The following is a 57671-nucleotide window of genomic DNA, read 5'->3' on the forward strand; positions in this document are numbered from 1 at the left end:
GAACAAGCTGGTGGTCGGCATGCCGTTCTACGGCCAGGGCTGGACGGGCGTGACCGGCGGCGGCGACGGCCTCGGCCAGCCGGCCACCGGCCCGGCCCCGGCCACCTGGGTGGCGGGCACCGAGGACTACAAGGCGCTCAAGAAGCTGGCCGACTCCGGCACGTACAAGATCTACCGCAGCCGCGACAAGGGCAGCGCCTGGCTGTTCGACGGCTCCACCCTGTGGACCTACGACGACCCGACGGTGCTGCGCACCAAGGCCGCGTACATCCGCCACGAGGGCCTGGCCGGCGCGATGATCTGGGCACTGGACGGGGACACCCCGAACGGTGAGCTGATCTCCGCCATCGACCAGGGCCTGAAGCGTCGCTGACGCTCCACCAGGACGGCACGGGGGGACCGACGGCCATCGGTCCCCCCGTGCGCTGTCCGCGTTCCGACTAGCTGTCGGACTCCAGGTCGCCCTCGGTCTCCAGGAACGCCGTCTTCAGCTCCTCGATCAGCGCCGGGTCCGGCTCCGCCCACAGGCCGCGGTCGGCCGCCTCCAGCAGGCGCTCGCTGATCCCGTGCAGCGCCCAGGGGTTGGCCCCGGCCAGGAACTCCCGGTTGGTCGGGTCGAGCACGTACTCCTGGGTGAGCTTCTCGTACATCCAGTCGGCGACCACGTTGGTGGTGGCGTCGTAGCCGAACAGGTAGTCCACGGTGGCGGCCATCTCGAAGGCGCCCTTGTAGCCGTGGCGGCGCATCGCCTCCATCCAGCGCGGGTTGACCACCCGGGCGCGGAAGACCCGGGCCGCCTCCTCGGTCAGGGTGCGGGTGCGGACCGTCTCCGGGCGGGTCGAGTCGCCGATGTAGGCGGTCGGGGCCTTGCCGGTCAGGGCGCGCACGGTGGCCACCATGCCGCCGTGGTACTGGAAGTAGTCGTCCGAGTCCGCGATGTCGTGCTCGCGGGTGTCGGTGTTCTTGGCCGCGACGGTGATCCGCTTGTAGGCGGTCTCCATCTCCTCCCGGGCCGGGCGGCCGTTCAGCTCGCGGCCGTAGGCGTAGCCGCCCCAGACGGTGTAGACCTCGGCGAGGTCGGCGTCGGTGCGCCAGTCCCGGCTGTCGATCAGCTGGAGCAGGCCCGCGCCGTAGGTGCCGGGGCGGGAGCCGAAGATCCGGGTGGTGGCCCTGCGCTCGTCGCCGTGCTCGGCCAGGTCGGCCTGGACGTGGGCGCGGACGAAGTTGTCCTGGGGAGTCTCCTCCTGACGGGCCGCCAGCCGGACCGCGTCGTCCAGCAGGGCGACCACGTGCGGGAAGGCGTCCCGGAAGAAGCCGGAGATCCGCAGCGTGACGTCAATCCGCGGGCGGCCCAGCTCCTCCAGGGAGATCGGCTCCAGACCGGTGACCCGGCGGGAGGCGTCGTCCCAGACCGGGCGCACGCCCAGCAGGGCGAAGGCCTCGGCGATGTCGTCGCCGGCCGTGCGCATCGCGCTGGTGCCCCAGAGCGAGAGGCCGACCGAGGGCGGGAACTGCCCGTCGTTGTCCGCCTGGTAACGGTCCACCAGGGACTGCGCCAGTGCCTGCCCGGTCTCCCAGGCCAGCTTGGAGGGGACGGCCTTCGGGTCCACCGAGTAGAAGTTGCGGCCGGTCGGCAGCACGTTCACCAGACCGCGCAGCGGCGAGCCCGAGGGCCCGGCCGGGACGAAGCCGCCGCCCAGCGCGTGCAGCACCGCGTCCAGCTCGTCGGTGGTGGCGGACAGCCGCGGGACCACCTCGCGGGCGGCGAAGTCGAGCACCTCGCGGACCGCGTCCGGGTGCCCGGCGGCCACCTTCTCCACGGCGGACGGGGCCCAGTCCTCGGCCTCCATCGCCTCGACCAGGGCGCGGGCCTGCGCCTCGGCCGCGTCGGTGGCGCCCAGGGTCAGCGCCGCCTCGTCCAGGCCGAGCGCCTCGCGCAGGCCGGGCAGCGCGCTGACGCCGCCCCAGATCTGACGGGCCCGCAGGATCGCCAGCACGATGTTGACCCGGTCCTCGCCGGCCGGGGCCTGGCCGAGCACGTGCAGGCCGTCCCGGATCTGGGCGTCCTTGATCTCGCAGAGCCAGCCGTCGACGTGCAGCAGGAAGTCGTCGAAGCCGTCGTCCTCGGGGCGCTCCTCCAGGCCGAGGTCGTGGTCCAGCTTGGCGGCCTGGATCAGGGTCCAGATCTGGGCCCGGATGGCCGGGAGCTTGGCCGGGTCCATCGCGGCGATGTTGGAGTGCTCGTCGAGCAGCTGCTCCAGGCGCGCGATGTCGCCGTAGGAGTCGGCCCGGGCCATCGGCGGCACCAGGTGGTCGACCAGGGTGGCGTGGGCGCGGCGCTTGGCCTGGGTGCCCTCGCCCGGGTCGTTGACCAGGAAGGGGTAGACCAGCGGCAGGTTGCCGAGCACCGCGTCCGGCCCGCACTCGGCGGACAGCGCGGCGGTCTTGCCGGGCAGCCACTCCAGGTTGCCGTGCTTGCCGAGGTGGACCACGGCGTGGGCGCCGAAGCCGCCGTCGGCCTGCGCGGCCTCGATCCAGCGGTAGGCGGCCAGGTAGTGGTGGCTCGGCGGCAGGTCCGGGTCGTGGTAGATCGCGACCGGGTTCTCGCCGAAGCCGCGCGGCGGCTGGATCAGGACGAGCAGGTTGCCGGAGCGCAGCGCGGCCAGCACGATGTCGCCGTCCGGGTTCTGCGCGTGGTCCACGTAGAGGTTGCCGGGGGCCGGGCCCCAGTGCTCCTCGACCTGCTCGCGCAGGCCCTGCGGCAGCTCGGCGTACCAGCGGCGGTAGTCGGCGGCCGGGATGCGGACCGGGTTGCGGGCGAGCTGGTCCTCCGTCAGCCAGTCCTGGTCGTAGCCGCCGGCCGCGATCAGCGCGTGGATCAGCTCGTCGCCCTCGTGCCCGTCGCCGGTGAGGTCCAGGCCGGGGACGTCGGTGCCGATGTCCATGCCCTCGGCGCGCAGCCGCGCCATCAGCCGCATCGCGGAGGCCGGGGTGTCCAGGCCGACGGCGTTGCCGACCCGGGCGTGCTTGGTCGGGTACGCGGAGAGCACCAGGGCCAACCGCCGCTCGGCGGCCGGGACGTGACGCAGCCTCGCGTGGGCGACCGCGATGCCCGCCACCCGGGCGGCCCGCTCGGCGTCGGCCGCGTAGACGGTCAGGCCGTCCGCGTCCAGCTCCTTGAAGGAGAACGGCACGGTGATCAGCCGGCCGTCGAACTCCGGCACGGCGATCTGGGTCGCGGTGTCCAGCGGGGAGAGGCCGTCGTCGCTGGCCTCCCACTGCTCGCGGGACCAGGTCAGGCAGAGCGCCTGCAGGATCGGGCGGTCCAGCGCGGCCAGCGCGCCGGCGTCCCAGGCCTCCTCGTCGCCGCCGGCCTGGGCGTCGGCCGGGCGGGTGCCGCCGGCCGCCAGCACGGTGGTGACCAGCGCGTCGGCCTGCCCCAGCTCGGCCAGCAGCTCCGGCTCGGCCCCGCGCAGGGTGGCGCAGTAGACCGCCTTGGCGCGGGCGCCCTTGGCCTCGATGGCCCGGCAGAGGGTCTCCACGAAGGCGGTGTTCCCGCTCATGTGGTGGGCGCGGTAGTAGAGCACCGTCACCAGCGGGCCGTCGTTCTCGGCCGCCTGACGCTCCAACGGACCCCAGGCCGGGGCGGAGGCGGGCGCCGCGAAGCCGTGGCCGGTGAGCAGCACGGTGTCGGAGAGGAACGCGCCGAGCTCGGCCAGGTTGGCCGGGCCGCCGTGCGCCAGGTAGGCGTGCGCCTCGGCGGCCAGGCCGGCCGGGACGGTGGAGAGCTCCATCAGCTGGGCGTCCGGGGCCTGTTCGCCCGTCAGCACCACCACCGGGCGCGGCCCGGCGAGCAGCGCGTCCAGACCCTCCTGCCAGGCCCGGCGCCCGCCGAGCAGCCGGACCACCACCAGGTCGGTGCCCTCCAGCAGCGCGGGCAGGTCGTCCACCCCGAGCCGGGCCGGGTTCCCCAGCCGGTACGGGACCGGACCGTTCGAGGCGCGGGCGCTCAACAGGTCGGTGTCGGAGGTGGAGAGGAGCAGGATCATACGGAGGCCCTCCCGGCCGTGGCTTCACGCCGGGACGGCGGCGGGCACGAGGAGACGACGGCGCGACGGAGCGCTGGCGAACGGCGCACGGGCACGGCGGAGCCTTCCTCGGGGTCCGCGCCCCGGGCTGGTGTGAGGACGGCAGGAGTTCCTGGCTCCCACGGACTGGCCGTGGTCACAGTGGCGGGACCGCACCGGATTCGCACCGGTTTCCTCCCCATAGCGCCGTCGCTGGCGTTGGCTGGGCTGTGCGCCCACCCGGGGAGCATCGTACGGGGTGCGTCCGGGTTGCGGACCAGGGTCCCGAAGGTCTGTCAGGTGATCACGGTCGCGACGGGGCACCGATCGCGGGGCGGACGGAGGGCCGGGCCGCCGTGGAGGGAGGCCGGGCCGCGGTGGACGGAGGGTCGCGCGGACGTGACGCAGCGGACAGGAGCAAACCGGCGGAACGTGGGTATGCTCGCGGCCATGCCACCCACGCCACCCGTCGCCGAGCCACGCCCCGGTGCGTCCGGCCGCGACCGGGACGGTGCCTCCGCCGGCGGGCGGGACGGCGCCGCCGGGCCCGTCCGCGACCGGGGCGACGCCTGCCCCGGGGCACTGCGACTGCACCGGGCCGACGACGGCGCGCTGGCCCGGGTCCGCCTCCCCGGCGGGCTGCTGACGGCCGCTCAGGCCCTGGCGCTGGCCGAGGCCGCCGAGCAACTCGGCGACGGGCGGCTGGAACTGACCTCGCGCGGCAACGTCCAGCTGCGCGGCCTGGCCGAGGACGCCGGGGCCGAGCTGGGAGCCCGGCTGCGGGCCGCCGGTCTGCTGCCCTCGGAGACCCACGAGCGGGTCCGCAACGTCATCGCCTCGCCGCTCTCCGGCCTGGACGGGCTCGGCCACGCCGACGTCCGGGCCTGGGCGCGGGAGTTGGACGCCCTGCTCTGCGCCAGCCCGCTCGCCGCCGGACTGGCCGGCCTGTTCCTCTTCGTCCTGGACGACGGCCGCGGCGACGTGGCCGCCCTGGACGCCGATGTGACCTTGATCGCAACGCCCGGCGGCGGAGCGCTGCTGCGCCTCGGCCGGGCCGCCACCGCCCGCCGGATCGCCCCCGGGTCGGTACCGGCCGCCGCGCTGGCCGCCGCCGAGGAGTTCCTGACGGCGGTGCGGGCGGCCGGGGTGAAGGCCTGGTTCGTCCGGGAGGCCGCGGAGCTGCTCGACCCGGGCGCCGAGCCGCTGCCCGCCTTCGCGGGCGGGGCGCCGGAGTCGGGGCCCTTCGGCGGCGGGCTGGTGGCCGGGACCGGGTTCGGCACCGTGAGCGCCGCGCAGTGGCGGGCGCTGGCGGAGGCCGCGGCGGCCTCGGCCGGGGAGCTGCGGATCACCCCGTGGCGCAGCGTCGTCCTCCCCGGAGCCACGGCGGTGGGCGAACTGGCCGCCGCCGGGCTGCGCCTGACGCCCGGTTCGCCCTGGGAGCTGGCCACCGCCTGCACCGGCGCGCCCGGTTGCGCCAAGTCGCTCGCGGACGTGCGGGCGGACGCCGCCCGGGCACTGGGGACGGCCGGGGTGCCCGGGCTGCCGGTGCACTGGTCCGGCTGCGAGAGGCGCTGCGGCCACCCCGCCGGGGAGTGGGTGGACGTGCTGGCCACCGGCCCGGGTGCGTACCGGGTGACGGCCCGTCGGACGTCCGGACCCACAACGACCATGCAGGACCTGACCACGGAACAGATGGCCCAGGCGGTAGCCGAAGCCCGGAGGACGAAGTGATCCAGTACGAGAAGGACGGCGCGGCCATCTACCGCGAGTCCTTTGCCACCATCCGGGCCGAGGCCGAGCTGGCCCACCTGCCGGCCGACGTGGCCCAGGTCGCGGTGCGGATGATCCACGCCTGCGGCATGACCGACCTGGTGAAGGACCTGCTCTGGTCGCCGAAGGCGGTCGCCGACGCGCGCGCCGCGCTGAACGCCGGGGCGCCGATCCTGTGCGACGTCTCGATGGTCGCCAGCGGTGTCACCCGCAAGCGGCTGCCCGCCGACAACCAGGTGATCTGCACCCTCTCCGACCCCTCGGTGCCCGGCCTCGCCAAGGAGCTCGGCAACACCCGCAGCGCCGCCGCGATGGAGCTCTGGCTGCCGCACCTGGAGGGCGCGGTGGTGGCCGTCGGCAACGCGCCGACCTCGCTGTTCCGCCTGCTGGAGATGGTCGAGGCGGGCGCCCCCCGCCCGGCCGCCGTGATCGGCGTGCCGGTCGGCTTCATCGGCGCGGCCGAGTCCAAGGAGGCGCTGGCCGCGAACGAATTGGGCCTGGAGTACCTGGTGGTCCGGGGCCGCCGGGGCGGCAGCGCGATCGCCGCCGCCGCGATCAACGCGATTGCGAGCACCGAAGAGTGACTGAGCCTCGGATCGGCAAGCTCTACGGTGTCGGGCTGGGCCCGGGCGACCCGGAGCTGGTGACCGTCAAGACCGCCCGGCTGATCGGCGAGGCGGACGTGGTCGCGTACCACAGCGCCCGGCACGGCCGGTCGATAGCGCGCTCGATCGCCGCCCCGTACTTCAAGGACGGAGTGGTCGAGGAGAAGCTGGTCTACCCGATCACGGTGGAGACCACCGACCACCCCGGCGGCTACCGGGGCGCGCTGGACGACTTCTACGAGGAGGCCGCGGGCAGGCTGGCCGCCCACCTCGACGCCGGCCTCACCGTGGTGGTGCTGGCCGAGGGGGACCCGTTCTTCTACGGCTCCTACCAGCACATGCACAAGCGCCTGGCGCACCGCTACCCCACCGAGGTGGTGCCCGGCGTCACCTCGGTGAGCGCCGCCGCCGCCCGGCTCGGCAAGCCGCTGTGCGAGGCCGAGGAGACCCTCACCATCATCCCCGGCACCCTGCCGGAGGAGGAGCTGACGGCCCGTCTGTCCGGCGCCGACTCGGCCGTGGTGATGAAGCTCGGCCGCACCTTCCCGGCCGTCCGCTCGGCCTTCGAGCGCTCCGGGCGGCTGGCGGAGGCCTCGTACGTCGAGCGGGCCACCATGGCGGGGGAGCGGACCGGTGCGCTGGCCGACATCGACCCGGAGTCGGTGCCGTACTTCGCGGTGGCCGTCCTGCCCAGCCGGCTGGGCGGCGGCTCGCCCGCGCCCGTGTACGAGGGCCCCGGCGAGGTGGTCGTGGTCGGCACCGGCCCGGCCGGGCCGCTCTGGCTGACCCCCGAGGTGCGCGGCCAACTCGCCTCCGCCACCGACCTGGTGGGCTACACCACCTACCTGGACCGGGTGCCGGTACGGGCCGGGCAGGTGCGGCACGGCTCGGACAACAAGGTGGAGTCCGAGCGGGCCGAGTTCGCCCTCGACCTGGCCCTGCGCGGGCGGAAGGTCGTGGTGGTCTCCTCCGGCGACCCCGGCGTCTTCGCGATGGCCACCGCCGTGCTGGAGGTCGCCTGCGAGGAGCGGTACGCCGACGTCCCGGTGCGGATCTGCCCCGGCATGACGGCCGCCCACGCCGCCGCCTCCCGGGCCGGCGCCCCGCTCGGCCACGACTACGCGGTGGTCTCGCTCTCCGACCGGCTCAAGCCCTGGTCGGTGGTGGCCTCGCGGCTGAGGGCCGCGGCCTCCGCCGACCTGGTGCTGGCGCTGTACAACCCCGGCTCCAAGTCCCGTACCACGCAGGTCGGTTCGGCGAAGGAACTGCTGCTGGAGGTGCGGGCCGCCGACACCCCCGTGGTGATGGCCCGGGACGTCGGCGGGCCGACCGAGCGGGTGCGGACGGTCCGGCTCGGCGAGCTGGACCCGGCCGAGGTCGACATGCGGACCATCCTGCTGATCGGCTCCTCGCAGACCCAGGCGGTCAGTCGTGGGGACGGTGCCGAGGTGGTCTGGACGCCGCGGCGGTACCCGGAGGCGTGACGGCCGGGGCCGGCCTCCTGGCGGACGATCCGTCAGGGGGCCGGCACGGTGATGGTGCGGGTGCCCTTGCCGGTGGTGACCGCCAGGTGACCGCGGTCGGCCCAGGCGGCGGACACGAAGGCGCCGTCCCGGCCCGACTCCGGCAGGTCCGCGACCCGCCAGTGGCGCTCGGACCAGCCGCTGCCGGTGTGCAGGACGAGCTCCCAGGACTGGGACTCGGCCTCCGACCCCGGGTTCCCGACGTGGGTCACCACCAGGACGTGCCCCGGGACGCCCGGCCTCGGCTGACGGCCGGTCACCTGCCGTTGCGGCAAGGTGCCCTGGAGCACCAGTGCGCCGACGGCGTACAGCAGCGTGCAGGCGGCCAGCAGCCCGGCCACCGTCCGGCCGCTGCGGCCGCGGGCGGCCACCGCCACCACCAGGAAGGCCGACCCGGCCCCGCCCACGATCAGCGGGCGGAACAGCGCCACCGCGACCATCGTGCGCCCGCCCGAGCGGTCTTCGTACACGCCCCAGGCGTACGCCGCCAGCGCCAGCAGGCCCACCAGCACGAACAGGGCCGGCCAGCGTCGTCGTTCCGTCATGTGTGCCCCCTCCGGCGGGGATCGTAGCGTGCGGAAATAACGAGTCGTCACCGCCGTCGAAGATCCGTACGATGCGCGCTCATGACCTCCCACCACGAGATTCTCGACGCCGCACTGGACAAGATCACCGCCGGCTACGTCTTCCCCGACCTCACCGGCCCGATCGCCGAGGCGCTGCGGGGGAAGCTCGCCGACGGCGCCTACGAGGGCCTGTCCGAGCCGGACTTCTGCGCCGCCGTGACGGCCGACCTCCAGGCCGTCTGCCCCGACAAGCACCTGCGGCTGCTCTGGAACGAGGAGGCCGTCCCGGTCGAGGAGGAGGACTCCCCGGAGGAGGAGAAGGCCCGCTGGCTCGCCCACTACCGGGAGGGCAACTTCGGCATCGCCAAGGTCGAGCGGCTGGAGGGCAACGTCGGCTACCTCGACCTGCGCTTCATCCCGGACGCCGACGCGGGCGAGGCGGCGATCGGCGCCGCCATGCAACTCGTCGCCCACACCGAGAAGTTGGTCATCGACCTGCGCCAGTGCCGGGGCGGCTCGCCGAACGGCGTGGCCCTGTGGTGCAGCCACTTCTTCGGCGACGACGAGGTCCACCTCAACGACATCTACGAGCGCGCCACCGACTCCACCCGCCAGTACTGGACCTACCCGAACACCCCCGGCCCCCGCTACCTCGACCGCCCGGTCACCGTCCTCACCGCCGCCTTCACCTTCTCCGGCGGCGAGGAGCTCGCCTACAACCTCCAGGCCCTGAAGCGCGCCACCCTCGTCGGCGAGACCACCCGCGGCGGTGCCCACCCCACCGACCGCATCGCCCTCACCCCCCACATCGCGGTCACCGTCCCGGCCGCCCGCTCCATCAACCCGGTCACCGGCACCAACTGGGAGGGCGTCGGCGTCAAGCCCGACGTCGAGGCCAAGGCCGAGGACGCCCTCGACGCCGCCCTCACGGTGCTCGCCGGCTAGGGTCCTCCCGCCGGAACGGCGGGTGTGCCGGGACCGGAGTCCGGGCACGCCCGCCGAGCTGTCACGGCCCGCGCCGGACGGCTACACCGGAGCCTCGGCGAACACCCTGATCGCGGCACCCATGAACTCCACCATCCGCGGGTGGTAGGAGTCGTGGAACGCCTTCATGGCCCCGTCCTCGGCGTAGAAGAGCGACATGCCGACGTACGCCTCCCTGGACGGGGTGTAGAACCGGCTGACGATGTCGAAGTGCCTGCGGACGAGCTCCTGAACCTGCGGGTCCCCGGGCAGGGCGCCGCCGTCGAGGACGGCCGTGATCTCCCGGTACAGGACGTCCCAGTCCTGGTGGACCCGCTCCCTGTCCACATGTGCCCAGTTGTCGGTTCCGGCGAGGCTCTCCGCCTGCTCCCGGGCCAACGACCGGCGGCACTCGTCCTCATAGCTGTCTGCCACGCATGGTTCCCATCGTTCGTCACCTCTCCGGTCGGTCCCGGGAGGCGGCCGGCCGTCGATGATCAACTGCCGGTCCAGGCCGAACGGTTGCACACCACCACCGGGGCGGCAATCCATTTCCCGCTCCCTCCGCGACCGGCCGTCCGGCCGACCGGCCCCCGGCGGGCTAGCCGCTGTGTGCGGCGGCGCGGTCGGACTCGCTGCGCAGGACGCAGAACTCGTTGCCCTCCGGGTCGTGCAGCACCGCCCAGCCCGAGCCGTCGGGGTTGCGGCGGTCGGCGGCCATGGTGGCGCCGAGGGCGAGGAGGCGTTCGACCTCGGGGTCGCGGGAGTCGGTGGGGCGCAGGCAGAGGTGGACGCGGTTCTTGACGGTCTTGGGCTCGGGGACGGTGTTGAAGTAGAGGACCGGGCCGCCGTCCAGGACCACCTGGGTCTCGTGGTCGCCGGGGCGGCAGTCCGGGTCGACCGGACAGCCCGTCACCTCGCTCCAGAACCGCGCCAGTTCGTAGGCGTCCGCACAGTCGATCGCGACGTTCTGCACCACTGAGACCATGGGGGCGAGTCTTGCGGATCTTGGTCGGGGACGCCAGCCGGACGTACGCTCCGGGGATGCTCCTGTGGATCAACGGCCCCTTCGGCGGCGGCAAGACCCAGACCGCGTACGAGCTCCGGCGGCGGTTGGCGGGCAGTGTGGTGTGCGACCCCGAGCACGTGGGGTTCGGGCTGCACCGGATGCTGCCGCCGGCGCTGCGCGGGGACTTCCAGGACCTGCCCGCCTGGCGGCAGGGGGTCTTCGAGGTGCTGGACCGGGCGCTCGGGGAGCAGAGCGGGGTGGTGATCGTGCCGATGACGGTGGTGGAGCCCGCGTACTTCGCCGAGACCGTCGGGCGGCTGCGCGAACGCGGCCACGACGTACGGCACTTCGCGCTGCTCGCGGAGCGGGAGACGGTGCTGCGGCGGCTGCGCGAGCGGGGGTTCGGGCACGCGGTGCGGCTGGTCGGGGGGAAGGACGCCCCACTGCGGCGGGAGAGCTTCGCCGTGTCCAAGCTGGACCTGTGCCTGGAGCGGTTGCGCGGGGAGGAGTTCGGCGAGCACCTGTGGACCGACCGGCTGACGGTCCCCCAGGTCGCCGACCGCATCGCCGCCTCGGCCGGGCTGACCCTCGCCCCGAACACCGAGAGCCCCCTGCGGGGCCGGCTGCGCCGGGCCTGGACGGGCCTGCGGCACATCCGCTTCGACTGAGCTCAGCCCGAGCCGGGCCAGTCCGGGCCGGTCAGCGCGGCGGTGAGGCGGCCGCCGGTGAGCCGGATCGTGACGTCCGGGTCGGTGGTCACCCCGGCGGTGAATGCCTCGGCGGGGAGATGGTCGAGGAGGAACACGAAGTGCAGCGGGAAGGCCGGCATGTCGTCCGGGAAGCCGTCGGAGTCCAGGCGGAGGTTGGCCCGCCAGGCGGCCTGGCAGAGCATCGAGACCAACAGGCCGAGGTGCTCCGCCGTCAGCAGCTGATCGGCCCGGTCGACCAGCACCGCGACCGCCCGGTTGCCGTGCCAGGGCCCGTGCAGGTCGTGCAGGCAGTCCACCAGGGCCGCCCAGTTGTGGCCGAAGTACCCGGGGAAGGGCAGCTCCCGCGCGAACGCCCGGAACAGCGAGGCCGGCTCCAGCAGCTCCCGCCCGTCCAGCCGGAAGGCGAAGCCGCCCACCGCCTCCAGCGCGGCCAGCCCCGCCGCCACCCAGGGATCCCGACGGGACGTCAGCACGACCCACGGTGCGCGGGTCTCGACCAGGGTGGGGGCGTCCGTCATGCTCGCCATCCTCCCAGCCGAGGGCATGTTCCGTTCTCGACCGATCCCGGCGCTGGTCAGTCAGCCGTTCAGAGCGGGACGATGCGGGTGAGCCGGACGACGTGGCTGCGTTCGTCGATCACGTACTCGACCAGACCCCGGCCGTGGGGAATGGGAAGGCGGCGCCAGTCGCCGACGCTGTCCCGTGCGGTGCTGGCGGGCAGCCACGGATCCTCGGCGATGGCGACGGTCAGCGCGACGATCGCGCTGAAGAGGTCCACCGGCAGTTTCGGGTCGGAGAGTGCTTCGGCCACCGCCTCGGACGGCTCGACCGGCCACAGGTCGTCCTCACTCACCGGGGAGCTCGCCTCCGCGCTCGGCGCGAAGGCGGAGTACGTCGGCCATGGTGGTGGTCGGCAGGGTGCCGGCCCGGGCGGCCGCGACGATCTGGTCCTGCTCGGGGTCGGCGTCCAGCTCGGCCTCGCACCACCAGCGGTTGAGCACCTCACCGACCCGGTCGATCGGCGCCTGCCCGAGCTCGCGGTAGAACGCCATCCGGCGGGCACCGGTGAGGGCCTCGGCGATGCCGTCGGCGGTGCGCGGAACGCGCGGCTCGGAGTTCTGCTCGGGGTGGTGGTGCACGGGTTGGACGCTCACGATGGCCCTCCTCGGTTCCTACCGCCCACCGTAGTCCCTCCGAGCCCGGCCGAGCCGGTCCCGGCGGGAGTCGTGCCCAGCGGTCAGAGGCCGGCCAGCCAGGTGAGGGCTGACGGGACGTCGGGGGTGGTGGGGAGGCCGGCCGGGGGTTCGGGGCGGCGGACGATCACGACGGGGAGGGAGAGTTCGCGGGCGGCGGTGAGTTTGGGGGCGGTGGCGGCGCCGCCGCTGTCCTTGGTGACCAGGACGTCGATGCGGTGGTCGCGGAGGATGCGGAGTTCGCCGTCGAGGGTGAAGGGGCCGCGGTCGAGGAGGACCTCGGTGGAGGCGGGGAGCGGGGGCTCGGGGGCGTCCACGGAGCGGGCCAGGAAGTGCAGGGGGGAGCCGGCGAAGGCGGCCAGGCCCTGGCGGCCGGTGGTGAGGAAGACCCGGTGGCCGAGCGAGGGGAGCAGGGCGGCGGCCTCGGCGAGGGAGCCGACCGGGTGCCAGTGGTCGCCGGGGACGGGGACCCAGCCGGGGCGGCGGAGGGCGAGCAGGGGAGTATGGACCTCGGCGGCCGCCTCGGCCGCGTTCCGGCTGATGGCCCCGGCGAAGGGATGGGTGGCGTCGATGACCGCGTCCACGTGTTCCGCCCGGAGCCAGGCGGCGAGCCCGGCGGGGCCGCCGAAGCCGCCGATCCGCACCTCTCCGGCGGGCAGCCGGGGCTGCGCGACCCGCCCGGCCAGGGAACTGGTCACGCGCAGGTCGGGCCGGGTGGCGGCGAGAGCGGCGGCCAGTTCGCGGGCCTCGGTGGTGCCGCCGAGGATCAAGATGTGCAACAGGACTCCAGGGGAACGTACGTGACTGGTGAGCGTAGTGGGAACGCCGAGGCCAAGGGCGGCCGGGAGGCGCAGCTGAAGAGCAGCGGGCTGCGGCACGGCTGGACCACCGGTGCCTGCGCCACGGCCGCCACCACCGCCGCGTACACCGCGCTGCTCACCGGTGAGTTCCCCGACCCGGTGACCATCACGCTGCCCAAGGGCCAGCGGCCCGCCTTCGCGCTGGCGGCGGAGCTGCTGACGCCGGGTCGGTCGGCCATGGCGGGCGTGGTGAAGGACGCGGGCGACGACCCGGACGTCACGCACGGCGCGCTGATCCGTTCCACGGTGCGGCACGGGGCGCCCGGCAGCGGGGTGGTGTTCGAGGCCGGGCCCGGGGTCGGGACGGTCACCAAGGCCGGGCTGCCGATCCCGCCCGGGGAGCCGGCCATCAACCCGGTGCCGCGGCAGCTGATGCGCGATCACGTGGCGGAGGTGGCCGCCCGGTTCGGGGGCAGCGGGGACGTGGTGGTGCAGATCTCCGTCGACCACGGCGAGGAGATCGCCCGCTCCACCTGGAACCCTCGGCTCGGGATCCTCGGCGGGCTCTCCATCCTGGGGACGACGGGGATCGTGGTCCCGTACTCCTGCTCGGCCTGGATCGACTCCATCCGGCGCGGCGTGGACGTCGCCCGGGCGGCCGGCCGCACCCACGTGGCGGGGTGCACCGGCTCCACCTCCGAGAAGGTGGCCGTGGCGGTGCACGGCCTGCCCGAGGACGCCCTGCTCGACATGGGCGACTTCGCCGGGGCCGTCCTCAAGTACCTCAAGCGCCACCCCGTCCCCCGCCTCACCATCGCCGGCGGTTTCGCCAAGCTCTCCAAACTCGCGGCCGGCCACCTCGACCTGCACTCCGGCCGCTCCCAGGTCGACAAGTCCTTCCTCGCCGACCTGGCCCGCCAGGGCGGCGCCGACCCGGCCCTGGTCACGGCCGTCGCCGAGGCCAACACCGGCCTCGAAGCCGTGCAGCTGTGCACCGCCGCCGGTGTCCCGCTCGGCGACCTGGTCGCCGCCCGCGCCCGCCGCACCGCCCTCGACGTCCTGGCCGGAGCCCCCATCGAGGTCGACGTCATCTGCATCGACCGCGCGGGCACCATCGTCGGCACCGCCTGAGCCGGCGTCAGGGCGGCGGAGAGCCGGGCCCGGAGGACCTCTGGTCGTGCAGCAGGGTCAGCAGTCCTTCCGGAGGGGTGTCAGTCGCAGGTGTGGGTGCGGTCGCGGTCGGTGGAGTAGAGGTGGCTGTCGCGGAACTGTTCGGCGCCGAGGGTGCGGCCGACCAGGATGACGGCGGTGCGGAGGAGGCCGGCCTCCTTGGTCTGGGCGGCGATGGTGGAGAGGGTGCCGCGCAGGACGAGTTCGTCGGGGCGGCTGGCCATGGCGACCACGGCGGCGGGGCAGTCGGGGCCGTAGTGGGGGAGGAGCTCCTCGACCACGGAGTCGACGTAGCGGGTGGCGAGGTGGAGGACGAGCAGGGCGCCGCTGCGGCCGAGGGTGGCGAGGTCCTCGCCCTCGGGCATGGGGGTGGCCTGGCGGGCGACCCGGGTGAGGATGACGGTCTGGCCGACCGTCGGGACGGTGAGCTCGCGCTTGAGGGCGGCGGCCGCGGCGGCGAAGGCGGGGACGCCGGGGACCACCTCGTAGGGGACGCCGGCCGCGTCCAGGCGCCGCATCTGCTCGGCGACGGCGGAGAAGACGGAGGGGTCGCCGGAGTGCAGGCGGGCCACGTCCTGGCCGGCCTCGTGGGCGCGGACCAGTTCGGCGATGATCTGGTCGAGGTCGAGGTCGGCGGTGTCGACCAGGCGGGCGTCCGCCGGGCACTCGGCGAGGAGTTCGCGCGGGACCAGGCTGCCGGCGTAGAGGCAGACCGGGCTGGCGGCGAGCAGGCGCTGGCCGCGCAGGGTGATCAGGTCGGCGGCGCCGGGGCCCGCTCCGATGAAGTAGACGGTCATGCGGGGGCGTCCTCTCGGGAGACGGGCTTGACGACGGACCACTGGGTGACGGGCATGGCCTGGCGCCAGCCGGTGAAGCCGCCGACCGGGACGGCGTGGGCGACGGCGAGCTTGAGCAGTTCACCGCCGTGGCGGCGGTACCACTCGGTGAGCAGGGCCTCGGATTCGAGGGTGACGGTGTTGGCGACCAGGCGGCCGCCGGGGGCCAGGGCGGCCCAGCAGGCGTCGAGCAGGCCGGGCGCGGTGAGGCCGCCGCCGATGAAGACCGCGTCCGGGGTGGGGAGTCCGGCCAGCGCGGCGGGGGCGGGGCCGGTGACCACCCTCAGGCGCGGGACGCCGAGGGCGGCCGCGTTGCGGGTGATCCGGCCGGAGCGGACCGGGTCGCGCTCGATGGTGACGGCCCGGCAGTCGCGGTGGGCGCGCAACCATTCGACGGCGATCGAGCCGGAGCCGCCGCCGACGTCCCAGAGCAGCTCGCCGGGTGCCGGGGCCAGGGTGGCCAGGGTGACGGCCCGGACGTGACGTTTGGTCAGCTGGCCGTCGGTCTCGAAGGAGTCGTCGGGCAGGCCGGGGGTGAGGGTGGTGCGGGGGCCGTCGGGGGCGCAGTCGACGGCGATCACGTTGAGCGGGTCACCCGCCGGGTGCGGCCAGGCGGCGGCGGTGCCGTCGAGGTGGTGCTCGGCCGGGCCGCCGAGCTGCTCCAGGACGCGCAGGCGGCTGGCGCCGAAGCCGCGTTCGGTGAGCAGGGCGGCGACGGCGGCCGGGGTGGCGGCGTCGGCGCTGAGAACGAGGACCCGGCGGCCGGGGTGGAGGGCGAGGGTGAGCGAGTCGAGCGGCCGGCCGACCAGGCTGACCACCTCGGTGGACTCCAGCGGCCAGCCCAGGCGGGCGCAGGCGAGGGAGAGCGAGGAGGGGTGGGGGTGGACGGCGAGCCGCTCGGGGCCGGCCAGTTCGGCCAGGGTGCGGCCGATGCCGTAGTACATCGGGTCGCCGCTGGCCAGGACGGCCAGGCCGCCGGGGGCGTGCTCGGCCAGCAGGGCCGGGACGGCGGGGCGCAGCGGGGAGGGCCAGGCGATCCGGGTGGCGGTCACCGAGGCGGGGAGGAGGGCGAGTTGGCGCGGGCCGCCGAGCACGGTGCGGGCCTCGGTGAGGGCCGTGCGGGCGGCGGTGGTGAGGCCGTCCCAGCCGTCGGCACCGATCCCGACGACGGAGATCGGCGGCCCGGGGAGCGGGGCGGTGCTCAACAGGTACTCCTGGGAGGGCTTCGGAAGCGGACGCGCCGAGGCGCGTCATGATCGGCCCGGGCACCCGGCAGCCTACCCGGGGCGTCGGGCGGGACGGCGGGGCGGTCGTCGCCAGGGCGCATGGCACCCGGCGCGGTCGCAGGTGTCGTGACCGGCCCCGTCGCGGAGCCACCCTCGGGGAGAGGCGGTGGGGCGGTGAGGTGAGGGGACCGGGGGAGAGTGCCGAGGTCGCGTGCCAAGGGTCGGTAAAGGATTGCCTGACGGGCCATCAGCGCCCTTGACGGGCCACTGGTCTAGTCCAACTATGGGCGATGTCCATCCGACCGGGACGCACTGTGGGGGTGTCAGATCCGGGCGGCGGGCGCGTACTGCCCTGCCCTTTTCCCCCGGACGCCCCCACACCCGCGTACGGCGACCGTGCCTCCCTGCACCGCCGTCCCGCCTCCCTTTCCGATGACCACACGTCTGCTGGAGAACCCCCATGCGCCCAGGTAGACCACTCCGTGCCCTGGTGGCCGCCTTCGCCACGCTGGCCGCCTCGGCCGGCCTGATGACGGCCGGCACCACCACCGCCCAGGCGGCCGCCACCCCACTGCCGGCCCGCGTCTTCGCCCCGTACTTCGAGGCCTGGACCGGGCAGAGCCCGGCCACCCTGGCCGCGCAGTCCGGCGCCAAGCACCTCACCATGGCGTTCCTGCAGACCGCCACCAAGGGGTCCTGCACGCCGCTGTGGAACGGCGACACCTCGATGCCGGTCTCGCAGTCCGTCTTCGGGGCCGACATCGCCACCATCCGCGCCAACGGCGGCGACGTGATCCCGTCCTTCGGCGGTTACACGGCCGACAACACCGGCACCGAACTGGCCGACAGCTGCACCGACGTCAACCAGATCGCGGCCGCCTTCGAGTCGGTGATCACCACCTACGACGTCAGCCGGATCGACCTCGACATCGAGGACAACTCGCTGACCAACACGGCCGGCATCGACCGCCGCAACAAGGCGATCAAGCTGGTCCAGGACTGGGCCGCCGCCAACGGCCGCTCCATCCAGTTCTCCTACACCCTGCCGACCACCACCAGCGGTCTGGCGGCCAGCGGCCTCAAGGTGCTGCGCAACGCGATCACCAACAACGCGCGGATCGACGTCGTCAACCAGATGACCTTCGACTACTACGACAACGCCGCGCACGACATGGCCGCGGACACCAAGACCGCCACCACCGGTCTCTACAACCAGCTGGCCTCGCTCTACCCGTCGAAGACCCCGGCCCAGCTCTGGGCGTCGATCGGCATCATCGAGATGCTCGGCATCGACGACTTCGGCCCGGCCGAGACCTTCACCGTGGCCAACGCCACCGAGGTCTACAACTGGGCGCTCTCCAAGGGCGTCAACACGCTCTCCTTCTGGGCGCTGCAGCGCGACAACGGCGGCTGCCCCGGCACGGCGGGCTCGGACAGCTGCTCCGGCATCCAGCAGGGCACCTGGGACTTCACCCGGATCTTCGCGCCCTACACCAGCGGCGGCACCACCCCGGCCAACGACTTCTCGGTGACCGCCTCCCCGGCCGCCGGTTCGGTGCAGGCCGGCTCGTCCACCACGGCGAGCATCGCCACCGCCGTCACCTCCGGCTCGGCGCAGAGCGTCGCGCTGACCGTGGCCGGTGCCCCGGCCGGCGTCACCGCGAGCGTCAGCCCGTCCTCGGTCACGGCCGGCGGCAGCGCCACGCTCTCGGTCTCCACCACGGCGGCCACCGCCCCGGGCACGTACCCGCTGACAGTCACCGGCACCGGCGCCTCCGGCACCCACAGCGCCACCTACACCCTGACGGTGACGGGCGGTCAGCCCGGCAACGACTTCTCGCTCGCGGTCAGCCCGGCGGCGGGCTCGGTGCAGGCGGGCTCGTCCACCACGGCCGCGCTCTCCACCGCCGTGACCTCCGGCTCGGCGCAGAGCCTGGCGCTGACGGTCACCGGCGCTCCGGCCGGTGTGACCGCCACCGTCAACCCCGGTACGGTGAACGCCGGTTCGGGCGCGACCCTGTCGATCGCCACCACCGCCGCGACCGTGCCGGGCAACTACCCGCTGACCGTCAAGGCCACCGGCGCCTCCGGCAGCCACACCGCCACCTACACCCTGACGGTCAACGGCACCGCCCCGACCGGTCTGGTCAACGGCGGCCTGGAGACCGGCAGCCTGGCCCCGTGGAGCTGCCAGCCCGGCGGCGCGGTGGTCTCCACCCCGGCCCACAGCGGCTCGTACGCGCTGCAGGCCGCGGCCACCGGCTCGCAGAACGGCCAGTGCTCGCAGACCGTCACCCTGGCCCCCAACACCAAGTACACGCTGACCGGTTGGGTCCAGGGCAACTACTCCTACATCGGCGTGAGCGGCGGTGCCACCGCCTCCACCTGGACCCCGGGCTCGTCCTCCTGGACCAAGCTCACCGTCCCCTTCACCACCGGTGCCAACGGCACCGTCACCGTCTACCTGCACGGCTGGTACGGCCAGGGCAGCGTCTACGGCGACGACTTCTCGATCGCCTGATCCACGGCACGGTCCCACGGGCCCGGTCCTCGGCAGCCAGCCGGGGCCGGGCCCTCCGTGTGCCTCAGGGCTTCTGCGTGGTGGGCACGAAGGGCGGCGGGTCCGAGGGGAGCAGGTGGTCCGTCGGGAAGGTCTGGGCCGGGCCCAGGGGCTGGCAACCGTTCCAGGTGGGGTACTGCCACGGCGGGCAGCTCGCGGGCCGGGTGCCGGCCACGGAGGGAGGCGGCAGCGGGGCCGGGGTGTGGGGCGGGTGGGACTTCGAACCGCCGCCCGGGGTGGGAGCCGTGGTGCGCTTCGCCGTCGCGGACGGCGTGGCCGGCGTGGCCGGGCGCGGGGTGGTGGTCGCCGGTGCCGGTGACGGGGCCTCGGCCTGGGTGGTGGGGGCGGCCGTCGGGCTCGGCGGGGGCTCGGCGGGGGCCGTCTCCGCCGGGGGCGGGGTGGCCGGGGCCGAAGGCGGGGCGGACGGAGCACCGGCGGGGGCCGGTTCGGCGGCCGGCCCGGTGCCGTCCGGCCCGGAGAGCAGGAGGGCGGCGGTCAGCCCGATCAGGGCCGCCCCGGCCGCGGCGCCGAGCGCGAGCCGTCCGCGCCGGGCGCCCTCCGCCGTCGCCGGTGCCCCGGTGTCCTCGTGCACGTGCTCCCCGCCCTCCGCCTGCCCCGCTGTTCGAATCGGCGGATGCTAGCAGGGGCGGGTGACGGCGGTCAGGCGAGGGTGAGGAAGAGCTTCTCGAGCTCGGCCTCGGTCAGGGGCTGGGAGCCGTCCTCGGACTCGCCGTTGAGGCACTGGCGCATGCCGCTGGCCACGATCTTGAAGCCGGCCCGGTCCAGGGCGCGGGAGACGGCGGCGAGCTGGGTGACCACGTCCTTGCAGTCGCGGCCGGCCTCGATCATCGCGATGACGCCGGAGAGCTGGCCCTGGGCGCGGCGCAGCCGGTTCAGCACGGCCGCCTGGGCCTCTTCTTCCACCTTCACCGGGCTCCTCCTCCGTGCGGCGGCGTGGACCGCCCAGGATACCCCAGCGGGTATGGCGGGACGGCGGACGCCCGCCCACCCGGACGGGGGTGGACGGGCGCTGCGGCGACGGAGCGACTCAGTCGCCGATCCCCGGGAAGAGGTCGAGGAAGGGCTGCGCGGTGACGGACAGGCCCCGGCCGAAGGGGTTGTCGAAGTCCCAGATCAGGAAGAGCAGGAAGGCGATCAGCGCGCTGAACGCGGCCGCCAGGAACAACTCCCGCCCGGAGCGCCGGATCTGGAGGGTGAAGAGCAGGCCGACGGTGACCACGGCGCCCGCCACCAGGCCGAACCAGACCACGCCCGGCATGGTCGGCCCGGCGTTCTGGCCACGGGAGTTGCGCGCTTCGTCGGCGGCGGCGATCCGGTCCACCATCGGCTGGTAGTTCTGGTTCTCGATCTCGGTCTGCGGGGCGCGTTCGGTGACGGTGCGGCGCAGCTGGGCCAGCTTCTCGGTGCCCTCGGGGGAGAGGCTCTCGTGCTTCTCCATGTAGGACCACTCGGTGTCCACGATGAACGAGACGTAGCCGTTCACCTCGGCGCGCACCTTGTCGCGGTCGGCGGCCGGCAGCACCTCGGCCCGGGCGCTGACCTCGTGCAGCGCCTGGGCCTCGCGCAGCGCGTCGGCCTGGGCGGAGCCGCGGGCCTCCCAGACGCCCGCGATGGCCAGGCCGAGCACGATCGCGTAGACCACGCCGATCATCATCGTCATGTACTCGATGACGTCCGGCGTCTCGGACGGGTCGTCGTCCTCGCCGACCCGGCGTTGTCGCAGGACCACGACGGCCAGCACCACGGCGCAGACCGCGGCCATGGCGATGACGAGGGCCACCCACTCGGACATGAGGGAACTCCACTTCGGTGACCGGGACGGCTGTCCCGGTTGGGGACGGTCAGGGGGCTGTGGGGTGACGCTGGGTCAGCGGCGGCCTCGGCCGCCGCCACTGCCGCCGCGCGGGCGCAGGGCGCCGGCTGCCAGGACGGCCGGGACGGTGACCAGCAGCACCGTCCGGGTGGTCGGCATGCTGTTCCGCTCGGGCGGCTTGGCCACCGCCACGGGCGCCGGCTTCCAGAACGACACCGTGGGCCGGGGGGCCGGTGGCGGTGCGGGCGGCGGCGGGGTGGTGGCCGGGGGCGGGGGCGGCGGGGGGACGACCGGCGGGGGCACGACCGCGCGGGACGGGGTCGGCTTCGGGGTCGGCTTGGGAGGCGGGGGCGGTGGAGGGGTGGGCTTCGGGGGTGGTGGCGGCGGAGGTGTGGGGGTCGGAGTCGGGGTGGGGGTGGGCTTGGGGGTCGGGGTCGGGGTCGGGGTGGGGGTGGGCTTCGGGGTGGGCTTCGGGGTGGGGCTGGGGCTCGGCTTGGGGGTGGGCTTGGGGCACGGGTGGTGGTGATGGTGGTCGTGGCCCTTGCCGTTGCCGGTGCCGAACTCGTACTCGAAGCCGACCTCCACCTCGACGGGGGCGAGGCCGACCCCGACCCAGTGGCACCAGCCGAGGTGTAGTCCGTTGTCGTGGGGGTCCCCGCCGCGGGAGGCGCCCGGGGCGGCTCCCGCCAGGGTGAAGCAGAGCGCGGTCGCGCCCAGCACGGTGGCGGCCCGTCGGAGCAGCCGGCTGCGGGGTGCCGTAGGGGAAGAGTCGCTCACGTGGAAGATCACCGAGCGACCTGGCGGACAGGTTCTCCGGTTGGCCACTGAATACCTCGAAAGGGCTAACGTATGGTCAGAATGTCCGACCACGAACCGATGGCGGGAACGCCGCGGAGGGGTCCGGGCGGCGACGGCCGTCCGGACCCCTCCGCGGGCGAGGGGGTTCAGCTCCTGCGCAGCAGCTCCACCACCCGGGCCGCCGAGGTGCCCAGTCCGGTCGGGGCGCCGAACGGGGGCGGGGGAGGGGTGGGGACGGGTTCGGGCGCCGGCGCCGGCGCGAAGTGCCGCAGCAGCGAGGGCTCGTCGTAGCGGTGGCACTCCCGGTGCCAGAGCAGGATGCCGTACATCCAGTGCCGGAGCTCCTGGACGTAGCCGTCCAGCGCGGCCCTGGTCTCCTGGGGGAGCGCCAACTGCTCGTAGAGTTGCGGGAGTTCGACGGTGCTCAGGTGCTCGAACTGGCGCATCCGCTCGGTGTTCAGGTCGTGCACGACGGCGATCGCCTGCTCCGGGTCGCAGTCCAGGAAGTTCCGCACCACCACCACGGCGTTGTGCAGCTCGCCCTCGAACTGGACCTCCTTCTGGTACGAGAACAGGTCGTTGACCAGCGTCGCGTAGTCGAAGGCCGCCGCCTCCAGCTCGGTCAGCGGCGAGGCCGCGAACACCTCGGCGGGGACGTCCTCGGTGCGGCCGAGCCGCAGCAGGCCGCGGGTCAGGTCGGAGCCGAAGGTGAGGCGGCGCATCTCGAGGTAGTCCACCGGATCCGGTACGTGGTTCTGGATCTGGTTGGTCAGCTCCCAGAGCCAGCTCTCCAGCATCCGGACCACGCCGGTGCGGAAGGAGCGGCGCTCCTCGGGTGCCATCGGCGCGGCGGTGCGGTGCCAGATGTCCGCCAGGGCGACCTCCGCCGGGTGCGGGCCGGGCGTCGCGGCCCCGCCCTCCACCGGCATCGCCGCCAGCAGCCGCTCGTGCATCAGCCGGGCCCCGGCCAGGTCGTGGGTCCGGCCGTAGACCAGCGGGTAGTAGTCGTCCACCCAGGTGCCCCAGGTCAGCCAGGCGCTGGTGAGGTCCAGCTCCTCGGCGGTGGCCCTCGGCTGCATGCCGGCCGAGCAGAGCGGGAAGTCGAAGTCGCGCAGGTCGGCCTCGGTCCACAGTCCGCTGCCGGGCACTCCGGGCACGGCGTCGAGCAGGCCCGTCCGGTGCGACCAGGCGACGGTGGCCTCCCGGGAGTGCTGGAGGTGCGGGTTGAGCCCGTTGCCGAACGGCATCCGGAACTCCGGGAGTTGGACCGCGCCGACCTGCTCGAAGGGGGTGTAGGAGAAGGACCGCAGCCGGGCCGGCATGGTCCGGGCCACCGAGGCGAAGAGCCGGGCGGCCGAGGTCCCGATCCCGGCCGGGCCGCCGAGCGGGCCCTCGCCCAGGTCCGCCTCGGCGTTCATGTAGCGGCTGGAGCGCATGTGCCACTCGTGGCCGCCGGACTGCCAGTCCTGGAGGCCCTTGACGTAGGCGAAGACGTCGGCGGCGGCCCGCGCGTCCATCCCGCGGTCGGCCAGCAGGGCCGGGACCTCGGTCAGCGCGGTGTGCTCGAACTGCTGGAGCCGGGAGGTCAGCAGGTCGTTCAGCCGCTCGGCCGCCTCCTGGGTGGAGCAGCCCAGGAAGGTCTCCAACACCAGGACGCCGTTGGAGAGTTCGCCCTCCTCCTCGACCTCGCGCTGGTACGAGAAGAGGTCGTTGCGCAGGTGCACCGCGTCCGAGAAGGCGTCCCGGAGCACCTCCATCGGCCGGGTGGCGGCGATCTCCGCGGGGACCTCGGCGCCGGCCGCGTGCTCGACCAGCCCGGCCGACCAGGGGGCGCCGCCGACCTTGCGGCGCATCGCGATGTACTCGACCGGGTTGGAGACCCGGCCCTTCTCGATGTTGGACAGCTCCCACATGGACTCGTTCAGCAGCGCCTCGGTGGCGGTGGCGAAGCGTTTCCGCCAACCGTCCGACATGGCCGGGACGGAGCGGGCCCAGAGGTCGGCCAGCCCGGCCTCCACCGCGTTGGTCGGCTCGGGGTACCCCTGGGAGTCGTCCAGCGGCATGAAGGCGGCCAGCCGGTCGAGGTAGGCCTTGCCACCGGCCAGGTCGCGGGTGCGCTTGAAGATGTCGAGGAAGTGGTCGTCGAAGAAGAAGACCCAGACGTACCAGTCGGTGATCAGCCCCAACTCGGCCGCGTCGCAGTCGGGGTGGGTGTACGCGCAGAGCAGCGCGTAGTCGTGCCGGTCGAAGTCGTCCTCGTCCCAGATCCCGGAGCCCTCGATCATCGCCATCTCGCGGGCCCAGGCCTTGGAGTGCGTCCGGGCGCTCTCCAGGTGCGGGTTGAGCCTGGCCGGGTACGGCATGTAGAAGTCCGGCAGTCGGAAGGGTTGCGCCGCCATCGGTGCCAAGCCTTTCGGGGGATACGGTGCTGGGCGGGCCGGAGGATTCCGGCCCGCCCAGCACCCCGCTCACTGAGGGTCAGTCACGGCCGTTCGAGATCTGGACGTTCTCCAGGACGCCGAGGGCGTCCGGCACCAGGACGGCGGCGGAGTAGTAGGCGGTCACCAGGTAGTTGATGATCGCCTTCTCGTCGATGCCCATGAAGCGGACCGACAGGCTCGGCTGGTACTCGTCCGGGATGCCGGTCTGGTGCAGGCCGATGACGCCCTGCTCGGCCTCGCCGACGCGCAGCGCGATGATCGAGCTGGTGCGCTCCTTGGTGACCGGGATCTTGTTGACCGGCAGGATCGGGACGCCGCGCCAGGCCGGCACCTTGGAGCCGTGCAGGTCGACGTGGTCCGGGTACAGGCCGCGGGAGTTGAACTCGCGGCCGATCGCGGCGATGGTCCGCGGGTGGGCCAGCAGGAAGTGGGTGTCGCGGCGCATCGAGAGCAGCTCGTCCAGGTCGTCCGGGGTCGGGGCGCCGGTCTGGGCCTGGATGCGCTGCTTGAAGTCGGCGTTGTGGAGCAGGCCGAACTCCGGGTTGTTGATGAGCTCGTGCTCCTGACGCTCCTTCAGCGCCTCGATGGTCAGACGGAGCTGCTGCTCGGTCTGGTTCATCGGCTGGTTGTAGAGGTCGGCGACCCGGGTGTGCACCCGCAGCACGGTCTGGGCCACGCTCAGCTCGTACTCGCGCGGCTTGAGGTCGTAGTCCACGTAGGTGCCGGGGAGCTCGACCTCGCCCCAGTGGCCGGCCGAGAGGGCGATCTCGGCCTCGCCGAGCTCGTTCTGCCGCTGCTGCGGGAGGGTGAGGAACTCGGCCAGGTGGGCCTGGAGTCCGGGGGACTGGTCGAGCACCGCCTGGAAGTCGGAGCGGCTCAGGGTGAGCAGCGTGCCGTTGGTGGCGGCGGTGACGGTGTAGTCCCACAGGGCGTCGGACTCGGTCAGCGCCTGCTCGCCGAAGCGCGAGCCGTCGGCCAGCACGCCGAGCTGGGTGGGCGCGTCGTAGGCGTCCAGGCCGGCCCGGTTCACCTTGCCGTGCGCCAGCAGGTGCAGCTGGTCGATCGGCTCGCCGAGCTCGGCCAGCACCTCGCCGGCCCGGAACTCGCGCTGCACGCAGCGGTCGGCCAGCGCGGTCAGCACGTCGTTGTCCTCGAAGCCGCGCAGCAGGGCGAGCTCGCCGAGCTCGCCGGGGATCACCCGCACCTCGGAGCCGGTCTTCACGAAGTCGATGCGGCCGTCGCCGACGGTGTACGTCAGACGGCGGTTGACGCGGAACGCGCCGCCCGAGGTCTGGACCCAGGGGAGCACCTTGAGCAGCCAGCGGGAGGTGATCTCCTGCATCTGCGGGGCGGACTTGGTCGTGGTGGCGAGATTGCGAGCGGCGGCGGTACCGAGGCTGAGCTGCTTCTCCGGTGCCTGAGCGTTCTCCAGGCCTGCGTCCACGGACATCTGCCGGGTTCTCCTTCATCGTGCTCGGCGGGCGCCCTGCCAGCACTGACAGGTCGTCAAAGTATGTGAATAACACCGGGCTTGGAGCCGACGGCCGATCCTCCGGCCTGCCCCCTCCCCGACCTCTGACGACCCTAGATCCACATCGCCCCGCCGGATCGGAGAGTGTCCCTCCACTCCCCCGAACGAGTGAATCAACGGGCGGGTCCGATCATGGGTGGGTCCGATCTGCTCAAGGCCGTACCCGAACGGAAGCCGCCCGCCCCCGTGGACACGGGGGCGGGCGGCGGGCCGGGCCAAGGTGGGACGGGGCGGTCAGGAGCCGATGTGGAGCCAGCCGTCGGGGTCGGCGGCGAGGCCGTGGTGGAGGTCGGTGAGGGCGGTGCGCAGGGCGCGGGTGACGGGGCCGGCGGTGCCGTCGCCGACGGTCCAGTCCCCGTCCCGGTCGCGGACCAGGCCGACCGGGGTGACCACGGCGGCGGTGCCGCAGGCGAAGACCTCGGTGACGGTGCCCTCGGCGCACTCGCGGCGCCACTGCTCCAGCGAGATCCGCTCCTCGCCGGTGCGGTAGCCGAGCCGCTCGGCCAGCGCCAGCAGGGAGTTGCGGGTGACGCCGGGGAGCAGGGTGCCGGTCAGCCGGGGCGTGATCACCTGGGCGTCGGCACCGCTGCCGCGGACCAGGAACATGTTCATCCCGCCCATCTCCTCGATGTACGTGCGCTCCAGCGCGTCCAGCCAGACCACCTGCTGGCAGCCGAGCGCCTCGGCCTCGCGCTGGGCCACGAAGGACGGCGCGTAGTTCCCGGCGATCTTCACGTTGCCGGTGCCGCCCGGGAAGGCCCGGACGTAGTCGTGGCTGACGTGCACCGAGACGGTCGAGGTGTTGTCGCCGAAGAAGCCGCCGGCCACGAAGGCCATCAGCAGGAAGCGGTAGGTGCGGGACGGGCGGAGCATCAGCGAGGTGTCGGTGCCGAAGATCATCGGGCGGATGTAGATGCTGTGCGCCGGGTCGTCGGAGAGCTGGCCCTGGTCGGCCTCGATCAGCCGGTCGATGACGGAGACGAAGGTCTCCACCGGGAGCTCGGGGATCGCGAGCCGGGCGCAGGAGCGCTGGAAGCGGAGCGCGTGGTCGCGGGAGCGCCAGGTGCCGACGGTGCCGTCGGCCCGGCGGTGCGCCTTGAGGCCCTCGAAGGCGACCTGCCCGTAGTGCAGGCCGATCATCGCGGGGTGGATCGAGAGGTTCTCCAGCGGGCCGAGCACCGGCTCGGACCAGCCGTCCAGCTCGTTCCAGTCCATCGAGATCATGTGCGCGGTGAAGGACTCGCCGTGGCCCGGGTTGGTGATGACCTGGGCGGCGGGCTCGATGGTGGTGGTCATGGTGGTCTCCTCAGCGGTGGGGTCGGGCCGGTCAGACGAGCGGGGCGAAGAAGTAGGTGTCACGGGTGGCGAAGAGGCCGTCGGGGCGGACGGTGAAGGAGTCGGCGAAGCGCAGGTCCACCGGGGCGCCGGAGTGCAGCACGCCGTGGAACTCGCCGAACACGCCGACCGTCGCGCCGTCCGCGAGCACCGTGGTCAGGGTGTGGTCGCCGGAGGCGATGGTGCGGTCGCGGCCGTAGAAGCCGAGCAGGCCCTCGGGGCCGGTCATCAGGCCGTAGCCGGGGCGCCGGTACTCGGCGTCGGGGGCGAACAGCGCGGCCAGGCCGGGGGCGTCGCCGGTGTCGACCAGGTGGTAGAAGCGGCGGACCACGGAGACGGCGAAGTCGGTGTCGACGGTGGTGAGTTCGAGGTCGGGGGAGGTGGTCATCATTCCTCGTTCCGGAGCAGGGCGGCGGTCAGGGTGGGCCGGATCGCGGCGAGCGGCTCCGGACGGGTCATCAGGGCGTGGGCGGTGTCGACCGCGTGGACGGTGAGCCGGCCGCCGACGTGCGGCAGCCAGAGCGACGGGTCGGCCGAGTCGGCGGTGCGCCCCTCGGCGGCCAGGTAGAACAGCACGTCCCCGTCGAAGCGGCCGGGCCGGTGGCCGGCCAGCAGGTTGAGGTTGGCGGCGAAGACCCGGGGCAGGGCGGTGGTCAGCTCGCGGTCCAGTCCGGCCAGCGGACCGTCGGGGTGCCGGACGGCGGCCCGGTACTCCTCCGGCGTCGGGCGGCCGTCCCGGTACCCGTCCAACGGGTAGCCGAGGGTGCCGAGCAGGGCGGCCAGCGTGGTGCCGTCCTCGGGGGACCACTCGCGCAGCTGGTCCGGGATCGGCGGGTAGCCGTCCAGCATCGCCAGCAGCGCCACCTCCTCGCCGGCGGAGCGCAGCTGACAGGCCATCTCGTGGGCGACGGCCCCGCCGTAGGACCAGCCGAGCAGCTGGTAGGGGCCCTCGGGCTGGACCCGGCGCAGTTGCTCCAGGTAGTCCTTGGCCATCTCCTCGATCGAGGCCGGTGCGCCCGAGGGTTCGGCGAAGGCCCGGGACTGCAGGCCGTACACCGGCTGCTCGGGGTCGAGGGTGCGGAGCAGGCCGGAGAACACCCAGCTGATCCCGGCGGCCGGGTGGACGCAGAACAGCGGGGTCCGGGAGCCGCGCGGCCGCAGCGGCAGCAGGACGGCCAGCGAGTCCGACTCGGCCCCGGAGTCGAGGAGTTCGGCCAGCTCGGCCACGGTCGGCGCCTCGAAGAGCGAGCGCAGGCCGAGCCGGACGCCGAGCGCGGTGCGGATCCGGCTGACCAGGCGGGTGGCCAGCAGGGAGTGGCCGCCGAGGGCGAAGAAGTCGTCGTCCACGGTGAGGTCGGGCTGGGCGAGGGCCTCGGCGAAGAGCGTGAGCAGCAGCTCCTCACGGGGGGTGCGGGGCGCGCGTCCCTCGGCGCGGGCGGGGAGGTCGGGGGCGGGCAGGGCGCGGCGGTCGAGCTTGCCGTTGGGGGTGAGCGGGAGGGCGTCGAGGCGGACGAAGGCGCTGGGCACCATGTACTCGGGCAGCTGCCCGGCCGCGTGGCGGCGCAGCTCGGCCTCCTCCAGCGGGCCGGTGGTGGTGAGGTAGGCGACCAGCCGTCCGTCGCGGACGTCCAGGGCGGCCTGGAGGACCGCCGGGTGGCGGGTCAACTGGGCCTCGATCTCGCCGAGTTCGATCCGCAGGCCGCGGATCTTGACCTGCTGGTCGGCGCGGCCGGCGAAGGCGAGCTGTCCGTCGGGGCGGCGGCGGACCAGGTCGCCGGTGCGGTACATCCGGCCGCCGGGCGGGCCGTACGGGTCGGCGGGGAAGCGTTCGGCGGTGAGGCCGGGGCGGTTCAGGTAGCCGCGGGTGATGCCGGCTCCGGCGAGGTAGAGCTCGCCGGTGGCGCCGACGGGGACGGGGCGCAGGTGGGCGTCGAGGACGTAGGTGCGGGTGTTGTCGACGGCGGTGCCGATCGGGGGCAGGGCGCCGGGGGAGGGCTCGGGGCCGAGGTCGGCGGCGGTGGCCGCCACGGTGAACTCGGTGGGGCCGTACATGTTGACCATGCGGAACGGCACGCCGGGGGTGGGCCAGCGGCGCAGGGTGTCGCCGCCGAGGTAGAGCAGGCGCAGGGCGCCGGGGCGGGCGGTCAGGTCGTCGAGGGAGGCCTCCAGTCGGGGGGTGGGCATGAAGCAGGCGGTGATCCCGGCCTCGGCCACCCAGCGGGTGAGGGCCTCGGCGTCCTCCAGCAGGACGGGGTCGGGCAGGCAGGCGGTGCCGCCGGCGGTGAGCACCGGCCAGAGCTCCATCACCGAGGCGTCGAAGCCGGGGGTGGCGATCTGGCTGGCCCGGTCGGTGGCGGCCACGCCGTAGGCGCGGCGCATCCAGGCGCACAGGTCGCTCAGCCCGGCGTGCTCGACCACCACGCCCTTGGGGCGGCCGGTGGAGCCGGAGGTGTAGATCACGTACGCGGCGTCCTGCGGGCCGACGGTCACCCCCGGGTCGGTGGCCGGGGAGCCGGACTGCTCGCCGTGGAGCAGGAGTTCGGCCCTCGGGAGGCGTCCGGCCAGGGCGGGTTCGGTGACCACCAGGCGCAGCCCGGCGTCCTCGGTCAGGAAGGCGAGGCGGTCGGCGGGGTAGGAGGCGTCCAGCGGGACGTAGGCCGCGCCGGCCTTGAGCACGGCCAGCAGGGTGACCACCAGCTCCGGGCCGCGGCCCAGGCAGACCCCGACCAGGTCGCCCCGGCGGACCCCACGGGCGATCAGTCGGTGTGCCAACTCGTTGGCAGAGACGTCGAGTTGCCGGAAGCTGAGCAGGCCGTCCGGGTGGTCCAGGGCGGGCGCGTCCGGGGTGCGCCGGGCGTGCTCGGCGATCAGCTCGTGCACGGGTACGGTGGCCGGGCCGGTGGTGACGCCGGGGGCCAGGGCAGCGGTGAGCTCCTCGGTGGTGAGCAGGGGCAGAGCGCCGATCGGCCGGTCCGGGTCGGCGAGCGCCGCGTCCAGCAGCCGGAGCAGCTGGGCCAGCAGGCGCTCCACCGAGGAGTGGTCCAGCAGGTCGGTGGCGTAGTCGGCGGTCAGCCGGAGCCCGTCCTCGGTCTCGGCCACGGCCAGGGTGAGGTCGAACTTGGCGGAGCCGGTGCCGATCGCCACGGGGGCGGTGGTCAGGCCCGGGTAGGCGGCGGCGTGCCCGGCGCCGGGCGGCTGGGTGAGCAGCATGATCTGGAACAGCGGGTGGCGGGAGAGCGAGCGGGCCGGGTTGGCCTCCTCCACCAGGCGCTCGAAGGGCACGTCCTGGTTGGCGTAGGCGGCCAGCGCCGTCTCCCGGGCCCGGTGCAGCAGCTGACGCAGGCTCGGGTCGCCGGAGGCGTCGGTGCGCAGCACCAGGGTGTTGACGAAGAAGCCGACCAGGTCGTCCAGGGCCTCGTCGGTGCGCCCGGCGGTGGCGGTGCCGATCGGGATGTCGGTGCCCACCCCGAGCCGGGCCAGCAGCGCGGCCAGGGCGGCCTGCACCACCATGTAGGTGGTGGCGTGCTGGGCGCGGGCGAAGCCGAGCAGCCTCGCCTGGAGCTCCGGGCTGCCGGTGGCGGTGGCGGCCGCGCCCAGGAAGGTCGGCTGGGCGGGGCGCGGTCGGTCCAGCGGGACGGTGACCTCGTCCGGCAGGCCGGCCAGGGTCTCGCGCCAGTGGGCGAGTTGACGGCTGAGCAGGCTCTCCGGGTCCTGGTCGGAGCCGAGCAGCTCCTGCTGCCAGAGGGTGTAGTCGGCGTACTGGACGGGCAGCGGTTCCCGGGCGGGGGCCGGGCCGCCGGTCCGGGCGGCGTAGGCGTCGGCCAGGTCGCGCAGCAGTGGGCCGAGCGACCAGCCGTCGGTGGCGATGTGGTGGGTGACCAGCAGCAGCACGTGCTCGGCCGGCCCGGTCCGGAACAGCACCGCGCGCAGCGGGAGTTCGGCCGTGAGGTCGAAGACGTGGCCGCAGGCGGCGGCCAGCGCGGCGTCGAGCTCCTCCTCGGTGAGGTCGGTCTCGGTCCACTCGGGGGCGGTGCCGGCGGGCAGCACCCGCTGGAGCGGTCCGTCCGCGCCCTCCAGGTAGGTGGTGCGCAGGATCTCGTGGCGGTCGGTCAGGTCGGTGAGCGCCCCGCGCAGCGCCGTGGTGTCCAACTCCCCGCTCAGGCGCAGGGCGTACGGGAGGTTGTAGGCCGCACTCGGCCCCTGCACCTGCTCGTGGAACCAGAGCCGGGCCTGCGCGGGGGAGAGCGGGGCGGTGGCTCCGCGCTCGGCGGGCGTCAGTGCGGGGCGGAGCTCGCCGTCGGTGCCGAGGTGGCCGACCAGTTCGGCCACGGTGGGGGCCTCGAAGACGGCCCGGACGGTGAGTTCGGCGCCGAGTGCGGTGCGGACCCGGCTGATCAGGCGGGTGACCAGCAGGGAGTGGCCGCCGAGGTCGAAGAAGGAGTCGTCGATGGAGACCCCGTCCGCGCCGAGCAGCTCCGCGTAGACCTCGCAGAGCAGCCGCTCGGTGGTGGTCCGGGGCGCGCGGCCCTCGCCGCGCTCGGGGAGCTCGGGGGCGGGCAGGGCGCGGCGGTCGAGCTTGCCGTTGGGGGTGAGCGGGAGGGCGTCGAGCTGCACGAAGGCGGCGGGCACCATGTAGGCGGGGAGCCACTCGGCGGCGTAGGCGGCCAACTCGCCCGCCTCCAGCGGGCGGTGGCCGGTCAGGTAGGCGACCAGGCGCCGGTCGCCGGGACGGTCCTCACGGACCAGCAGGGCGGTCTGCGCCACGTCGGGGTGCCTGGTCAGCAGGGCCTCGATCTCGCCGAGTTCGATCCGCAGACCGCGGATCTTGACCTGCTGGTCGGCCCGGCCGAGGAAGGCCAGCTGACCGTCCGGCCGCCACCGCACCAAGTCGCCGGTGCGGTACATGCGTTCGCCCGCCGGGCCGTACGGGCAGGCCGGGAAGCGCTCGGCGGTGAGGCCGGGGCGGCCCAGGTAGCCGCGGGTGATGCCGGCTCCGGCCAGATAGAGCTCGCCGGTGGCGCCGACCGGGACGGGGCGCAGGTACGCGTCCAGCACGTAGGCCCGGTTGTTGGCGGCCGGGCGGCCGATCGGGGGAAGGGCACCGGGGGAGGGCTCGGGGCCGAGGTCGGCCGAGGTGGTGGTGACGGAGAACTCGGTCGGGCCGTACTGGTTGGACATCCGGAACGGGACGCCCGGCTCGGGCCAACGGCGCAGGGTGTCGCCGCCCAGGTAGATCAGCCGCAGGGCGCCGGGGCGGGCGGTCAGGTCGTCGAGGGCGGCCTCCATCCGGGGCGTGGGCATGTAGCAGGCGGTGATGCCGGCTTCGGCCACCCAGCGGGTGAGGGCCTCGGCGTCGTCCAGCAGCCGCGGGGTGGGCAGGCAAGCGGTGCCTCCGGCCACCAGGATCGACCAGAGCTCCATCACCGAGGAGTCGAAGCCGGGGGTGGCGATCTGGCTGGCCCGGTCGGCGCTGGTGAGTCCGTACTCGTGGACCATCCACTCGGTGAGGTTGGTCAGCCCGGCGTGCTCGCAGACCACGCCCTTGGGGCGTCCGGTGGAGCCGGAGGTGTAGATCACGTAGGCGGCGTCGCGCGGGTGCACGGTCACGCCCGGGTCGGTGGTGGGCGAGCCCGACTGCTCGCCGTGGAGCAGGAGTTCGGGTCCGGAGAGGCGCCCGGCCAGGGCGGGTTCGGTGACCACCAGGCGCAGCCCGGCGTCCTCGGCGATGTAGGCGAGGCGGTCGGCGGGGTAGGAGGCGTCGAGCGGGACGTAGGCCGCGCCGGCCTTGAGCACGGCCAGCAGGGTGACCACCTGCTCGGTGCCGCGGCCCAGGCAGACCCCGACCAGGTCGCCCCGGCGCACTCCCCGGGCGATCAGGTGGTGAGCCAACTCATTGGCGGAGGTGTCGAGTTCGCGGTAGGAGAGGGTGCGGTCGCCGCACTCCAGGGCCGGTGCGTCCGGCGTCAGCCGGGCGTGCTCGGCGATCACCTCGGGCACCCGGCGGTCGGTGCGGAAGGGCACGGCGGTGTCGTTCCAGCCGTGCAGGACGGTCCGGAGCTCCTCCTCGCCGAGCAGGTCTAGCCGGCCGACCGGCACCTCCGGGGCGTCGAGGGCGGCCTCCAGCAGGCGCAGGAAGCGCTCCAGCAGACGCTCCACCGTCCCGGCGTCCAGCAGTTCGGTGGCGTAGTCGGCGTTGAGCCGCAGCCCCTCCGGTGTCTCGGTGACGGCCAGGGTGAGGTCGAACTTGACGGTGCTGGTGCCGACCGGGACCGGACGGGCCGTCAGGTCGGCGAAGCCCTCCCCGCCGCCGGTGGCGGAGACCGGGGGCTGGGCGAGCAGCATGACCTGGAACAGCGGGTGGCGGGCCATGCTGCGGGCCGGGTTGAGCTCCTCCACCAGGCGCTCGAAGGGCACGTCCTGGTGGGCGAAGGCGGCCAGGTCGGTCTCCCGGACCCGGTCCACCAGCTCGGCGAAGCCCGGCTCGCCGGAGACGTCGGTGCGCAGCACCAGGGTGTTGACGAAGAAGCCGACCAGGTCGTCCAGCGCGTCGTCGGTGCGCCCGGCGGTGGCGGTGCCGATCGGGACGTCGGTGCCGGCGCCGAGCCGGGAGAGCAGCGCGGCCAGCACGGCCTGCGCGGCCATGTAGAGGGTGACGTGCCGCTCCCGGGTGAAGGCGAGCAGCCGGGCCTGGAGCTCGGGGGAGCTGGTCAGGCTGACCGCCGCGCCCTGCTGGGTGGGCGCCGCCGGGCGGGGCCGGTCCAGCGGCAGGGTGACCTCGTCCGGCAGGCCGGCCAAGGTCTCGCGCCAGTGGGCGAGTTGACGGCTGAGCAGGCTCTCCGGGTCCTCGTCGGCGCCCAGCAGCGCCTGCTGCCAGCGGGTGTAGTCGGTGTACTGCACCGGCAGCGGCTTCCAGCCGGGTGCCGCGCCGTCCCGGCGGGCCCGGTAGGCGGTGGCCAGGTCCCGGCTGAACGGGCCGAGCGACCAGCCGTCGGTGGCGATGTGGTGCAGCACCAGCAGCAGCACGTGCTCCTGCTCGCCGAGCCGGTAGAGGTACGGCCGCAGCGGAAGGTCGGCGGCCAGGTCGAACGGCAGGTCGCCGGCCCGGGCGAGTTCGGCTCGCAGGCCGTCCTGGTCGAGCTCCGCGAAGGTCCAGTCGGGGCGGGCGAGTTCGGCCTCCCGGACGACCTGCCGCGGCTCGCCGCCGACCTCCTGGTACCCGGTGCGGAGCACCTCGTGCCGGGCGATCACGTCGTCCAGGGCCTGCTCCAGGGCGGCCCGGTCCAGCTCCCCGGCCAGCCGGATCGCGTACGGGAAGTTGTAGGCGGTGCTCTCGGTGCCCTGGGCCTGCTGGTGGAACCAGAGCCGGGCCTGGGCGGGGGAGAGCGGGGCGCTCGGGCCCTGGTCGGCGGAGCGGCGCAGGACGGGGCGGGAGGTGTCGGTGGTGGAGAGGTGGTGGACCAGCTCGGCCACGGTCGGGGCCTCGAACACCGCCTTGACGGTGAGTTCGGCGCCGAGTGCGGTGCGGACCCGGCTGATCAGGCGGGTGACGAGCAGGGAGTGGCCGCCGAGGTCGAAGAAGGAGTCGTCGATGGTGACGGCCTCCTCGCCGAGCAGCTCGGCGTAGATGCCGCAGAGCAGTTCCTCGCGGGCGTTGCGCGGCGCCCGTCCGCCCTCCCGGCCCGGCAGTTCGACGGCGGGCAGGGCGCGCCGGTCCAGCTTGCCGTTGGGGGTGAGCGGCAGGGCGTCCAGCTGCACGAAGGCGGCGGGCACCATGTAGTCCGGGAGCCACTCGGCGGCGTGCCGGCGCAGCTCGGCCGGGTCCAGCGGCTCGGTGGCGGTCAGGTAGGCGACGAGCCGGTCGTGCTGGACGTCCAGCACGCTCTGGGTGACGGCCGGGTACTTCGTCAGCAGGGCCTCGATCTCGCCGAGTTCGATCCGCAGGCCGCGGATCTTGACCTGCTGGTCGGCGCGGCCGGCGAAGGCCAGCTGTCCGTCGGGGCGGCGGCGGACCAGGTCGCCGGTGCGGTACATCCGGCCGCCCTCGCCGCCGTGCGGATCGGCGACGAAGCGTTCGGCGGTGAGGCCGGGGCGGTTCAGGTAGCCGCGGGTGATGCCGGCTCCGGCGAGGTAGAGCTCGCCGGTGGCGCCGACCGGGACGGGGCGCAGGTGGGCGTCCAGCACGTAGGTGCGGGTGTTGTCGACGGCGGTGCCGATCGGGGGCAGGGCGCCGGGGGAGGGCTCCGGGCCCAGCTCGGCGGCGGTGGCCGCCACGGTGAACTCGGTGGGCCCGTACTGGTTGGACATCCGGAACGGCACGCCGGGGGCGGGCCAGCGCCGCAGGGTGTCGCCGCCCAGGTAGACCAGGCGCAGCGCGCCCGGATCGGCCGTCAGGTCGTCGAGGGAGGCCTCCAGCCGGGGGGTGGGCATGAAGCAGACGGTGATCCGCTGCTCGGCGATCCAGCCGGTCAGTGCCTCGGCGTCCTCCAGCAGCTTCTCGTCCGGCAGGCAGGCGGTGCCGCCGGCCACCAGCACGGGCCAGAGCTCGATCACCGAGGAGTCGAAACCGGGCGTGGAGACCTGGCTGGCCCGGTCGGCGGGGGAGTGGCCGAACTCGCGCAGCATCCAGGCGCACAGGTCGCTCAGCCCGGCGTGCTCGACCACCACGCCCTTGGGACGCCCGGTGGAGCCGGAGGTGTAGATCACGTACGCGGCCTCGCGCTGGTGGACCGTCACCCCCGGGTCGGTGGTGGGGGCTCCGGACTGCGCGCCGTAGAGCACCGGCAGGGCCGCGCTCGCGGGCAGCCGCTCCAGCAGTCCGGGCGAGGTGACCACCAGCGGCAGGGCGGCGTCCTCGGCGATCCAGGCCAGCCGCTCGGCCGGGTAGGAGGCGTCCAGGGTGACGTAGGCGGCACCGGTCTTGAGGATCGCCAGCAGGGTGACGATCCGTTCGACGGAGCGCTCCAGGCAGATCCCGACCAGCCGGCCGGGCGCCGCGCCCAGCGGGATCAGGTGGTGGGCCAACTGGTTGGCCCTGGCGTCGAGTTCGGCGTAGCTCAGGCGGACCTCGCCCGCCTCGACCGCGACCGCCTGCGGGGCGGTGCGGGCCCGTTCGGCGATCAGCTCGTGCACCGGCACGGTGGCCGGGGCGGTGACCAGGGCCGGGGCCAGGGCGGCCCGCTCCTCCTCCTCGGTGAGCAGCGGCAGCCGGCTGACCGGCAGCGCCGGGTCGGCCAGCCCGGCGTCCAGCAGGCGCAGCAGCTGGGCCAGCAGCCGGCGGACGGTGCCGGCGTCCAGCACCTCGGTGGCGAAGTCGGCGTTCAGCTTCAGCCCCTGGGCGGACTCGCCCACGGCCAGCGTGAGGTCGAACTTCACCGCGTCGGTGCCGACCGGCAGCGGAGCCGTCTCCAGCCCGCCGAACTCCGGCCCGCCGCCGGCCCCTTCGCCGGCCTGCTGGGCCAGCAGCATCAGCTGGAACAGCGGGTGGCGGGAGAGCGAGCGGGCCGGGTTGAGCTCCTCCACCAGGCGCTCGAAGGGGACGTCCTGGTGGGCGAAGGCGGTCAGGTCCGCCTCCTTGACCCGGTCCACCAGCTCGGCGAAGCCCGGGTCCCCGGAGGCGTCGGTGCGCAGCACCAGGGTGTTGACGAAGAAGCCGACCAGGTCGTCCAGGGCCTCGTCGCCGCGCCCGGCGGTGGCGGTGCCGATCGGGACGTCCGTCCCGGCGCCGAGCCTGGTCATCAGGGTGACCAGGGCGGCCTGCACCACCATGAAGACGGTGGCGCCGCGCTCCCGGGCGAAGGCGGTCAGCCGGGCGTGCAGTTCGGGGGTGCTGACCATGGAAACCGCCGTGCCCTTGTGCGCCGGGACGGCCGGGCGGGGCCGGTCCAGCGGGAGCGCCACCTCGTCCGGCAGGCCGGCCAGGGTCTCGCGCCAGTGGGCGAGTTGGGCCGAGATCAGGCTCTCGGGGTCGTCCTCCTCGCCGAGCAGCTCCTGCTGCCAGAGGGTGTAGTCGGCGTACTGGACCGGCAGCGGCTCCCAGGCCGGGGCCGCCCCGCCCCGCCGGGCGGTGTAGGAGGCGGCCAGGTCGCGGACCAGCGGGCCGAGCGACCAGCCGTCGGTGGCGATGTGGTGCATCACCAGCAGCAGCACGTGCTCCCGCTCGGCGAGCCGGTAGAGGAAGGGACGGATCGGCAGGTCGGCGGTGAGGTCGAAGGAGAGGTTGCAGGCCCGGTCCAGCTCGGCGGCCAGCTCCTGCTCGGTGGTGGTGCCCTCCGTCCAGACCGGCCGGGCGAGTTCGGCGTCCAGCACCCGCTGGTACGGACGGCCGTCCTGCTCGCCGTAGGTGGTGCGCAGCGCCTCGTGCCGGGTGAGCACGTCCGCCAGGGCCAGCTGCAGCGCCTCGGTGTCCAACTCGCCCCGCAGGCGCAGCGCGTGGGGCAGGTTGTAGGCGGAGCTGGTGCCGGTGATCTGCTCGTAGAACCAGAGTCTGGCCTGGGCGTAGGAGAGCGGGATCACGAGGTGACCTCCTTGGACCGGGCCCGCAGGGCCGGACGGGCGCGGACGGCGGTGGTCAGGCGGCCGGTGAGGTCGGCCACCGTCGGCGCCTCGAAGACGGCCTTGATGGTGAGTTCGGCGCCGAGCACCGAGCGGACCCGGCTGATCAGGCGGGTGACCAGCAGGGAGTGACCGCCGAGCTCGAAGAAGTTGTCGTCGATGCCGACCGTCTCCAGGCAGAGGATCTCGGCGAACAGGCCGCAGAGCTTCTCCTCCCTCTCGTCCCGCGGGCCCCGGCCGGCCGGACGCTGCGTCAGGTCGGGGGCCGGCAGGGCGCGCCGGTCGAGCTTGCCGGTGGGCGTCATCGGCAGCGCGTCCAGCTGGACGAAGGCGGAGGGCACCATGTACTCCGGCAGCCGCTCGGCCACGTGGGCCCGCAGGGCGGCGGTGTCCACCGGGCGGTCGGCGGTCAGGTAGGCCACCAGGCGCCTGTCGCCGGGGCGGTCCTCCCGGACCACCACCGCCGTCTGGCCGATCTCGCCGTAGGAGGCGACGGCGGCGCGCACCTCGCCGGGCTCGACCCGGAAGCCGCGGATCTTGACCTGGTCGTCGGCCCGGCCGAGGAACTCCAGCGAGCCGTCCGGGAGCCAGCGGACCAGGTCGCCGGTGCGGTACATCCGGCTGCCGGGCGGGCCGTAGGGGTTGGCGACGAAGCGTTCGGCGGTCAGGCCTGGCTGGCCGGTGTAGCCGTTCGCCAGGCCGAGGCCGGCCATGTGCAGTTCGCCGACCACGCCGGGGGCGACCAGGTCGAGGTGCCGGTCCAGGACCCAGAGCTGCTTGCCGTTGAGCGCGCGGCCGACCGGGATCGAGGGGCGCCCGGCGTCCGCCGGGGTGATGTGGTGGGCGACGGTGAAGATCATCGACTCGGCGGGCGAGTAGCCGTTCACCAGCCGGATCTGCGGGAAGTCCTCGACCAGGCGCATCACGTGCGGGATGGAGGCGGCCTCGCCGCCGGTCATCACCTGGCGCAGCCCCGCGAAGGTGGCCGGGTACTCGTCGAGCAGGAAGTTCAGCAGGCTGGCCGAGACGTGCAGGGTGGTCACCGCGTGCTCGGCGGCCAGTGCGGCGATCACCGTGGGCTCCGGGCGCTGGCCCGGCTGGAGCACGCAGGTGCCGCCGGAGAGCAGCGGGGAGAACAGCTCCAGGGCGAAGGCGTCCCAGGAGACCGGCGAGCACTGGAGCCAGACCTGATCGGGGCTCAGCTCCGCGAAGTCCTGGCCGAGCAGGGTGCCGACGATCGCCCGGTGCGGGGAGACCACGCCCTTGGGCGTGCCGGTGGAGCCGGAGGTGAACATCACACAGGCGGCGTCCAGCGGGCCGGCCAGCTCGGGCAGGGCGGTGGCGGGGTGCCCGGCCGCGCCCTCCAGCAGCAGCTGCGGGGCGTCGATCCGGCCCGCGTGCGCGGCGTCGGTCACCACCCAAGTGGCGGTCCTGGCCAGCGCGTTGAGGCGGTCGACCGGGAACTCCGGGTCCAGCACGGTGTAGGTGCCGCCGGCCTTGAGGACGGCCAGCACCGCCACCACCAGCTCGGGGGTGCGTTCCAGGTGCAGGCCGGCGACCTCGCCGCGCTTCAGACCGCCCGCGATCAGGTGGTGGGCGAGGCGGTTGGAGCGCTCCTCCAACTCCCGGTAGCTGACGGTGGTTCTGCCGAAGACCAGGGCGGTGGCCTCCGGGCGGGCGGCGGCCTGCCCGGCGAAGACGCCGTGCACGGTGCGCTCCGGGTCCACGGTGGACGGCTGCCCGCTGAGCTCCTCGGTCAGCAGCAGGCGCTCCGCCGGCGAGAGCACGTCCACCCGGCCGACCGGCAGCTCCGGCGCGGCCAGCGCGCCCTCCAGCAGGCGGACCAGACGGGCCGCCAACTCCTCGACGGTGGCGCGGTCGTAGAGGTCGGAGGCGTAGTCGATGTTGATCTTCAGTCCGGCCGGGGCACCGGCCTCGCGGCGCTCGGTGACGGCCACGGTGAGGTCGAACTTCACCGTGTCCACCCCGGCCGGAACGATCGAGGCCTCCAGGCCCGGGATGCTCAGCTCGGCCGAGCTGTTGTTCTGCACCACCAGCATGATCTGGAAGAGCGGGTGCCGGGAGAGGGTGCGGACGGGGTTGAGCTCCTCCACCAGGCGCTCGAAGGGGACGTCCTGGTGGGCGTAGGCGTCCAGGTCCGACTCCCGGACCCGCTCGACCAGCTGACGGAAGCTCGGGTCGCCGGAGAGGTCGGTGCGCAGCAGCAGGGTGTTGACGAAGAAGCCGACCAGGTCGTCCGCCGCCTCGTCCACCCGGCCTGCCACCGGGGTGCCGAGCGGGATGTCGGTGCCGCCGCCGAGCCGGGAGAGCAGCGCGGCCAGCCCGGCCTGGAGCACCATGAAGAGGGTGGCCTGGTGCTCCCGGGCGAAGCTCAGCAGCCGCCCGTGCAGTTCGGCGTCGGTGCTCACCCAGACCGCGTCGCCCAGGTTGCTCGGCGTGGCCGGGCGGGGCCGGTCGGTCGGGACGTTCAGCTCCTCCGGCAGCTCGGCCAGCGCGCCCCGCCAGTAGGCGAGTTGCCGGGAGACCAGGCTGGACGGGTCGTCGTCCGCGCCGAGCAGCGCCTGCTGCCAGAGGGTGTAGTCGGCGTACTGCACCGGCAGCGGGGCCCAGTCGGGGGCCTCGCCCGCGGTGGAGCGGGCCGCGTAGGCGGCGCCCAGGTCGCGGATCAGCGGGCCCATCGACCAGCCGTCGCTGGCGATGTGGTGCATCACCAGCAGCAGCACGTGCTCCTGCGGGCCGAGGTCGAACAGGTGCACCCGCAGCGGGACCTGGGTGGCCAGGTCGAAGCCCCGGTTGGCGGCCCGGGCGACCGCCCCGGCCAGCCCGTGCTCCGTCACCGGCGCCTGGTCCCAGGGGATCTCGGCCTGGTCGGGGGCCAGCACCCGCTGGTACGGGCGGCCGGCGAACTCCTCGAAGACGGTGCGCAGCACCTCGTGCCGGGCCACCACGTCGTCCACCGCGGCGCGCAGCGCGCGGGTGTCCAGGGCGCCGCGCAGCCGGACCGTCACCGGCACGTTGTAGGCCGAGCCCTGCTCCTCCAACTGGCCGAGGAACCAGAGTCGTTGCTGGGCGAAGGAGAGCGGCAGGCGCTCCGGCCGGGCCACCGCGCGCAGCGCCGGGCGGGCGTGCTGGGCGCGGTCCACCCGCTTGCCGAGCCGGGCCACGGTGGGGGCCTGGAAGAGGTCGCGGATGCCGATCTCCACGCCGAGCACCGAGCGCAGCCGGCTGACCAGGCGGGTGACCAGCAGCGAGTGGCCGCCGAGGTCGAAGAAGTCGTCGTCGATGCCGACCGACTCCAGGCCGAGGATCTCCGCGAACAGGCCGCAGAGCAGCTCCTCCTGGGCGTTGCGCGGCTCGCGGCCCAGCTCGCCGCGGTTGTGGTCCGGGGCGGGCAGGGCCCGGCGGTCCAGCTTGCCGGTCGGGGTGATCGGCAGCGCCTCCAGGAAGACCACGGCCGAGGGCACCATGTACTCGGGCAGCAGCGCGGCCACGTGGGTGCGCAGCGCGGCGGCGTCCACCGCAGCGGCCTCGGGCGAGCCGTCGGTCACCACGTAGGCCACCAGGCGCTTGTCGCCCGGGCGGTCCTCGCGGACCACCACGGCGGCCTGGCCGACCCCGGGGAAGGCGGCCAGGGTGGCCCGGACCTCGCCGGGTTCGACCCGGAAGCCGCGGATCTTGACCTGGTCGTCGGCGCGGCCGAGGAACTCCAGCACGCCGTCGCCGCGCCAGCGCACCAGGTCGCCGGTGCGGTACATCCGGGCCCCCGGCTCGCCGAACGGGCAGGCCACGAAGCGCTCGGCGGTCAGCCCGGCCTGGCCGGCGTAGCCGTGGGCCAGGCCGACGCCGGACATGTAGAGCTCGCCGGTGACGCCGGGGGCGACCAGGCCGAGGCCGTCGTCCAACACGTAGAGCCGCTTGTTCCCGAGCGGGCGGCCGACCGGGATGGAGGGGCGGGAGCCGTCGGCGGCGGTGATCTCGTGGGAGACGGTGAAGATCATCGACTCGGCGGGGGAGTAGCCGTTCACCAGCCTGATCTGCGGGAAGCCGTGCACCAGCTTCATCACGTGCGGGATGGAGGCGGCCTCGCCGCCGGTCATCACCTGCTGGAGGTGGGTGAAGGTGTCCGGGTACTCGTCCAGCAGGAAGTTCAGCAGGCTGGCCGACACGTGCAGGGTGGTGACCCGGTGGCGCGTCACCAGCTCGGCGATGACGGCGGGTTCGGGCCGCTGGCCGGGCTGGAGGACGCAGGTGCCGCCGGAGAGCAGCGGGCCGAACAGCTCCAGCGCGAAGGCGTCCCAGGAGACCGGGGCGCACTGCAGCCAGACCTGGGCCCGGTCGAAGTCCACGAAGCCCTGGCCGACCAGGGTGCCGACGATCGCCCGGTGCGGGGAGACCACGCCCTTGGGCACACCGGTGGAGCCGGAGGTGAACATCACGCAGGCCGCGTCGCCCGGGCCGGCCGGGACCTCGGGCGCGGTGGCGAGGTGGCGGGCGATCGACCCGGCGTCCCGGTCCAGGTGGAGCTCCCGCGGGCCGTCGGTCAGCCTGCCCCCCAGCTCCGAGACGGTGAGCAGCAGGGCGGCCTCGGTGTGGCCGAGCACGGCGGCGATCCGGTCGGCCGGGAAGTCCGGGTCGAGCATGGTGTAGGTGCCGCCGGCCTTGAGCACCGCCAGCACGGCGGTGACCAGCTCGGTGGAGCGCTCCAGGTAGACGCCGACCACGTCGCCCCGGCGCAGGCCGCTCGCCACCAGGTGACGGGCCAGCCGGTTCGCCCGCTCGTCCAACTCCCGGTAGCCGACGGTCTCCTCGCCGAAGACCAGCGCGGTGTCCAGCGGCCGGCGGGCCGCCTGCTGCTCGAACAGCTGGTGCACGCAGGCCTCGGCCGGGTACTCGGTGGTGGTGTCGTTCCAGTCCACCAGCAGGGCGCGGCGCTCCTCGCCGGAGAGGATCTCCAGCCGGCCCACCGGCACGTCGGGCTCGGAGAGCTGACCCTCCAGCAGCCGGACCAGGCGGTCCAGGATGACCTCGACCGAGGCCCGGTCGAACAGGTCGGTGGCGTACTCGGCCATCGCCCGGATCCCGGCCGGCTCGCGGTCCGTGCCGAAGGTCTCGGTGAAGCCCAGGGTGAGGTCGAACTTGGCGGTGTCGGTGGTCACGGGCGCCATCTCGGCGTCCAGGCCGGGCAGCCGCAGCTTGGCCTCGGCGTTGTTCTGCACCACCAGCATCACCTGGAACAGCGGGTGCCGGGAGAGGGTGCGGACGGGGTTGAGCTCCTCCACCAGGCGCTCGAAGGGGACGTCCTGGTGGGCGTAGGCGTCGAGGTCGGTCTCCTTGACCCGGGCCACCAGCTGACGGAAGGTCGGGTCCCCGGAGAGGTCGGTGCGCAGCACCAGGGTGTTGACGAAGAACCCGACCAGATCCTCCAGCGCGTCGTCGGTGCGCCCGGCGGTGGGCGTGCCCAGCGGGATGTCGGTGCCGGCGCCCAGCCTGGTCAGCAGCCCGGCCAGGGCGGCCTGCATCACCATGAAGAGGGTGGCGTTGTTCTCCCGGGCGAAGGCCAGCAGGCGGCGGTGCAGGTCCTGGTCCAGGTGCGCGGTGGTCACCTGGCCCTGGTTGGAGGGCAGTGCCGGGCGCGAGCGGTCGGCCGGCAGCGCGATCTCCTCCGGCAGGTCGGCCAGCGCCTCGCGCCAGTAGGCGAGTTGCTGGGAGAGCAGGCTCTCCGGGTCGTCGGCCGAGCCGAGCAGGTCCTGCTGCCAGAGGGTGTAGTCCACGTACTGCACCGGCAGCGGCTCCCACTGCGGGGCGGCGCCGTCGCAGCGGGCGGCGTAGGCGGTGGCCAGGTCGCGCATCACCGGGCCGAGCGACCAGCCGTCGCTGGCGATGTGGTGCATCACCAGCAGTAGCACGTGCTCCTCGGGGCCGACCGCGAAGATGTGCGCCCGGATGGGGAGTTCGACCATCAGGTCGAAGGCGTGCCGGGAGGCGAAGTCCAGCTCCAGCGGCAGCTCCTCGGCGTCGGTGTCCAGCACCGTCACCATCGGCCGGGCCACGCCCGGGGCGACCACCCGCTGGTAGGGCTCGCCGTCCACCTCCAGGAAGACGGTGCGCAGCGCCTCGTGCCGGCCGACCACGTCGGAGACGGCGGTGTGCAGGGCGTCCACGTCCAGCACGCCGCGCAGCCGGATGGTGTGCGCCACGTTGTACGTGCTGTTCGGCCCCTCCAGCTTGTTGAGGAACCAGAGGCGGCGCTGCGCGTACGACAGCGGGATCTCCTCGGGACGCTCTTCCATGACGTAGGACCCCTTCCGCGCCCCTCGGGCGCCACGGATTCGCTCGGCGAGGCGCAGCACGGTGGGCGCCTCGAACAGGTCTCGGACGGTCAGCTCGACGCCTGCGGCGGAGCGGATGCGGGCGATCAGCTTGGCGGCCAGCAGGGAGTGGCCGCCCAGTTCGAAGAAGTCGTCGTCGATCCCGGCCCGGTCCTGGCCGAGCAGCTCGGCGTAGAGGTCGCAGAGCACGGCCTCCTGCCGGGTGCGCGGCGGGCGGGACTCCTGACGGGGCGTGAGGTCGGGGACGGGCAGGGCGCGGCGGTCGAGCTTGCCGGTGGGGGTGAGCGGCAGCGCGTCCAGCCGGACGAAGGCGGCGGGCACCAGGTGCTCGGGCAGCAGCCTGGCCACGTGGGCGCGCAGCTCGGTGGTGTCCACCGGCCGGTCGGCCGTCAGGTAGGCCACCAGGCGCTTGTGGCCGGGCCGGTCCTCGCGGACGGTGACGGCCGTCTGGACGACGCCCGGGAAGCCGGCCAGCGCGGCCCGGACCTCGCCGGGCTCGACCCGGAAGCCGCGGATCTTGACCTGGTCGTCGGCCCGGCCGAGGAACTCCAGGGCGCCGTCGGGCAGCCAGCGGACCAGGTCGCCGGTGCGGTACATCCGCTCCCCGGGCGCGCCGTGCGGGTTGGCGACGAAGCGCTCGGCGGTCAGCCCGGCCTGGCCGGTGTAGCCGTGGGCCAGGCCGAGGCCGGACATGTAGAGCTCGCCGGGCGTGCCGGGGGGCAGCAGCGCCAGGTGGTCGTCCAGGACCCAGAGCTGCTTGCCGTTGAGCGCGCGGCCGACCGGGATCGAGGGGCGCCCGGCGTCCGCCGCGGTGATGTGGTGGGCGACGGTGAAGATCATCGACTCGGCGGGGGAGTAGCCGTTGACCAGGGTCAGCCCGGGGTGGTCCCGGACCAGTCGCATCACGTGCGGGACGGAGGCGGCCTCGCCGCCGGTCATCACCTGGCGGAGGTGGGTGAAGGTGCCCGGGTACTCGTCCAGCAGGAAGTTCAGCAGGCTCGCGGAGGCGTGCAGGGTGGTGACCCGGTGGCGGGCCACCAGCTCGGCGATCAGGGCGGGTTCGGGCCGCTGGCCGGGCTGGAGGACGCAGGTGCCGCCGGAGAGCAGCGGGGAGAACAGCTCGAGGGCGAAGGCGTCCCAGGAGACGGGGGAGCACTGGAGCCAGGTCTGCGCGGGGTCGAGGGAGGCGAAGTCCTGGCCGAGCAGGGTGCCGACGACCGCCCGGTGCGGGGAGAGCACGCCCTTGGGGGCGCCGGTGGAGCCGGAGGTGAACATCAGGCAGGCGGCGTCCAGGGGGCGGGCCAGCTCGGGCAGGGCGGTGGCGGGGCGCTCCGTGGTGGGGTGCTCCGGGGTGCCCTCGACCAGCAGCTGCGGGGCGTCGATCCGGTCGGCCAGCGCGGCCCGGGTGAGGATCCGGTCGGTGCTTCCGGCCAGGGTGTTGAGCCGCTCCACCGGGAACTCCGGGTCCAGCACGGTGTAGGCGGCGCCGGCCTTCAGCACGGCCAGGACGGCGGTCACCAGCTCGGGGGAGCGCTCCAGGTGGATGCCCAGGACCTCGCCGGGCCGCACACCGCTCGCGCGCAGGTGGTGCGCCAGGCGGTTGGAGAGCTCGTCCAACTCCCGGTAGCTGACCGTGTGTTCGCCGAAGACCAGGGCGGTGGCGGTGGGGCGGGCGGCGGCCTGTTCGGCGAAGACTCCGTGCACGGTGTGCTCGGGGTCGACGGTGGACGGGCCGCCGCTCCACCGCCCGGCGAGGGTGCCGCGCTCCTCGGCGGAGAGCAGGTCCAGCTGCCCGACCGGGAGTTCGGGGCCGGCCAGGGCGGCCTCGACCAGCCGCCGCAGCCGCTCGCCGAAGGTCTCGACGGTGGCGCGGTCCAGCAGGTCGGTGGCGTACTTGAGCAGCACGCCGATGCCCTCGGCGTCCTCGGCCAGCTCCACGATCAGGTCGAACTTGGCCACGTCCAGGTCGATGACCTCGGCCTCGGCGGTCAGGCCGGCGAAGTCGGGCCGGGCGTCGGGGCTGTTCTGCAGCACCAGCATGACCTGGAAGAGCGGGTGGCGAGCGAGCGAGCGGGCCGGGTTGAGCTCCTCCACCAGGCGCTCGAAGGGCAGGTCCTGGTGGGCGTAGGCGTCCAGGTCGGCGTCCCGGACCCGGGCGACCAGCTCGCGGAAGCCCGGGTCGCCGGAGAGGTCGGTGCGCAGCACCAGGGTGTTGACGAAGAAGCCGACCAGGTCCTCCAGCGCACTGTCGGTCCGGCCGGCCACCGGGGTGCCCAGCGGGACGTCGGTGGCACCGGTGAGCCGGGAGAGCAGGGCGGCCAGTGCGGCCTGCACCACCATGAACAGGGTGGCGTCGTTGCTCCGGGCGAACTCCTGGATCCGGTCGCGCAGCGCTCCGTCGATCCGGGTGGTCAGCACCTGGCCGTGGAAGGACGGGGAGGCCGGGCGGGGCCGGTCGGCCGGGAGGGTCAGCTCCTCCGGGAGGTCGGCCAGGGCCCGCCGCCAGTGGGCCAGTTGGGTGGCCAGCAGGCTCTCCGGGTCCTCGGCCCCGCCCAGCAGCTCCTGCTGCCAGAGGGTGTAGTCGGTGTACTGCACCGGCAGCGGCTCCCACTGCGGGGCGGCGCCCTCGCGGCGGGCCCGGTAGGCGGTGGCCAGGTCCCGCAGCAGCGGGGCCAGCGACCAGCCGTCGGCGGCGATGTGGTGCAGGGTCAGCAGGAGGGTGTGCCGCGCGCGGCCCTCCTCGGCGGGTGCCTCGAACAGGTCGGCGCGGAGCGGGAGTTCGGTGGCGAGGTCGAAGCCGTGCGCGGCGGCGGCGCGGACGGCCCCGACCAGCTCGCCCTCGGCGGGGCGGGAGACGGACCAGGGGATCTCGGGCCGCTCCAGCACCTGCTGGTACGGGATGCCGTCCCGCTCGGCGAAGACCGTGCGCAGGGCCTCGTGCCGCTCGGCCAGGTCGGTGACCGCGGCCCGCAGGGCCGCCCGGTCGAGCGGGCCGGTGAGGCGGACGGTCAGGGGGACGTTGTAGGTGGGGCTGGGGCCCTCGACCTGGTTGAGGAACCAGAGGCGGGCCTGTGCGAAGGACAGCGGAGTCATCGGGCCTCCCGGTGCCAGGGCATTCGACCTCTCGTGGGCCCGCCCCAATGGATGGTGGTCAGGAGGCCTGGGCGACCAGGCTGGCGGGGCGCAGATCGGTCCAGTGCTCCTCGATGTAGCCGAGGGCCTCGGCCCGGGTGGCCCCGGACTTGACGGTCTCCCAGCCGGCCGGGACCTCGATGGCGGCGGGCCAGAGCGAGTGCTGGTTCTCGTGGTTCACCAGCACCAGGAAGGTGCCGTCCTCGTTCTCGAAGGGGTTGCTCATCGGGTCCTCCTGGGGAGTCGTTGTGGGGCTTACGCTATGAGCTCCGTGCTGCCCAACTGGGCAGTCCTGCACGGCAGTTGAGCGGCAGTTAGGGCAGCAGCGCGGGGGTGCGGCGGACCGCGCAGGCCTCGGCCACCCGCAGCGCGACCGGCAGCAGCCGGGCCAGCGTGGGCGGGCCGAAGACCGAGACGCCGAGCGGGAGTTCGCGGAACTGCCCGACCGGCAGCGAGACGTTCGGGTACCCGGCCAGCGCGGCCGGGGTGGAGCTGCCGGGGGTGCCCGGGTCGCCGAGCTCGTAGTCCAGCACCGGGGCCGGCTCGTTGGTGGGTGCCAGCAGCGCCTGGACGCCGTAGCGGCGCATGGTGCGGTCCAGCAGCCTGCGCGCCGCGTCCCGGGAGCGCTGCCGGGCGGGCACGGCCCGCTCCCGCTCGCCGGGCCCGATCAGCTGGGCCTGCTCGAAGAGGTCCTGGCCGAAGAGCGAGAGCTCGACCGGATCGCTCCGGTTGCCCTCGATCAGCTCCGCCAGCGTGCGCGGGCCGCCGGGCCGCCCGGCCAGGTAGTGCTCCAGCGCCGGGCGGAACTCGGCGTACATCGCCAACAGCCCGTCCTCGACGGTCTGCTGGTCCAGCGTCAGCTCCACCGGCACCACCGCGATCCCGGCGGAGCGCAGCGCCTGGGCGGCCGAGTCCAGCACGGCGTCCACCACCCCCGGCATCCGCGGCACCCGCCAGACGCCGACCCGGAGCATCCCCGGATCGGGCTCGGGGGCGGTCTGCCCGCCGAGCACCGACAGGGCCAGCGCGGCGTCGGAGAGCCGGGAGGCCAGCACGCCGACGCTGTCCAGTTCGGGAGTGATCGGCACCACCCCGTCCAGCGGCAGCAGGCCGGTCTCCGGCTTCACCCCGACCACCCCGCACAGCCCCGCCGGGCCGACGATCGAGCCGTCGGTCTCGGTGCCCAGCGCCAGCGGGGCCATCCCGGTGGCCACCGCCACCGCCGAGCCGGCCGAGGAGCCGCCCGGGCTGCGGTCCAGCCGGTACGGGTTGCGGGTCTGCCCGCCGACCCCGGACCAGCCCTCGGTGGCCTGCGTGGAGCGGAAGTTGGACCACTCGGAGAGGTTGGTCTTGCCGAGCACCACCGCCCCCGCCGCGCGCAGCCCGGCCACCACCCGGGCGTCCCGGACCGGCGGGTGGCCGGCCAGCAGGCGCGAGCCCGCCGAGCCGGCCAGACCGGCGGTGTCGATGTTGTCCTTCACCAGCACCGGGATGCCGTCCAGCGGCCCGCGTTCGGCTCCGGCCGCGTACCGGCGGTCGGCCCGGGCGGCCTGCTCCAGCGCCGACTCGTCCACCGCCAGCACCGCGTGCACCAGCGGGTCCACCAGCTCGATCCGCTCCAGGCAGCGCCGGGTGAGCGAGACGCTGGTCAGCCGCCCGTCGCGCAACTGGGCCTGCAGCTCCGGGAGTCCGGGGAAGCCGGCGGCTCCGTGGTCCAGGCCGGCCGGGCCCAGGTGCGAGGTGTCAGTCAAGGCGCACCCCGCGCAGTCCGGGGGAGGCCAGGGTGACCAGCGCGGCGGCCACCGCGAAGACCGCGAAGACGCCCATCGCGGCGGTGAAGCCCAGCAGGCTCACCATCGCGCCGACCGCCAGGTTGGCCAGCGGGGCGGCGGCGAAGATGACCAGCGAGAGCACCGACATCACCCGGCCGCGCATCGGCGCCTCGGTCCAGCGCTGCAGCATCGAGACCAGCACCAGGCCGGACTGGCCGGTCACCATGCCGAGCACCGCGTAGCAGGCCATCGCCAGCGGCAGCGAGTCGGTGAAGGCGATGGCGGTCAGCGCCAGCGCCGCCGCCCAGACGGTGGAGACCAGCACCCGGCCGCCGTGCTTCCCGGGGGGCCAGGCCATGGTGACCAGCGAACTGGCCACCGCGCCCACGGTGTAGGCGGTGAGCAGCAGACCGGCGCCGGTGGCCCCGGTGCCCAGCCGCTCGGAGAGCAGCACCAGGCCGAGGTTGACCGGCGGGGCGCAGGCCAGCTCGGTCAGGCCGATCACCAGCAGCACCAGCATGATCCGGCGCTGGCCGCCGACGTAGCGCAGCCCGTCCACCAGCATCTGCTTGAACGGCGGCTTGGGCGGGGCGGGTTCGGCGCTCGGCTGCGGCTGCGGCTGCGCCGGGGCCCGGGTGTACTTCACCCGGCCGGAGGCGAAGGCCGAGAGCAGGAAGCTGGCCGCGTTGGCCAGCGCCACCAGCGGGACGCCGCCGGCCGCCACCAGCCAGGCGCCGACCGGGCCGCCGGCGGCCTGCCCGCCCCGGATGCCGAAGACGAACAGCGCGTTGCCCCGGACCAGGTCCTTGTCCTCCAGGATCAGCGGCTTGACCGCACCGGAGGCCGGGATGAAGAAGGCGCTGATCAGCGCGAGCAGCAGGGCCGCGCCGAGCAGGACCGGCACCGACGGGCTGCTCACCGCGATCAGGCCGGCCGCGGCCAGCATCACCGCGCCGCGCAGCAGGTCGGTGACCACCATCACCCGGCGCGGGCCGCTGCGGTCGGCGATCACGCCGCCGCCGAGCAGGCCGATCAGCCGGGGCAGGCTGGCCGCGGTGAGCACCGCGCCGGCGGTGGCCGGGCTGAAGTCCCGCACCAGGGTCCAGGTGAGCGCCACGTACCAGGCGGAGTCGCCGAGTTGGGACAGGCTCATGGCCCCGGTGAAGGAGAGGTAGTTCAGGCCGAGCGGGCCGTGGCGGCGCGAGGGCGCGGCGGTCTCCTCCTCGGTCCTGGGGAGCGTGTCAGCCATGGTGCAGCACCTCCGGAACGCGCAGGACGGGGGACGGCGAGGGCAGGCCGGCGGGCTGCGGCCAGACGTCCTCGGGGGAGAGGGCGGAGGGCGTGTACTTGCCCACCGCGCTGATCAGCAGCCGGAGTTCGAGCGCCAGGGCCTCCACCAGCCTGGTCAGGCCGGCCTCCGGGTCCTCGTCGGTGGCCACCAGGGCGGCCCGGCCGAGCCCGGCGGCGGTGGCGCCGAGCGCCAGGCTCTTCACCACCCGGCTGCCCTCCCACATCCGGCCGGAGACCAGCAGGCAGTCCGGCCGGGCGCCGATCCGCGCCAGGCACTCGCCGAGCGGCAGCCCGGCATGCGCGATCGAGGCCACCGGCGCCCAGCCGGTGCCGCCCTCGGCACCGTCCACGGTCACCGAGTCCGCGCCGGCGGCCCAGGCGGTGGCGGCGGCGTGCGCCACGTCCCGGCCCGGGTGGAGCTTCACCCAGACCCTCGCCCGGGGGTAGTTGTTGCGCATCAGCCGGATCTGCTGACGGAGGATCTCCTCGGTGAAGGTGCCCGGGCTGCTGCACCGCAGCACCCGGTCGGCCTCCGGGCCGAAGACCTCGTCCAGGGCGAACTGCTCGTCCACCGCGGCGGCCGCCGCCCGGTCCAGCACCGTCATCCCGCCCAGGCCCGGCTTGGCGCCCTGACCCACCTTCAGCTCGAAGGCCAGCCGGCCGCTCTCCAGCAGCGGCTGGGTGCTCGGGTCGCTGTAGACCAGGTTCCACACCTCCGCGTCGGCGTCCTCGGTGGACTGCTGGACCGCCACCCCGCCCAGCCCGTACGGGAGTTCCTCCAGGTAGGCGGCGATCCGGGCCAGCGCGGTCCGCCTGGTCTGCTCACCGGTGCGGCCGTAGCCGCTCATCGGCACGATGTTCTCGCCGATCACCATCGGGATGCCGAGGCGCCCGGCCTGCCGGCTCGCGGCCAGCACCTGGTCGGTGCCGGCCGCCTTGGTGGAGCCGAAGGCGGAGAGGTAGAGCGGGAGGGCGGAGCGCAGGCCGCCGACCACGGTGGCGAGCTCCACGTCGGTGTGCAGCGGCTCCCGGCCGAGCTCGATCAGCTTCTCCAGCCGCTGCGGCATGAAGACCGGCGGGGTGATCCGCAGCTGCTCCAACGGGTCGGTGGAGACGCTCTGTTCGGCTCCGAAGAGGGTGTGGCCGTAGTGCGCCTCACCGGGGAAGGCGGCGGCCGCGCCGAGCCGGGCCCGCTCGCGGATCGCCTGCTCCGGCAGGCCCCGGGTGTGCAGACCGGGGGTCTGCGGGCTGGTCACGGCGACACCACCCCGGGCAGCTTCGGGAAGGCGTTGGCCTGCCAGGCGGAGTCCAGGCCGGTCACGTAGCGGGTGAAGCGCTCCACCCCGATGCCGAAGCCGGCCGAGGCGGGGATGCCCTCGCGGACCAGCTGGAGGTACCAGCCGTACTTGGCCGGGTTCTCCCCGGTCTCCCGCATCCGGGTGACGATCCGGGCGTAGTCGAACTCCCGCTCGCTGCCGCTGCACAGCTCGCCGTAGCCCTCCGGGGCCAGCAGGTCGAAGTTGCGCAGCACGCCCGCGGTCTCGGCGCTCTCCCGGTCGTAGAAGCCGCGCGAGCCCTTGGGGTAGTCGGTGACGAAGAAGGGCTTCTCGGCGCGCTCGGAGATCAGCGCCTCGCCGGTCCAGTCGATCTCCGCGTCCGGGCTCTGCGGGTGGCCGCCCTCGCGCAGCTCCGCGACCGCCTCGGCGTGCGTCATCCGGCCGAAGGCCTCGCCGAGCAGCCCGGCGAAGGCGCCCACGTCCCGGCCCAGCTGCTCGAACTCGCCCGGGAGCCGGGTGACGGCGCGGGAGACCATGTGCCGCACCAGGCCCTCGACCACGGCGGTGATCTCGTCCCGGGAGGCGCCGGCCATCTCCACGTCGATCTGGTGGAACTCGGCCAGGTGGCGGTTGGTGTTGCAGGTCTCCAGCGGCTCCAGGCGGACGTTGGGCGCGATGCAGAAGATCTTCGGGAACGCCAGCAGCGAGGCCTGCTTGTAGAGGATGGCACTGGTCATCAGCTTGTACTGGTGGCCGTAGTAGTCCACGTCCACCTGCTTGGCGCCGCGCGCGCCCGGGTCGGTGACCGGGCCGATCACCGGCGGCAGCATCTCGTGGAAGCCGAGGCCGGTGAGGTACTCGCGGGCACCCGCCAGCAGCTCCTGCTGGATCCGCAGCACGGTGCGGGTGGTGGCCGAGGTCAGGTGGGCGCGCGGGTCGGCCGGGGGCAGCAGCTGCTCCCAGGTGCGCGCGGTGGGCTCGACGGTGCTGGTCATCGGACGGACTCCTTGGTCTGGGAGGGGAGTTGACGGGTGGTGGCGAGATCGAGGGCCAGCCGGTCGAAGCGCTGCTGGACGTAGGAGAGGGAGCTGATCAGCCCCGAGGAGGTCATCCGGGCGGCGGAGCGGGCGCTGCCGCGCACCGGCATCGCGCCGGTGTCCGACCAGTGCAGCCGTCCGGCCGAGTCCAGGTAGCTGCGGGAGCGCCCGGCGTTGTCCGGGTGCAGGCAGTACGGGACGTCCAGCACCCCGCGGGCGAAGGCCCGGGTCAGCGCGCGGCCGAGGTCGGGGTCGAGGTCGAGCACGGCGTGCACCAGGTCGAGCGCCTCGGCGTGGATACCGGTGTCGCCCACCTCGGGCGGCGTCCCCGCGCTCTCGGAGGCGCGGGCGGCGGCCTCCAGCGCCAGGACGTTCTCCTCGACGGTGGGGATCCGGTGCGCCTCGGCGGTGGTCTTGACGATCAGCCGGGCGGCGCCGGTGTGCACGGCCAGCCGGGCGGCCTCCTCCAGCAGCAGGGTCGCGCCGCCGGGGGTGCGCGGGTAGACGCCCATGTAGGCGTAGACCACCAGGTGCCAGTCGGTGTCCCCGAGCAGCTCGGCGGCGATCCGGCCGAGCGCGGTGACGGCCTCCAGATCCTGCCCGGGGTGGGTCTGCTGGGCGTAGCTGAGCGAGACGGAGCGCAGGCCGTGGGCGCGGAAGAACAGCGCCTCCAGCACGCTGATCGCCACCAGCAGGCTCGGCGGGGCGAGCTGGCCCATCATGCAGCCGCCGAAGGTCTCCAGGTGCGGCTCCAGCCCCTGGTCGCGCAGCCGGGCCAGCACGGCCACGCTCGCCTCCCAGTTGGCCACCGACCGCTCGACCGGGGTCCGGCTGTAGGGCAGGCAGTAGGAGATCGGGCCGCCCTCACTGGCCGTCAGACCGGCCGCCACCGCCGCCTCGAAGATCTCCTGCGGGGCGGCCGAACCGTGCCGGACCTGCACCGGGAAGGAGGGGCCGGCGATGCCCTCGGTGACGCCGAGGGTGGTCGCGGTGGAGTAGGCGACGATCGGGTAGCCGTTCAGCGGCACGCCCTCGGCCAGTGCCCGGCGGGCGGCGCGGTGGTCGCCGACCCGGGTGTAGCTGTCCAGGGTGAGGGTGCCGACGGTGGTGGCGTCGGCCTGACGGGTCGCCAGCAGTCCGGCCCGCATCCGGGCCGGGTCGCTCATGCCCATCCGGGGCTGCACCACCAGGCGGCCGGAGTTGCGGGCGGCGCGGACGTAGCCGCCGAAGGAGCAGGCCGGCGGTGCGGCGGTTCCGGGGTCCGGGGCGGTGCCGTCGGGGCGTCGTGCGGGGGCGCTCACCGGGCACCGGCCAGCGGGGCGGCGCGCCTGGCGGGGATGGCCCGTACGTAGTCGTGGAAGCGGGCGATCCCGGTGCCGTCCTGGAACACCGCGTCGAACCCGGCCTCGGTCAACTCGGCCACCTGGCCGTCCTGTTCGGCTCCGGCGATGCCGAGCTTGCCGCCGATCACCACCCGGGTGGCGCGCAGCTCGGGTCGGGCCCGGAGCTGCCGGATCACCCGGCGGCCGTCGTTCAGGCCGTGCCCGTTGACGGTGGAGACCACCACCAGGTCGGGGCGGCGGGCCAGGCACTCGTCGATCAGCAGCTGGTCCGGCACGCAGGCACCGAGGTTGGTGACCCGGTGGCCCGACTCCTCCAGCAGGAGCTGGAGGTAGATGAGGTTCCAGGTGTGGGCGTCGGAGGCCACGCTGGTGACCAGCACGTCCAGGCCGGTGCGGTCGGCCCGGGCGGTGCGGGGGCGCGGCTGGGCAGGGCGGTGCTTCAACTCCATGGTCGTCTCACAGGGTGGTCGAGGGCACGCCGGACCACGGGGGTCGGTACGGCGGAGGGGCCCGGTGGGCTGCGGCGCTGCGGTGATCGGCGCCGACAGCCGAACGCTAGGCGGCGGCGCGGCGCTCGCCCGGCAGTTCGCACCGGCAGGCGGGCGGCGGTTCGGTGGCGCGCGCGGGTAGGTAGGTGGTCACCCCGGGGGCGCGAGGAACTGCGCGAGGCGGAAGAAGTGGAGCCGATCGTCGGTTGTGGGGAATGAGCTGCAACTGGGAGTCCGTACCCGGCAGTCGGGTCGTCGTCTCCCGCTTCGCGCAGTTCCTCGCGCCCCCGGGCGCGCTCCTTCGGAGCGGCTCAGCCCGTGGCGGCGAGGATGCGGAGCGGGCGCGCGGCGGGGGTCCGGGGCGTGGTCGCCTCGAGGAGGGCGTGGCGGACCAGGTAGGGGACGGTGAAGCGTTCGCCGGAGTCCAGGTCATCGGCGGTAGCGCCGGGCGTGGCCCGCACCAGCCCGCGCACCAGCAGGGCGTGCACGGCGGTGGCCAGTTCGGCGGCCGGGGTGCGGGTCCGCGCGAGCAGCTGCTCGAAGGAGCGCCCGGGGCCTCGGCCGGGACCGGCCAGGTGGCGGAGCAACTCGCGTTCGGCATAGGCCAGTTCGCCGATGCTCTGGTGCAGCGCGGCGCGCAGCACCGGCCCGGCGGCGGGGGAGTCGGCGGGCTCCAGCGGGCTCTGCCTGGCCCAGAGCAGCAGGCGGCGCGGCGGCTGGATCAGGCACCACTCGGCGGCGTGCTCGATGGCGGCCGGCAGCCCGTCGAGGCGGCGGCAGAGCTCGGCCACGGTGGCGGCCTCCGCGGGATCCAGCCGGTGGCCGGGGCGGACGTGCTGGAGTCGGGCGAGGAAGAGCCGGACGGCGTCCTGGCGCAGCAGGTCGGCCGGGTCGGCGCCGGGTGCGGGGCGCGGGGCGGGCAGCGGGGCCAGCGGCAGCACCCGTTCGCCGGGCAGCCGCAGCGGTGCCGCGGCGGTGGTCAGGACGCGCAACCCCGGGTGGCGGGCGAGGAGTTCGGCGATCGGCGGACCGTCCTGGAGGCGGTCGACCAGCAGGAGGGCGTCCGGGTCGGCGAGGGCGCCGTTCACGGTCCAGCCGCTGCGGTGCAGGCGGTCCGCGGCGGCGGTGGCCAGCCGGGTCTTGCCCACCCCGGGCAGGCCGGTGACGGTGACCAGCCGGCGTCCGCCCTCGCGGAGCAGGCCGAGCAGGGCGGCGAGTTCGGCCTCGCGGCCGATCAGCGCGGGGTCGGGCGGGGCCTCGCGGCCCTCGGTGTTCTCGGTGGCGGCCCGCTCGAACGCGGCACGTCTGGCGCCCTCCAGGCGGAGGGTGGCGACCAGCAGCCGGACGGTCTCCCGGCGGGGCCGGTGCACCCGGCCGGACTCGAGATCGCGGACGGCGCGGACGCTGAGCGCGGAGAGGTCGGCCAGTTCCTGCTGGGTGAGTCCGGCGTGCCGGCGGAATTCCCTGAGGAGGCCGGAGAATCGGACAGAATTCAACGCTTCGTCCACGGTCTGATTTCCCCACGTCTCTCTGTCCGTATTGGATGTCTGTCGCGTTCCGGCGGCATATCCGGACTTCTTGTCATGTCCGCGCTTCGCCGATTCGGGCCGGTAGCCCGCTCGCGCCCGGGTGCTCCGTCGCCGTGCGGCCGGGGTGGCCGTCCGCGGGGTGCGGGCCCGTGGATGCGGTCAGCCCCAGCCCAGGTCAGAACCGGTGGTCGGGCTCGGGGAGGGGACCACGGTCACGTTGGTGGTCTGCGAGCCGGTGTCGGCGACGGTGTCGGCGGAGGCCGGGGAGGCGGCGAGGGTGGCGAGGAGGGCCGTGGCGGTGGCGGCGAAGAATACAGCAGCGGTGGTGAAGAGCTTGCGGTCCATGGTGGTTTCCCCTCGACTTCCCGATGTTCGCCGGGTGTTTCCCGGCAACGACGAGTCTGCCGGGGCCCCGAAGGCCGGGTAAGGGCCCTCCAGGGGCCGTGAGTACGCCATGACGCAGATACGAGGGGGTCATACCGGACAAGCCCGGACATGACGGACCGTCATGTGGTTGCTCCGTGAAGGAACTGCGGCCGGATCAGGTGCCCTTGTCGTCCATTCGGCGATAACATGACATACGACTCCCCTTCGTATGTACATTCGACCATGGCGGGATGTGTGGCCGTGCGCTCCGTCGGACCTGGCACAACCTTTGTGATGGCAGAACTGGGCCCGGAAGAGCTGGAGTTGTTCCAGTACGTGGCCGAGCGGCAGCAGGTGGACGGAGACGAGTTACGTCAGGATCCGGACCGCGCCCGGACGGTGGACCGGCTGCTGGAGCTCCGACTCCTCAAGCGCTCGGCGACCCGGCCCGGGATGCTGCTGGCCGGCCTGCCGGAGGCCGCCGCCGCCGAGCTGCTGGCCCCGGCGGAGCGGGAGATCGAGCAGCGCAGACGGGAGATCGAGACCACTCGGCAGCGCCTCGCCGCCTTCCAATTCGCCTACGAGCAGGCCAAGTTCACCTCAGGGTCGGTCGGTGGCGGGGTCCAGCGGCTGACCGACCTGGACGAGGTCCGGGCCGTCATCACCGAGCTGGCGGACGGGGCCACCGAGGAGATCCTGACCTCGCAGCCGGGCGGCGCCCGCAAGGACGACGTGCTCAAGGAGTCGCTGGCCCGCACCGAGCGGGTGCTCGCCCGCGGCGTGCGGATGCGCACGCTCTACCAGCACACCGCCCAGTTCTCCACGGTGACGGTGGAGTACGTGGACCACGTCTCCCGCCTCGGCGCCGAGATCCGCACCCTGGGCGACGGCTTCATGCGGATGCTGGCCTTCGACCAGACCGCCGCCGTGATCGCCATGCGCGACAGCGACGCCGGCTGCATGCTGCTGCGTGACCCGAGCCTGGTGGACTTCGCCATCGGTGCCTTCGAGCGGGCCTGGACCTCGGCCACCCCATTCCCCGAGAACTACAGCCAGGAGCGGGTGCTGGCCATCTCCGAGGACATGAAGCTCTCCATCGTCCGGCTGCTGGTGCAGGGGCTGGAGGACCGGGCGATCGCCCGCCGGATGGGCATGTCGCTGCGCACCTGCCAGCGCCACGTGTCCGACATCATGGACAAGCTCGGCGCCCGCAGCCGGCTCCACGCGGGCTTCCTGATCCACGAGTTGGGCCTCGACCTCGGCCCCGGCGGACCGTCCGGCGAGCGTACGGAGATCTGAACGACGGTGCCCCGCAGGCCGAACCGGCCTGCGGGGCACCGTCGTTCAGGGGGTGCTCAGTACCGCGTGGTGACGCTGACGCCGTCGAAGCCCTGCTGGGCGTAGAGGCTGAAGAACACCCAGCCGGAGGGCGGGTCGCTGATGGTGAGCGTCTCGCCGTTGCCGGTGTTCACGGACTTGGCCAGGTAGGACGAGGTGGTCGCCCAGCTGGAGCCGTTGTAGTAGAGGTCGCCGTTGCCGGTGCCGCCGCTGCTGGTGACGGTGAGCTGCCGCACGCCGGCCGGCAGGTAGACGAACATG

At 74.1% G+C, this 57671-nt stretch carries 39 protein-coding genes and 1 riboswitch (2 of these 40 cut by a window edge); of the genes, 9 read left to right on the forward strand and 30 right to left on the reverse strand.

All coding sequences use genetic code 11. The annotated features are described in order from the left end of the window. A protein-coding gene (locus ACWEPF_RS17775; protein WP_449794765.1) for a glycoside hydrolase family 18 protein crosses the window boundary here: on the forward strand, positions 1 to 373 show its end. It extends 962 nt beyond the left edge of the window; only the last 373 of its 1335 coding nucleotides appear in the window; its start codon lies beyond the left edge, outside the window; it ends in the stop codon at positions 371 to 373. Positions 374 to 440: 67 nt separating this feature from the next. Here ACWEPF_RS17775 and cobN read toward each other — a convergent pair whose 3' ends face one another. Then, positions 441 to 4049, reverse strand: a complete 3609-nt coding sequence (gene cobN, locus ACWEPF_RS17780) for a cobaltochelatase subunit CobN (protein ID WP_452173297.1) — start codon at positions 4047 to 4049, stop codon at positions 441 to 443. 145 nt (positions 4050 to 4194) lie between these two features. Then, positions 4195 to 4265, reverse strand: a riboswitch (cobalamin riboswitch). Positions 4266 to 4505: 240 nt separating this feature from the next. On the opposite strand from cobN, the gene ACWEPF_RS17785 reads away from it, so the two are divergent. From ACWEPF_RS17785 to ACWEPF_RS17795, 3 genes are read left to right on the forward strand one after another with little or no spacing between them, the layout of a single operon-like run. Then, positions 4506 to 5798 carry a cobalamin biosynthesis protein CobG gene (locus tag ACWEPF_RS17785; protein WP_452173330.1) on the forward strand — a complete coding sequence of 431 codons (1293 nt, stop codon included), beginning with the start codon at positions 4506 to 4508 and terminating at the stop codon, positions 5796 to 5798. Further along, positions 5795 to 6421, forward strand: a complete 627-nt coding sequence (locus tag ACWEPF_RS17790) for a precorrin-8X methylmutase (RefSeq protein WP_452173298.1) — start codon at positions 5795 to 5797, stop codon at positions 6419 to 6421. Before ACWEPF_RS17785 ends, ACWEPF_RS17790 begins: the two co-directional genes overlap by 4 nt. Beyond that, the gene (locus ACWEPF_RS17795) at positions 6418 to 7926 is read left to right on the forward strand and encodes a precorrin-2 C(20)-methyltransferase (RefSeq protein ID WP_452173299.1); all 1509 of its coding nucleotides are present in this window, start codon (positions 6418 to 6420) and stop codon (positions 7924 to 7926) included. The genes ACWEPF_RS17790 and ACWEPF_RS17795 overlap by 4 nt, the downstream gene beginning before the upstream one ends. 32 nt (positions 7927 to 7958) lie before the next feature. Here the strand turns inward: ACWEPF_RS17795 and ACWEPF_RS17800 are convergent, their stop codons facing one another. After that, on the reverse strand, positions 7959 to 8510 hold the full coding sequence (locus tag ACWEPF_RS17800; protein ID WP_452173300.1) for a hypothetical protein: 552 nt from the start codon (positions 8508 to 8510) through the stop codon (positions 7959 to 7961). A gap of 81 nt (positions 8511 to 8591) precedes the next feature. On the opposite strand from ACWEPF_RS17800, the gene ACWEPF_RS17805 reads away from it, so the two are divergent. Further along, positions 8592 to 9476 (forward strand): S41 family peptidase, encoded by an 885-nt coding sequence (locus ACWEPF_RS17805; protein ID WP_452173301.1) that lies wholly within the window; start codon positions 8592 to 8594, stop codon positions 9474 to 9476. 81 nt (positions 9477 to 9557) lie between these two features. On the opposite strand, the gene ACWEPF_RS17810 is transcribed toward ACWEPF_RS17805, so the two are convergent. Beyond that, the gene (locus tag ACWEPF_RS17810) at positions 9558 to 9929 is read right to left on the reverse strand and encodes a TipAS antibiotic-recognition domain-containing protein (protein WP_452173302.1); all 372 of its coding nucleotides are present in this window, start codon (positions 9927 to 9929) and stop codon (positions 9558 to 9560) included. A gap of 166 nt (positions 9930 to 10095) precedes the next feature. Further along, a complete protein-coding gene (locus tag ACWEPF_RS17815; protein ID WP_380150493.1) occupies positions 10096 to 10482 on the reverse strand; it encodes a VOC family protein in 387 nt (128 codons plus the stop codon). A 56-nt stretch (positions 10483 to 10538) separates the two neighbouring features. On the opposite strand from ACWEPF_RS17815, the gene ACWEPF_RS17820 reads away from it, so the two are divergent. Then, positions 10539 to 11171, forward strand: a complete 633-nt coding sequence (locus tag ACWEPF_RS17820; RefSeq protein WP_452173303.1) for an AAA family ATPase — start codon at positions 10539 to 10541, stop codon at positions 11169 to 11171. A 2-nt stretch (positions 11172 to 11173) separates the two neighbouring features. Here the strand turns inward: ACWEPF_RS17820 and ACWEPF_RS17825 are convergent, their stop codons facing one another. From ACWEPF_RS17825 to ACWEPF_RS17840, 4 genes are all read right to left on the reverse strand, one after another. After that, positions 11174 to 11731 (reverse strand): barstar family protein, encoded by a 558-nt coding sequence (locus ACWEPF_RS17825; RefSeq protein WP_452173304.1) that lies wholly within the window; start codon positions 11729 to 11731, stop codon positions 11174 to 11176. A 68-nt stretch (positions 11732 to 11799) separates the two neighbouring features. Continuing rightward, positions 11800 to 12066, reverse strand: a complete 267-nt coding sequence (locus ACWEPF_RS17830) for a hypothetical protein (RefSeq protein WP_452173305.1) — start codon at positions 12064 to 12066, stop codon at positions 11800 to 11802. Then, the gene (locus ACWEPF_RS17835; RefSeq protein WP_452173306.1) at positions 12059 to 12367 is read right to left on the reverse strand and encodes a hypothetical protein; all 309 of its coding nucleotides are present in this window, start codon (positions 12365 to 12367) and stop codon (positions 12059 to 12061) included. The genes ACWEPF_RS17830 and ACWEPF_RS17835 overlap by 8 nt, the downstream gene beginning before the upstream one ends. Before the next feature lie 83 nt (positions 12368 to 12450). Further along, on the reverse strand, positions 12451 to 13185 hold the full coding sequence (locus ACWEPF_RS17840) for a cobalt-precorrin-6A reductase (protein WP_452173307.1): 735 nt from the start codon (positions 13183 to 13185) through the stop codon (positions 12451 to 12453). Positions 13186 to 13206: 21 nt separating this feature from the next. Here ACWEPF_RS17840 and ACWEPF_RS17845 point away from each other — a divergent pair, with 21 nt between their 5' ends. After that, positions 13207 to 14337, forward strand: a complete 1131-nt coding sequence (locus ACWEPF_RS17845) for a cobalt-precorrin-5B (C(1))-methyltransferase (protein WP_452173308.1) — start codon at positions 13207 to 13209, stop codon at positions 14335 to 14337. Between the two features lie 80 nt (positions 14338 to 14417). Here the strand turns inward: ACWEPF_RS17845 and cobM are convergent, their stop codons facing one another. Both cobM and cbiE read right to left on the reverse strand, forming a co-directional pair. After that, a complete protein-coding gene (gene cobM / locus ACWEPF_RS17850; protein ID WP_452173309.1) occupies positions 14418 to 15173 on the reverse strand; it encodes a precorrin-4 C(11)-methyltransferase in 756 nt (251 codons plus the stop codon). Next, positions 15170 to 16417 carry a precorrin-6y C5,15-methyltransferase (decarboxylating) subunit CbiE gene (gene cbiE, locus ACWEPF_RS17855; protein WP_452173310.1) on the reverse strand — a complete coding sequence of 416 codons (1248 nt, stop codon included), beginning with the start codon at positions 16415 to 16417 and terminating at the stop codon, positions 15170 to 15172. Before cbiE ends, cobM begins: the two co-directional genes overlap by 4 nt. Positions 16418 to 16898: 481 nt before the next feature. Here cbiE and ACWEPF_RS17860 point away from each other — a divergent pair, with 481 nt between their 5' ends. Next, positions 16899 to 18959, forward strand: a complete 2061-nt coding sequence (locus tag ACWEPF_RS17860) for a glycosyl hydrolase family 18 protein (protein ID WP_452173311.1) — start codon at positions 16899 to 16901, stop codon at positions 18957 to 18959. A gap of 64 nt (positions 18960 to 19023) precedes the next feature. On the opposite strand, the gene ACWEPF_RS17865 is transcribed toward ACWEPF_RS17860, so the two are convergent. The 19 genes from ACWEPF_RS17865 to ACWEPF_RS17955 all read right to left on the reverse strand — a co-directional run bounded on the left by ACWEPF_RS17865 (position 19024) and on the right by ACWEPF_RS17955 (position 56051). Continuing rightward, positions 19024 to 19590, reverse strand: coding sequence for a hypothetical protein (locus ACWEPF_RS17865; RefSeq protein WP_452173312.1), 567 nt, complete (start codon positions 19588 to 19590; stop codon positions 19024 to 19026). A gap of 68 nt (positions 19591 to 19658) precedes the next feature. Continuing rightward, entirely contained in the window at positions 19659 to 19928 is a 270-nt protein-coding gene (locus tag ACWEPF_RS17870; RefSeq protein ID WP_345281257.1) for a metal-sensitive transcriptional regulator, read from the reverse strand. 118 nt (positions 19929 to 20046) lie between these two features. Further along, positions 20047 to 20811, reverse strand: a complete 765-nt coding sequence (locus ACWEPF_RS17875) for a bestrophin-like domain (protein WP_345281256.1) — start codon at positions 20809 to 20811, stop codon at positions 20047 to 20049. A 75-nt stretch (positions 20812 to 20886) separates the two neighbouring features. Next, complete coding sequence (locus ACWEPF_RS17880; RefSeq protein WP_452173313.1) at positions 20887 to 21609, reverse strand: hypothetical protein; 723 nt, start codon at positions 21607 to 21609, stop codon at positions 20887 to 20889. Between the two features lie 167 nt (positions 21610 to 21776). Next, a complete protein-coding gene (locus tag ACWEPF_RS17885; RefSeq protein WP_452173314.1) occupies positions 21777 to 24029 on the reverse strand; it encodes a terpene synthase family protein in 2253 nt (750 codons plus the stop codon). 79 nt (positions 24030 to 24108) lie between these two features. Continuing rightward, positions 24109 to 25521 (reverse strand): family 2B encapsulin nanocompartment shell protein, encoded by a 1413-nt coding sequence (locus ACWEPF_RS17890; RefSeq protein WP_452173315.1) that lies wholly within the window; start codon positions 25519 to 25521, stop codon positions 24109 to 24111. A 315-nt stretch (positions 25522 to 25836) separates the two neighbouring features. Beyond that, complete coding sequence (locus ACWEPF_RS17895; RefSeq protein ID WP_452173316.1) at positions 25837 to 26898, reverse strand: branched-chain amino acid aminotransferase; 1062 nt, start codon at positions 26896 to 26898, stop codon at positions 25837 to 25839. A gap of 31 nt (positions 26899 to 26929) precedes the next feature. Then, on the reverse strand, positions 26930 to 27325 hold the full coding sequence (locus tag ACWEPF_RS17900) for a nuclear transport factor 2 family protein (protein WP_452173317.1): 396 nt from the start codon (positions 27323 to 27325) through the stop codon (positions 26930 to 26932). Beyond that, positions 27325 to 37449: an amino acid adenylation domain-containing protein gene (locus tag ACWEPF_RS17905; protein WP_452173318.1), complete on the reverse strand. Its 10125-nt coding sequence runs from the start codon at positions 37447 to 37449 to the stop codon at positions 27325 to 27327. The genes ACWEPF_RS17900 and ACWEPF_RS17905 overlap by 1 nt, the downstream gene beginning before the upstream one ends. Next, positions 37446 to 46931 (reverse strand): amino acid adenylation domain-containing protein, encoded by a 9486-nt coding sequence (locus ACWEPF_RS17910; protein WP_452173319.1) that lies wholly within the window; start codon positions 46929 to 46931, stop codon positions 37446 to 37448. The genes ACWEPF_RS17905 and ACWEPF_RS17910 overlap by 4 nt, the downstream gene beginning before the upstream one ends. Positions 46932 to 46989: 58 nt before the next feature. After that, positions 46990 to 47196 (reverse strand): MbtH family protein, encoded by a 207-nt coding sequence (locus ACWEPF_RS17915; protein ID WP_345288695.1) that lies wholly within the window; start codon positions 47194 to 47196, stop codon positions 46990 to 46992. A gap of 88 nt (positions 47197 to 47284) precedes the next feature. After that, complete coding sequence (locus tag ACWEPF_RS17920) at positions 47285 to 48721, reverse strand: amidase family protein (RefSeq protein ID WP_452173320.1); 1437 nt, start codon at positions 48719 to 48721, stop codon at positions 47285 to 47287. Continuing rightward, positions 48714 to 49991, reverse strand: a complete 1278-nt coding sequence (locus ACWEPF_RS17925; protein WP_452173321.1) for an MFS transporter — start codon at positions 49989 to 49991, stop codon at positions 48714 to 48716. The genes ACWEPF_RS17920 and ACWEPF_RS17925 overlap by 8 nt, the downstream gene beginning before the upstream one ends. Then, positions 49984 to 51288: a glutamate synthase-related protein gene (locus tag ACWEPF_RS17930; RefSeq protein WP_452173322.1), complete on the reverse strand. Its 1305-nt coding sequence runs from the start codon at positions 51286 to 51288 to the stop codon at positions 49984 to 49986. Before ACWEPF_RS17930 ends, ACWEPF_RS17925 begins: the two co-directional genes overlap by 8 nt. Further along, positions 51285 to 52304 carry an asparagine synthetase A gene (locus tag ACWEPF_RS17935; protein WP_452173323.1) on the reverse strand — a complete coding sequence of 340 codons (1020 nt, stop codon included), beginning with the start codon at positions 52302 to 52304 and terminating at the stop codon, positions 51285 to 51287. The genes ACWEPF_RS17930 and ACWEPF_RS17935 overlap by 4 nt, the downstream gene beginning before the upstream one ends. Beyond that, positions 52301 to 53536 (reverse strand): methylaspartate mutase, encoded by a 1236-nt coding sequence (locus tag ACWEPF_RS17940; RefSeq protein ID WP_452173331.1) that lies wholly within the window; start codon positions 53534 to 53536, stop codon positions 52301 to 52303. The genes ACWEPF_RS17935 and ACWEPF_RS17940 overlap by 4 nt, the downstream gene beginning before the upstream one ends. A gap of 107 nt (positions 53537 to 53643) precedes the next feature. Further along, complete coding sequence (locus ACWEPF_RS17945) at positions 53644 to 54138, reverse strand: cobalamin B12-binding domain-containing protein (protein ID WP_452173324.1); 495 nt, start codon at positions 54136 to 54138, stop codon at positions 53644 to 53646. Between the two features lie 350 nt (positions 54139 to 54488). Next, positions 54489 to 55673, reverse strand: a complete 1185-nt coding sequence (locus ACWEPF_RS17950; RefSeq protein ID WP_452173325.1) for an AAA family ATPase — start codon at positions 55671 to 55673, stop codon at positions 54489 to 54491. 192 nt (positions 55674 to 55865) lie between these two features. Then, the gene (locus tag ACWEPF_RS17955; RefSeq protein ID WP_452173326.1) at positions 55866 to 56051 is read right to left on the reverse strand and encodes a hypothetical protein; all 186 of its coding nucleotides are present in this window, start codon (positions 56049 to 56051) and stop codon (positions 55866 to 55868) included. A 315-nt stretch (positions 56052 to 56366) separates the two neighbouring features. On the opposite strand from ACWEPF_RS17955, the gene ACWEPF_RS17960 reads away from it, so the two are divergent. Next, entirely contained in the window at positions 56367 to 57371 is a 1005-nt protein-coding gene (locus tag ACWEPF_RS17960; RefSeq protein WP_452173327.1) for a response regulator transcription factor, read from the forward strand. Between the two features lie 56 nt (positions 57372 to 57427). On the opposite strand, the gene ACWEPF_RS17965 is transcribed toward ACWEPF_RS17960, so the two are convergent. After that, positions 57428 to 57671, reverse strand: partial view of a M9 family metallopeptidase gene (locus ACWEPF_RS17965; protein WP_452173328.1) — the end only. Its footprint extends 2084 nt past the window's final position; only the last 244 of its 2328 coding nucleotides appear in the window; its start codon lies off the right edge, out of view — the gene reads right to left on this strand; it ends in the stop codon at positions 57428 to 57430.

The organism is Kitasatospora sp. NPDC004289 (genome assembly GCF_053602875.1).

What these genes read in the sequence shown, in the direction of transcription:
- cobN (WP_452173297.1), bottom strand. Translation starts at nt 4,049, where the DNA reads ATGATCCTGCTCCTCTCCACCTCCGACACCGACCTGTTGAGCGCCCGC.
- ACWEPF_RS17785 (WP_452173330.1), top strand. Translation starts at nt 4,506, where the DNA reads ATGCTCGCGGCCATGCCACCCACGCCACCCGTCGCCGAGCCACGCCCC.
- ACWEPF_RS17800 (WP_452173300.1), bottom strand. Translation starts at nt 8,510, where the DNA reads ATGACGGAACGACGACGCTGGCCGGCCCTGTTCGTGCTGGTGGGCCTG.
- ACWEPF_RS17805 (WP_452173301.1), top strand. Translation starts at nt 8,592, where the DNA reads ATGACCTCCCACCACGAGATTCTCGACGCCGCACTGGACAAGATCACC.
- ACWEPF_RS17815 (WP_380150493.1), bottom strand. Translation starts at nt 10,482, where the DNA reads ATGGTCTCAGTGGTGCAGAACGTCGCGATCGACTGTGCGGACGCCTAC.
- ACWEPF_RS17820 (WP_452173303.1), top strand. Translation starts at nt 10,539, where the DNA reads ATGCTCCTGTGGATCAACGGCCCCTTCGGCGGCGGCAAGACCCAGACC.
- ACWEPF_RS17825 (WP_452173304.1), bottom strand. Translation starts at nt 11,731, where the DNA reads ATGACGGACGCCCCCACCCTGGTCGAGACCCGCGCACCGTGGGTCGTG.
- cobM (WP_452173309.1), bottom strand. Translation starts at nt 15,173, where the DNA reads ATGACCGTCTACTTCATCGGAGCGGGCCCCGGCGCCGCCGACCTGATC.
- ACWEPF_RS17860 (WP_452173311.1), top strand. Translation starts at nt 16,899, where the DNA reads ATGCGCCCAGGTAGACCACTCCGTGCCCTGGTGGCCGCCTTCGCCACG.
- ACWEPF_RS17875 (WP_345281256.1), bottom strand. Translation starts at nt 20,811, where the DNA reads ATGTCCGAGTGGGTGGCCCTCGTCATCGCCATGGCCGCGGTCTGCGCC.
- ACWEPF_RS17885 (WP_452173314.1), bottom strand. Translation starts at nt 24,029, where the DNA reads ATGGCGGCGCAACCCTTCCGACTGCCGGACTTCTACATGCCGTACCCG.
- ACWEPF_RS17890 (WP_452173315.1), bottom strand. Translation starts at nt 25,521, where the DNA reads ATGTCCGTGGACGCAGGCCTGGAGAACGCTCAGGCACCGGAGAAGCAG.
- ACWEPF_RS17895 (WP_452173316.1), bottom strand. Translation starts at nt 26,898, where the DNA reads ATGACCACCACCATCGAGCCCGCCGCCCAGGTCATCACCAACCCGGGC.
- ACWEPF_RS17900 (WP_452173317.1), bottom strand. Translation starts at nt 27,325, where the DNA reads ATGACCACCTCCCCCGACCTCGAACTCACCACCGTCGACACCGACTTC.
- ACWEPF_RS17910 (WP_452173319.1), bottom strand. Translation starts at nt 46,931, where the DNA reads ATGACTCCGCTGTCCTTCGCACAGGCCCGCCTCTGGTTCCTCAACCAG.
- ACWEPF_RS17915 (WP_345288695.1), bottom strand. Translation starts at nt 47,196, where the DNA reads ATGAGCAACCCCTTCGAGAACGAGGACGGCACCTTCCTGGTGCTGGTG.
- ACWEPF_RS17925 (WP_452173321.1), bottom strand. Translation starts at nt 49,991, where the DNA reads ATGGCTGACACGCTCCCCAGGACCGAGGAGGAGACCGCCGCGCCCTCG.
- ACWEPF_RS17935 (WP_452173323.1), bottom strand. Translation starts at nt 52,304, where the DNA reads ATGACCAGCACCGTCGAGCCCACCGCGCGCACCTGGGAGCAGCTGCTG.
- ACWEPF_RS17945 (WP_452173324.1), bottom strand. Translation starts at nt 54,138, where the DNA reads ATGGAGTTGAAGCACCGCCCTGCCCAGCCGCGCCCCCGCACCGCCCGG.
- ACWEPF_RS17955 (WP_452173326.1), bottom strand. Translation starts at nt 56,051, where the DNA reads ATGGACCGCAAGCTCTTCACCACCGCTGCTGTATTCTTCGCCGCCACC.
- ACWEPF_RS17960 (WP_452173327.1), top strand. Translation starts at nt 56,367, where the DNA reads ATGGCAGAACTGGGCCCGGAAGAGCTGGAGTTGTTCCAGTACGTGGCC.